This is a genomic window from Clostridium sp. AF19-22AC (assembly GCF_003479085.1).
Classification (GTDB): Bacteria; Bacillota; Clostridia; order Lachnospirales; family Lachnospiraceae; genus Faecalicatena_A; species Faecalicatena_A orotica.
Genome location: NZ_QUGN01000013.1, coordinates 1 through 57,671, shown reverse-complemented (window position 1 = coordinate 57,671; position 57,671 = coordinate 1). Strand labels below are relative to the sequence as shown.

General features: G+C 43.5%; 54 protein-coding genes, 1 pseudogene and 1 other annotated feature (1 of these 56 running past the window's edge). Of the genes and pseudogenes, 44 read left to right on the top strand and 11 right to left on the bottom strand.

The window, feature by feature from the left end; genetic code table 11:
- Both DWX43_RS15440 and guaA read left to right on the top strand, forming a co-directional pair.
- On the top strand, window positions 1–1,012 hold the 3' portion of the coding sequence (locus tag DWX43_RS15440; RefSeq protein ID WP_118620918.1) for an MATE family efflux transporter. 344 nt of this gene lie to the left of the window's left edge; only the last 1,012 of its 1,356 coding nucleotides appear in the window; the start codon falls outside the window, past its left edge; its stop codon occupies window positions 1,010–1,012.
- Between the two features lie 260 nt (window positions 1,013–1,272).
- Window positions 1,273–2,820 carry a glutamine-hydrolyzing GMP synthase gene (gene guaA / locus DWX43_RS15435; protein ID WP_118620917.1) on the top strand — a complete coding sequence of 516 codons (1,548 nt, stop codon included), beginning with the start codon at window positions 1,273–1,275 and terminating at the stop codon, window positions 2,818–2,820.
- A gap of 220 nt (window positions 2,821–3,040) precedes the next feature.
- On the opposite strand, the gene DWX43_RS15430 is transcribed toward guaA, so the two are convergent.
- Window positions 3,041–3,277: a helix-turn-helix transcriptional regulator gene (locus DWX43_RS15430; protein WP_182440723.1), complete on the bottom strand. Its 237-nt coding sequence runs from the start codon at window positions 3,275–3,277 to the stop codon at window positions 3,041–3,043.
- A 131-nt stretch (window positions 3,278–3,408) separates the two neighbouring features.
- Entirely contained in the window at window positions 3,409–3,570 is a 162-nt protein-coding gene (locus tag DWX43_RS15425; RefSeq protein WP_118620915.1) for an Arc family DNA-binding protein, read from the bottom strand.
- A gap of 686 nt (window positions 3,571–4,256) precedes the next feature.
- On the opposite strand from DWX43_RS15425, the gene DWX43_RS15420 reads away from it, so the two are divergent.
- From DWX43_RS15420 to DWX43_RS15405, 4 genes and pseudogenes are all read left to right on the top strand, one after another.
- Entirely contained in the window at window positions 4,257–4,631 is a 375-nt protein-coding gene (locus tag DWX43_RS15420; RefSeq protein ID WP_109730062.1) for a hypothetical protein, read from the top strand.
- Between the two features lie 153 nt (window positions 4,632–4,784).
- Window positions 4,785–5,087, top strand: a pseudogene (locus DWX43_RS15415) (NUDIX domain-containing protein); the annotation flags it as partial.
- Window positions 5,088–5,473: 386 nt separating this feature from the next.
- The gene (locus DWX43_RS15410; protein WP_118620914.1) at window positions 5,474–6,592 is read left to right on the top strand and encodes an HNH endonuclease domain-containing protein; all 1,119 of its coding nucleotides are present in this window, start codon (window positions 5,474–5,476) and stop codon (window positions 6,590–6,592) included.
- Window positions 6,582–7,172 carry a class I SAM-dependent methyltransferase gene (locus DWX43_RS15405; protein WP_118620913.1) on the top strand — a complete coding sequence of 197 codons (591 nt, stop codon included), beginning with the start codon at window positions 6,582–6,584 and terminating at the stop codon, window positions 7,170–7,172. The genes DWX43_RS15410 and DWX43_RS15405 overlap by 11 nt, the downstream gene beginning before the upstream one ends.
- Before the next feature lie 228 nt (window positions 7,173–7,400).
- Here DWX43_RS15405 and DWX43_RS15400 read toward each other — a convergent pair whose 3' ends face one another.
- The gene (locus tag DWX43_RS15400; protein WP_118620912.1) at window positions 7,401–9,122 is read right to left on the bottom strand and encodes a [FeFe] hydrogenase, group A; all 1,722 of its coding nucleotides are present in this window, start codon (window positions 9,120–9,122) and stop codon (window positions 7,401–7,403) included.
- Window positions 9,116–10,948 carry an NAD(P)-binding protein gene (locus DWX43_RS15395; protein ID WP_118620911.1) on the bottom strand — a complete coding sequence of 611 codons (1,833 nt, stop codon included), beginning with the start codon at window positions 10,946–10,948 and terminating at the stop codon, window positions 9,116–9,118. Before DWX43_RS15395 ends, DWX43_RS15400 begins: the two co-directional genes overlap by 7 nt.
- Before the next feature lie 424 nt (window positions 10,949–11,372).
- On the opposite strand from DWX43_RS15395, the gene DWX43_RS15390 reads away from it, so the two are divergent.
- From DWX43_RS15390 to DWX43_RS15325, 14 genes are all read left to right on the top strand, one after another.
- Window positions 11,373–12,680 (top strand): hypothetical protein, encoded by a 1,308-nt coding sequence (locus DWX43_RS15390; protein ID WP_118620910.1) that lies wholly within the window; start codon window positions 11,373–11,375, stop codon window positions 12,678–12,680.
- Window positions 12,681–12,722: 42 nt separating this feature from the next.
- Window positions 12,723–13,355 (top strand): hypothetical protein, encoded by a 633-nt coding sequence (locus DWX43_RS15385; RefSeq protein ID WP_118620909.1) that lies wholly within the window; start codon window positions 12,723–12,725, stop codon window positions 13,353–13,355.
- A 20-nt stretch (window positions 13,356–13,375) separates the two neighbouring features.
- The gene (locus DWX43_RS15380; protein ID WP_182440722.1) at window positions 13,376–16,423 is read left to right on the top strand and encodes a glycoside hydrolase family 3 protein; all 3,048 of its coding nucleotides are present in this window, start codon (window positions 13,376–13,378) and stop codon (window positions 16,421–16,423) included.
- A 470-nt stretch (window positions 16,424–16,893) separates the two neighbouring features.
- Window positions 16,894–18,036, top strand: coding sequence for a GHKL domain-containing protein (locus DWX43_RS15375; protein WP_181368588.1), 1,143 nt, complete (start codon window positions 16,894–16,896; stop codon window positions 18,034–18,036).
- A complete protein-coding gene (locus DWX43_RS15370; protein ID WP_118620907.1) occupies window positions 18,033–18,773 on the top strand; it encodes a LytTR family DNA-binding domain-containing protein in 741 nt (246 codons plus the stop codon). Before DWX43_RS15375 ends, DWX43_RS15370 begins: the two co-directional genes overlap by 4 nt.
- 43 nt (window positions 18,774–18,816) lie before the next feature.
- A complete protein-coding gene (locus tag DWX43_RS15365; protein WP_118620906.1) occupies window positions 18,817–19,530 on the top strand; it encodes a LytTR family DNA-binding domain-containing protein in 714 nt (237 codons plus the stop codon).
- A complete protein-coding gene (locus tag DWX43_RS15360) occupies window positions 19,530–20,801 on the top strand; it encodes a GHKL domain-containing protein (RefSeq protein ID WP_118620905.1) in 1,272 nt (423 codons plus the stop codon). The genes DWX43_RS15365 and DWX43_RS15360 overlap by 1 nt, the downstream gene beginning before the upstream one ends.
- Before the next feature lie 114 nt (window positions 20,802–20,915).
- Window positions 20,916–21,662 (top strand): hypothetical protein, encoded by a 747-nt coding sequence (locus DWX43_RS15355; protein WP_118620904.1) that lies wholly within the window; start codon window positions 20,916–20,918, stop codon window positions 21,660–21,662.
- Window positions 21,663–21,796: 134 nt separating this feature from the next.
- The gene (locus DWX43_RS15350; RefSeq protein ID WP_118620903.1) at window positions 21,797–22,471 is read left to right on the top strand and encodes a TetR/AcrR family transcriptional regulator; all 675 of its coding nucleotides are present in this window, start codon (window positions 21,797–21,799) and stop codon (window positions 22,469–22,471) included.
- A 115-nt stretch (window positions 22,472–22,586) separates the two neighbouring features.
- Window positions 22,587–23,294, top strand: coding sequence for an ABC transporter ATP-binding protein (locus DWX43_RS15345; protein ID WP_118620981.1), 708 nt, complete (start codon window positions 22,587–22,589; stop codon window positions 23,292–23,294).
- Window positions 23,291–24,007: a hypothetical protein gene (locus DWX43_RS15340; protein ID WP_118620902.1), complete on the top strand. Its 717-nt coding sequence runs from the start codon at window positions 23,291–23,293 to the stop codon at window positions 24,005–24,007. Before DWX43_RS15345 ends, DWX43_RS15340 begins: the two co-directional genes overlap by 4 nt.
- Window positions 24,008–25,273 carry an MFS transporter gene (locus tag DWX43_RS15335; RefSeq protein WP_242995953.1) on the top strand — a complete coding sequence of 422 codons (1,266 nt, stop codon included), beginning with the start codon at window positions 24,008–24,010 and terminating at the stop codon, window positions 25,271–25,273.
- An 89-nt stretch (window positions 25,274–25,362) separates the two neighbouring features.
- Window positions 25,363–26,016, top strand: a complete 654-nt coding sequence (gene nth / locus DWX43_RS15330; RefSeq protein WP_109730079.1) for an endonuclease III — start codon at window positions 25,363–25,365, stop codon at window positions 26,014–26,016.
- 5 nt (window positions 26,017–26,021) lie between these two features.
- Window positions 26,022–26,894: a DNA glycosylase gene (locus DWX43_RS15325; RefSeq protein ID WP_118620901.1), complete on the top strand. Its 873-nt coding sequence runs from the start codon at window positions 26,022–26,024 to the stop codon at window positions 26,892–26,894.
- Between the two features lie 2 nt (window positions 26,895–26,896).
- On the opposite strand, the gene DWX43_RS15320 is transcribed toward DWX43_RS15325, so the two are convergent.
- Genes DWX43_RS15320 through DWX43_RS15310 form a run of 3 tightly spaced genes read right to left on the bottom strand, consistent with a single transcriptional unit; the run spans window position 26,897 to window position 28,305 of the window.
- Window positions 26,897–27,397 (bottom strand): hypothetical protein, encoded by a 501-nt coding sequence (locus DWX43_RS15320; RefSeq protein WP_118620900.1) that lies wholly within the window; start codon window positions 27,395–27,397, stop codon window positions 26,897–26,899.
- Window positions 27,398–27,417: 20 nt separating this feature from the next.
- Window positions 27,418–27,858, bottom strand: a complete 441-nt coding sequence (locus tag DWX43_RS15315) for a hypothetical protein (RefSeq protein ID WP_118620899.1) — start codon at window positions 27,856–27,858, stop codon at window positions 27,418–27,420.
- The gene (locus DWX43_RS15310) at window positions 27,859–28,305 is read right to left on the bottom strand and encodes a LytTR family DNA-binding domain-containing protein (RefSeq protein WP_182440721.1); all 447 of its coding nucleotides are present in this window, start codon (window positions 28,303–28,305) and stop codon (window positions 27,859–27,861) included.
- Window positions 28,306–28,584: 279 nt separating this feature from the next.
- Between DWX43_RS15310 and DWX43_RS15305 the strand changes: the two genes are divergently transcribed.
- Window positions 28,585–30,342, top strand: coding sequence for a DUF2075 domain-containing protein (locus DWX43_RS15305; protein ID WP_118620980.1), 1,758 nt, complete (start codon window positions 28,585–28,587; stop codon window positions 30,340–30,342).
- Window positions 30,343–30,353: 11 nt separating this feature from the next.
- Window positions 30,354–30,986, top strand: coding sequence for a hypothetical protein (locus DWX43_RS15300; RefSeq protein WP_118620897.1), 633 nt, complete (start codon window positions 30,354–30,356; stop codon window positions 30,984–30,986).
- Window positions 30,987–31,155: 169 nt separating this feature from the next.
- Here the strand turns inward: DWX43_RS15300 and DWX43_RS15295 are convergent, their stop codons facing one another.
- A complete protein-coding gene (locus DWX43_RS15295; RefSeq protein WP_109730084.1) occupies window positions 31,156–32,229 on the bottom strand; it encodes a Xaa-Pro peptidase family protein in 1,074 nt (357 codons plus the stop codon).
- A 442-nt stretch (window positions 32,230–32,671) separates the two neighbouring features.
- On the opposite strand from DWX43_RS15295, the gene DWX43_RS15290 reads away from it, so the two are divergent.
- From DWX43_RS15290 to DWX43_RS15225, 17 genes are all read left to right on the top strand, one after another.
- On the top strand, window positions 32,672–35,629 hold the full coding sequence (locus DWX43_RS15290) for a DEAD/DEAH box helicase (protein ID WP_118620896.1): 2,958 nt from the start codon (window positions 32,672–32,674) through the stop codon (window positions 35,627–35,629).
- A gap of 21 nt (window positions 35,630–35,650) precedes the next feature.
- Window positions 35,651–36,052 (top strand): (deoxy)nucleoside triphosphate pyrophosphohydrolase, encoded by a 402-nt coding sequence (locus tag DWX43_RS15285; protein ID WP_118620895.1) that lies wholly within the window; start codon window positions 35,651–35,653, stop codon window positions 36,050–36,052.
- A gap of 399 nt (window positions 36,053–36,451) precedes the next feature.
- Window positions 36,452–36,847, top strand: coding sequence for an RNA-binding domain-containing protein (locus tag DWX43_RS27385; protein ID WP_243099328.1), 396 nt, complete (start codon window positions 36,452–36,454; stop codon window positions 36,845–36,847).
- A gap of 152 nt (window positions 36,848–36,999) precedes the next feature.
- A complete protein-coding gene (locus DWX43_RS27380) occupies window positions 37,000–37,623 on the top strand; it encodes an ATP-binding protein (protein WP_243099327.1) in 624 nt (207 codons plus the stop codon).
- A gap of 307 nt (window positions 37,624–37,930) precedes the next feature.
- Window positions 37,931–38,098 (top strand): integrase, encoded by a 168-nt coding sequence (locus DWX43_RS15275; RefSeq protein ID WP_118620894.1) that lies wholly within the window; start codon window positions 37,931–37,933, stop codon window positions 38,096–38,098.
- A 159-nt stretch (window positions 38,099–38,257) separates the two neighbouring features.
- Window positions 38,258–39,052, top strand: coding sequence for a hypothetical protein (locus DWX43_RS15270; RefSeq protein WP_118620893.1), 795 nt, complete (start codon window positions 38,258–38,260; stop codon window positions 39,050–39,052).
- 486 nt (window positions 39,053–39,538) lie between these two features.
- A complete protein-coding gene (locus DWX43_RS15265; RefSeq protein ID WP_118620892.1) occupies window positions 39,539–40,006 on the top strand; it encodes a low molecular weight protein-tyrosine-phosphatase in 468 nt (155 codons plus the stop codon).
- Window positions 40,007–40,069: 63 nt separating this feature from the next.
- Window positions 40,070–40,432, top strand: coding sequence for a hypothetical protein (locus DWX43_RS27650; RefSeq protein WP_330582264.1), 363 nt, complete (start codon window positions 40,070–40,072; stop codon window positions 40,430–40,432).
- Complete coding sequence (locus DWX43_RS27645; protein WP_330582263.1) at window positions 40,414–40,698, top strand: AAA family ATPase; 285 nt, start codon at window positions 40,414–40,416, stop codon at window positions 40,696–40,698. The genes DWX43_RS27650 and DWX43_RS27645 overlap by 19 nt, the downstream gene beginning before the upstream one ends.
- Window positions 40,699–40,752: 54 nt before the next feature.
- Window positions 40,753–41,394, top strand: coding sequence for a hypothetical protein (locus DWX43_RS15255; RefSeq protein WP_118620891.1), 642 nt, complete (start codon window positions 40,753–40,755; stop codon window positions 41,392–41,394).
- 15 nt (window positions 41,395–41,409) lie between these two features.
- The gene (locus DWX43_RS15250) at window positions 41,410–41,742 is read left to right on the top strand and encodes an MmcQ/YjbR family DNA-binding protein (protein WP_118620890.1); all 333 of its coding nucleotides are present in this window, start codon (window positions 41,410–41,412) and stop codon (window positions 41,740–41,742) included.
- Between the two features lie 16 nt (window positions 41,743–41,758).
- Complete coding sequence (locus DWX43_RS15245; protein ID WP_118620889.1) at window positions 41,759–44,977, top strand: UvrD-helicase domain-containing protein; 3,219 nt, start codon at window positions 41,759–41,761, stop codon at window positions 44,975–44,977.
- 85 nt (window positions 44,978–45,062) lie between these two features.
- A complete protein-coding gene (locus tag DWX43_RS15240; RefSeq protein WP_243099326.1) occupies window positions 45,063–45,953 on the top strand; it encodes an N-acetylmuramoyl-L-alanine amidase in 891 nt (296 codons plus the stop codon).
- 81 nt (window positions 45,954–46,034) lie between these two features.
- Window positions 46,035–46,292, top strand: coding sequence for a TfoX/Sxy family protein (locus DWX43_RS15235; RefSeq protein WP_109730100.1), 258 nt, complete (start codon window positions 46,035–46,037; stop codon window positions 46,290–46,292).
- A gap of 194 nt (window positions 46,293–46,486) precedes the next feature.
- Complete coding sequence (locus tag DWX43_RS27640; RefSeq protein ID WP_330582262.1) at window positions 46,487–46,657, top strand: hypothetical protein; 171 nt, start codon at window positions 46,487–46,489, stop codon at window positions 46,655–46,657.
- Entirely contained in the window at window positions 46,654–47,322 is a 669-nt protein-coding gene (locus tag DWX43_RS15230; protein WP_330582266.1) for a hypothetical protein, read from the top strand. Before DWX43_RS27640 ends, DWX43_RS15230 begins: the two co-directional genes overlap by 4 nt.
- Window positions 47,323–47,334: 12 nt before the next feature.
- Window positions 47,335–48,015, top strand: a complete 681-nt coding sequence (locus DWX43_RS15225) for a DUF2461 domain-containing protein (protein ID WP_118620888.1) — start codon at window positions 47,335–47,337, stop codon at window positions 48,013–48,015.
- A gap of 97 nt (window positions 48,016–48,112) precedes the next feature.
- Here the strand turns inward: DWX43_RS15225 and thrS are convergent, their stop codons facing one another.
- On the bottom strand, window positions 48,113–50,074 hold the full coding sequence (thrS, locus tag DWX43_RS15220; protein WP_118620887.1) for a threonine--tRNA ligase: 1,962 nt from the start codon (window positions 50,072–50,074) through the stop codon (window positions 48,113–48,115).
- A 53-nt stretch (window positions 50,075–50,127) separates the two neighbouring features.
- Window positions 50,128–50,323: a binding site (T-box leader), on the bottom strand.
- A 340-nt stretch (window positions 50,324–50,663) separates the two neighbouring features.
- Between thrS and DWX43_RS15215 the strand changes: the two genes are divergently transcribed.
- A complete protein-coding gene (locus DWX43_RS15215) occupies window positions 50,664–50,852 on the top strand; it encodes a hypothetical protein (RefSeq protein WP_109730103.1) in 189 nt (62 codons plus the stop codon).
- Window positions 50,853–50,916: 64 nt separating this feature from the next.
- Here DWX43_RS15215 and DWX43_RS15210 read toward each other — a convergent pair whose 3' ends face one another.
- Complete coding sequence (locus DWX43_RS15210) at window positions 50,917–52,305, bottom strand: MATE family efflux transporter (RefSeq protein WP_330405256.1); 1,389 nt, start codon at window positions 52,303–52,305, stop codon at window positions 50,917–50,919.
- 157 nt (window positions 52,306–52,462) lie between these two features.
- On the opposite strand from DWX43_RS15210, the gene DWX43_RS15205 reads away from it, so the two are divergent.
- From DWX43_RS15205 to DWX43_RS15190, 4 genes are all read left to right on the top strand, one after another.
- Window positions 52,463–52,957: a peptide deformylase gene (locus tag DWX43_RS15205; RefSeq protein WP_109730104.1), complete on the top strand. Its 495-nt coding sequence runs from the start codon at window positions 52,463–52,465 to the stop codon at window positions 52,955–52,957.
- A 30-nt stretch (window positions 52,958–52,987) separates the two neighbouring features.
- Window positions 52,988–53,353, top strand: coding sequence for an MGMT family protein (locus tag DWX43_RS15200; RefSeq protein ID WP_118620886.1), 366 nt, complete (start codon window positions 52,988–52,990; stop codon window positions 53,351–53,353).
- A 79-nt stretch (window positions 53,354–53,432) separates the two neighbouring features.
- Window positions 53,433–55,268, top strand: a complete 1,836-nt coding sequence (gene recQ, locus DWX43_RS15195; protein ID WP_118620885.1) for a DNA helicase RecQ — start codon at window positions 53,433–53,435, stop codon at window positions 55,266–55,268.
- Between the two features lie 49 nt (window positions 55,269–55,317).
- Window positions 55,318–56,625: a putative ABC transporter permease gene (locus tag DWX43_RS15190; protein ID WP_118620884.1), complete on the top strand. Its 1,308-nt coding sequence runs from the start codon at window positions 55,318–55,320 to the stop codon at window positions 56,623–56,625.
- 88 nt (window positions 56,626–56,713) lie between these two features.
- On the opposite strand, the gene DWX43_RS15185 is transcribed toward DWX43_RS15190, so the two are convergent.
- Window positions 56,714–57,580 (bottom strand): AraC family transcriptional regulator, encoded by an 867-nt coding sequence (locus DWX43_RS15185; protein WP_109730108.1) that lies wholly within the window; start codon window positions 57,578–57,580, stop codon window positions 56,714–56,716.
- Between the last annotated feature and the right edge of the window lie 91 nt (window positions 57,581–57,671).

Sequence of the window (57,671 nt, the reverse complement as noted above, 5' to 3'; positions counted from 1 at the left end):
CAAATGGTTTATTCTGCATGTAGTATTCGGTGCAATCGATGCAGATGTCATGGGACACGCAAACACTTATCTGATGATCGTAACCGCATCCATCCCGTTTATGGCACTATATAACGCAGGAGCGGCGACATTCCGCGCAATGGGGAACTCCAAGGTTTCCATGCAGGTTTCCATCATTATGAACATTATCAACATCGGAGGAAACGCAATCCTGATATACGGTTTCCACCGCGGAACAGAAGGAGTGGCGATTCCCACGCTCGTATCCAGAATGGCGGCTGCAATCATGATCATGGCACTGCTGTGCGACCAGAAGCGCCAGCTGCACGTGAAGCGGACACTAAAATATCATCCCGACTGGCAGATGATCAAAAGAATCCTGACGATCGGCGTCCCGAACGGCCTCGAAAACAGCATGTTCCAGCTCGGCAAGATACTGGTACTAAGCCTTGTATCTACATTCGGTACATACGCAATCGCGGCAAATGCAGTCAGCAACGCCGTGGCACTCTTCCAGATCCTCCCCGGAATGGCTCTCAATCTGGCAATCACATCCGTCATCGCACAGTGCGTCGGCGCGGGAGACTATGAACAGGTACACTACTATACAAAAAAACTGGTCGGGATCGTGTATGTACTCATCTGGATCATGAACGCAGCAATCTTCATGCTGCTTCCTTTGATATTAAGAGCATATAACCTGTCAGACCTGACAGCCGAGACAACAAAACAAATCTTATACTTCCACAGCATCAGCTGCATGATCATCTGGCCGCTGTCTTTCTCCGTGCCTTCGACACTCCGTGCGGCAGGAGATGCACAAGTCACAATGGTCATATCAATATTCTCCATGTGGGTATTCAGGATCGTGTTCAGCTATATACTTGGACGGTATATGGGCATGGGCGTATTCGGGATATGGGTGGCAATGGTCATTGACTGGTGCTTCAGGGCAGTATGTATGTGCGTTAGGTATGTTAGAGGAAAGTGGAAGTTGAAGAGAACCATATAGTGTTGGGGACGTAATCTTTCTTAGGAAGGCTACGTCCCCAATTGAGTTTTGTGGTGTCACTTTTTGAAGTTTGCCCTGTACCAAAGTGAAGTTATTCACAACTATTCTTGTATTATTGTGGAAAACTACGGGAAAATTGAGGTATAAGGTGAATTTTTCACAAAGAGAGTCTTGTAAAACGGGAAGTGCTACTTTATAATAGGTAAGTAAATCAAAAATAGCTGTTTCACAGCTTTTTTATTTTGAGCAGGAGGAAGACTTTGAAGAACGAATTAGTGATTGTCCTCGATTTTGGCGGACAGTATAACCAGTTAGTCGCAAGGCGTGTCAGAGAATGTAACGTGTATTGCGAAATCTATTCTTATAAGACCGATATAGAAAAAATCAAAGAAATGAAACCGAAGGGGATTATCCTGACGGGAGGGCCCAACAGCTGTTATGAGGAGGATTCCCCGACTTATTCTAGAGAACTTTTTGAACTGGGAATTCCTGTGTTGGGACTGTGTTATGGCGCCCAGCTGATGATGCATGTCTTAGGTGGTAATGTGGGACGTGCCAAAGTGCGGGAATATGGTAAGACGGAAGTGCTGATCGACAAGCAGGATTCGAAGGTATTTGAAAATGTATCTACACCTACGATATGCTGGATGAGCCACTTTGACGCTATTTCACAGGAGGCTCCGGGATTTGAGATTACAGCTCATACGGCTGATTGTCCTGTAGCGGCAGCTGAGAATGAGGCAGAAGGACTGTATGCGATTCAGTTCCATCCGGAGGTGCTTCATACAGTGGAAGGCACAAAGATGATCAATAATTTTGTGAAAAATGTTTGTGGCTGTGCCGGAGACTGGAAGATGGATGCTTTTGTTGAGGAAACGATTGCGGCTATCAGGGAGAAGGTTGGTAACGGAAAAGTACTTTGTGCTTTGTCCGGTGGTGTAGATTCATCTGTGGCAGCTGTTATGCTTTCTAAGGCTATCGGATCACAGCTGACTTGTGTATTTGTGGATCATGGCCTGCTTAGAAAAAATGAAGGCGATGAAGTGGAGGCGGTTTTCGGACCGGAAGGTCATTATGATCTGAACTTTATCAGGGTCAATGCCCAGGAGCGGTTCTATGAAAAACTTGCCGGTGTGACGGAGCCGGAAGAGAAGAGAAAGATCATTGGTGAAGAGTTTATCCGTGTTTTCGAGGAAGAAGCGAAGAAGATCGGAACAGTAGATTTCCTTGTACAGGGGACTATTTATCCAGACGTCGTAGAGAGTGGTCTGGGCGGAGAATCAGCAGTCATTAAGTCACATCATAATGTAGGCGGACTGCCGGATTATGTTGACTTTAAAGAAATTATTGAGCCGCTGAGAGATCTGTTTAAGGACGAGGTGCGCAAAGCTGGATTGGAACTTGGTATACCGGAAAGACTGGTGTTCAGACAGCCATTCCCGGGGCCGGGACTTGGAATCAGGATCATCGGGGAAATAACCGAAGAGAAAGTAAAGATTGTTCAGGATGCCGACGCTATTTACCGCGAAGAAATGGATGCGGCAGGAATGAACAAGATTGTTGGCCAGTATTTTGCAGCGCTTACGAATATGCGGTCTGTAGGAGTCATGGGGGATGAACGCACCTATGATTATGCAGTGGCATTAAGGGCTGTGAATACGATAGACTTTATGACAGCAGAATCCGCAGAAGTGCCTTGGGAGGTGCTGCACCGGGTTACCAGCAGGATTGTAAATGAAGTAAATCATGTAAATAGAGTATTCTATGATCTGACGGGGAAGCCGCCGGGGACGATAGAATTCGAATAACGGACAGAACCCCGGAAATGTTGATAAAATGGGCATTTCCGGGGTGTTTTATGTCGTTTGGCTCTATTTAGAAAAATTGACTTTCTTATATGAGTATGGCGGAGGGGAATGAGCCCCTCTTTACAATCGCCCACGCATGGTTATAGGTTACGCCATCTGTCCACTCCTGCCGCTTTACAGCCACGCACATACCACAAGAGGGATTTTATTATATTTTGATTTACTTTAAGAGTTCATCATAGGTGGTTTCCAGACAATCACGGATACCACGAAGCTGTGTGCCAGTAATATGCTGAATACCACGCTCAATCTTAACTAAGGCTTCTCGGGTCATTCCGATTTCTTTTAAATCCAGCATACCAATCAATTCAGTCTGCCCGATTCCTTTTTCTAATCGTATTCTACGAATATTTCCCCCAATATCAATTCCGTCTTGCTTTATTTTTTGTTCCATCATTTATTCCTTTACGAGTGGACTAAAATTAGTCCGTTTTCTCTTTATCTTATAAAGAAAAAATGATAGAATGGGACTAGGATGAGTCCACTTGAAGGGCGAAATGATAACAGCAGAAAAATATGGATGAAATCCTATTTTAAAGACCCATGTTTATGCTCATGCTGTGCGATTGCCTGCCGAATTAGATATAACACTTCTCCATTTATGGAACGCCCGTCAAATTCAGCAAGACTTTTTAATTTCTTATGAGTTTCGGAATCAATGCGTAATCCCAGATGTTTAACATTTTCCATAATATTTCCTTTCTGCCTAAGTTAAGTACAAAACAAGTACAGTTAGTAAGTACATTTTAAGTACACGGGGCAAAGTAATGTATGGAAGTACGAAGATAAAAAAGCTATTTCGCTATGTTTAGTGGACTTTCAGACATTGGAGATTTACTCATTACAGGACTGGTATCTGGCATGTTCTACAAGAGATTATTGGGTTGAAATGGACATTGAAGGAGAAAAGGTTGGCGTTAATGCGTTTTACCTTCCGACAAGGGATTAGAGTTGTATGACACTTTGTTTGGGATTTATTTCATAAGACTCATTGATGCTTAGGAAACATGAACTTTACAGATGAATTATCCAGTAGTATTATAAACATAAATTAAGAAAACATCCATACCAAAGTGAATGCTCCAGAAGTAGTATTATCTACTTCTCAAGGCAATTCGCCCATACCATTGATAGACGGGGTATTATTTTTTTCTCTTAATCTTCCAAATGCTTCCCCTTCCTATCTATTCCATCAATACGGATAAAGGGATTCAGGAGTATTCTTCTCTGTCATAGGTACTTTCCATCTGGATGTTCTAGCATACAGGGGAGTAGTGTTCCATTAAAATTCAAATCTTTTCCCTCCCCGGCAGAATTCCAGTATAACTGGATGGTTTTTTGGTGTATCTATCATATTTGAAACTAGGAGGTCTTTTATGAAACGTGAATTAGGAATTGCAAGATGTGGGCTTGCGTGCTGTTTGTGTTCTGAAAACACAAGCTGTCAGGGGTGTAATTCAGGAAAATGTCCGGGTAAAGAATGGTGCGAAAATAGGAAATGCTCAATAGAAAAACATAACTCCCACTGTTATAGTTGTAGAGAAGATTGTAGGAAAGGTCTGCTGTCAAAAATAAAGCCGTATGGTTTTACTCTATTTGTTAAAAGATATGGAGAAGAAATGCTGCTAGATTGTTTGGAACATAACGAGAAAAATGGCGTTGTATATCATCGTGATGGTATTGTTGGGGATTATGATGAATTTGACGATGTTGAAAAATTAATTGCGTTTATTAAAGAGGGAAAGTGTTAATTTGCATATCAGAGGAGTTAGCAAATGGTTGAAGTAAAGTTTTATGATAACATTGCAGACGAACTGCTAAAATTTGCAGTTATCATTACAAAACATAATGGGAAATGGGTTTTTTGTAAGCACAAAGAATGAGAAACATATGAAGTACCCGGCGGACACAGAGAAGATGGTGAAACAATTCTGGAAGCCGCGGAGCGAGAGTTGAAGGAGGAGACCGGTGCCATTGATTATGTAATCAAACAGGTATGCATATATTCCGTTAAAAAAACGGGAATTAACGAAACTGTCAATGAAGAATCGTTTGGTATGTTGTTTTTTGCGGAAGTTTATTCTTTCGGGGATATACACAGTGAAATTGAAAACATTATAATTTGCGATAACCTGATTGACAACTGGACATACCCACAGATTCAGCCCAAATTGCTACAGGAGGCAGAAAGACGCAAATTTATATAACTTGAGTTTATCAAGATGTTATGTTTTAGATACCTTGAAATCTTATTGTTAATAAATTTCCGATTCTGCTTTCATTTGTCAGAAGCCTGAAAAGATAAGGACAGTTCAGAATATAATTGCTGAGCTGTTCTTTTTTTAGGAACAGCGGTTGTATTCATACATTTCCCAATTCAGGGATTTCCTTATACCCCCATATAAAGTATAATAAATATTAATACAAACAATTTACGCTGCGAGTAAGTACTAGGAGGCATTCCCATGAATGACCAAGATCTCAAAATAAAAGTCCAGTCCTCCCTAAACCACCACGGCGGATATTTGTTAAACACACTCTAATCTATAAACCAGGGTTCCTTATATATAAGAACTTTAGAAAGAGGCAATGCATGACTGATATACAATACTCCCTCCCACAGGATGACAATCTTGAAATCTCATATTTGTCGCATTTATTCGACAACATGAGTGAATGTTATAAACTTTTCTGGTTTCAGGCCATAGTGCGTCTTGTGAGTCAGGATAAAACAGTCATTAGTTATGATGAGTTAGTCAATGAAATGATTGCAGACGCATGGTACATGGTTTCAGAGTATCGTCTGAATCTTGGTCCGGCCGATACGTTGGAATCCCTTGTACACTATATATACCAAAGCAGCGGGATGAAAACGAATGAGAAGAAGGAAAATATTCTTGCTTATCTGAAAAATAGTAATGATTCGGAATTAAAAAAGAGAAAGCGTACTTTGACTTACAATGTCCCATACCGTCTTCAGGCTCCGTTCATGAAGTATCTGAAAGGGAACGGGTGGAAAGTTTCTGAGAAAAAGGTTGCGGAGAAGATTAATAAGGAAAGTCGTCTGATCTATTATTTTGTAAGATTATCGGGTCTGGATTCACAGATAGAAATTACTCCGCAGTGGAAGCACTATATTATAAAAAATCAGGAGATCCTGCAGGGATGGCTTCAGTATAACATGATTACATACCTCCAGAGGAGAAATCCAAATATCCCCGGAATTGTAAACAAGCTCAATCCACCGCAGGAGCGGAAGCTTGCGCGGGTAAAGAAGTACTGGAGACTGATATGCGAAACAGCTCCGATCAGGGATATTTATACGGGTAGGGAACTGGAACCGAAAGACATTTCTATCGACCATTTTGTACCCTGGTCTTATGTGACCCATGATGAATTGTGGAATTTGAATCCAACTACAAAAAGTGCAAACAGCAGCAAGAGCAACCATTTACCGGTATGGGATATTTATTTCCCAAAACTATGTGAAATCGAATACCGGGCATACCAGACGACGTGGGCACATGGGAGAATCCTTGATGAATTTGAACGCTGCCGCAAGGAACACGTTAACAGCGACGAGGCATGGATGCAGTTATACCGGGAAGGTCTGACAAAAGAAGAGTACTACCGCAATCTGGAGGGGATACTTCTGCCGGTTTACCAGTCTGCACACAATTTGGGATTTAAGGAATGGGAATATGGAAGATAAGACATTAGAATATTATGAGAAATATGCGGAAGATTTTTATCGCGACACAGTATATGCAGATGTTACGCAACTGTATCAAATGTTTCTGGACAGGCTGCCTTTAAAGGCAAGGATACTGGATCTCGGCTGCGGAAGTGGGAGAGACAGTAAGTATTTTAAAGAGCTGGGTTATGAAGTAACGGCAATCGACGGGGCGCCGGAACTTTGCAGACTGGCATCAATAAATATAGGGCAGCAGGTGATTTGTACTCGTTTTACAGAAATTAACTATCAAAATGCTTTTGACGGCATATGGGCATGTGCCTCGCTTTTGCATGTCCCGGCGGGGGAAATAAATGCTGTTTTGGAAAAAATCAATAAGGCATTGGTACCGAAGGGAATCTTATATGCTTCTTTCAAGTATGGAAACGGTGAACGAACTAAAGACGGGCGCTATTTTAATGACTGCACGGAGGAAAAAGCATCGGCATTATTGGCTGACTCAGGAGGCTGGAGCAGCTGGAGTTGTTATATTACGAAAGATGTACGTGCCGGACGTGGGGAAGAGTTATGGCTGAATATTATAGCCGTAAAAGAATAAGCCGGAAGTATGTGACTTTATGTCCAACAGAGAGAAACCGATGGGTGATATCCACAGATGTAACCGATGTCAAAAAGGTTATATGATTGTTAAACCAAATCGAAAAACAGGGCAGTATTTCTTCGGTTGTACAAACTATGATACAGAAGGAATACGATGCAAAAATTCAGAAACTATCGGGTAGAAAGGAAGCTGCTTTGGCAATGTCCAAGCAGCTTCCTCCAGCTTTTAGTGCTCCGTATGCAGCAGCATATGTGCCCTGTGTGACAGTGGTTTATCGAAGAATTCCTCATATATCACCGCGATATCTTCATTTTCATGAGAGAATCTCACCTCTGCATCGCTGTCCAGCCCATAGAGTTTCTTTCCTCTTTCGTGCGCCAGTTCTTCGCCATCGTGGATTGGCTGTCCGCCGCCGCCCACGCAGCCGCCGGGGCAGGCCATGACTTCTACGAAATCGTACTGGACCTCGCCTCTCTGCATTCGTTCTAACAGGTTCCTTGTATTTCCAAGTCCGCTGACTGCAGCGATTCGGAGTGTTGTTCCGTTTATTGTGAAATCGGCCTCCTGTACGCCGGAATTTGCATCAAATCCTTTGCTTCTTACCGGTTTGAAGATATCAGCCTGTGGATTCTCTCCTGTCAGGGTATGGTAAGCGGTACGAAGTGCTGCCTCCATGACGCCGCCGGTTACCCCGAAGATTAGTCCCGCGCCGGAGCCGCTTTGCATAGGTCGGTCGCTTTCAATGTCCTGTAAGGTGTCGGGGCAGATATGTGCAGAACGGATCATCTTAACAAGCTCTCTTGTGGTAATTACCGCATCAATATCATGTCCCGCGTATTCCCCGTAAAAAAGTTCTTTCTCGCGTTCCCCTTTTTTGGCAACACACGGCATGACGGATACGGTATAAATGTCATCGGGAGAAACGCCTATTTTCTCCGCAAAATACGTTTTCATGACGGCGCCGAACATTTGCTGCGGGGATTTTGCCGTAGACAGCTGTCTTACCAGATGCGGATACTGGGACTTTACAAACCGTACCCATCCCGGGCAGCAGGACGTAAACATAGGCCTGCTTTTCAGTTCCCCGTTCGTAAACCTGCTGATGAATTCCCCCGCCTCCTCCATGATGGTTAAATCGGCCGAAAATGCGGTATCAAAAACATAGTCCACGCCCATCCGCTTCAGGGAATCCATAATCTTACCAACAGTTGCATCCTCAGGCTCCATTTCCAGTTCTTCACCCCATGCCGCACGCACGGCCGGCGCTACCTGTGCAACTACAATCTTCTTCTTATCTGCGATGGCTTCCCACACTTTCTCTGTATCATCCCGTTCTCTTAAGGCACCTACCGGACAATGGGTAATACACTGGCCGCACAGGGAACAGTCTGCATCTTCAATACGTCTGTGTCCGGTTACACCGATGGTTGTCCTGGAACCCGTGCCTTCCACATGCCAGATTCCCAGCCCCTGTACTTTTTCACATATCTGCACGCACCGCATACATTTGATGCACTTGGCAGAATTCCGGATCAGAGGAAACTTCTGGTTCCACGGTCTTTTATCGATTTCTATTTTGAAGGGAATGTCAATGATGTTTAAATCATTGGCGATTTTCTGTAGGCTGCAGTTTCCGCTGCGTGCACATGTCACGCACTGGCAGTCGTGCTGGGACAGGATAAGCTGTACATTTCTTCTGCGGTCCATTCGTACCTTCGGGCTGTTTGTATAGATGACCATCCCTTCTTCTGCCACATTATTGCAGGAAGTAATCAGCCGGTCAGAGCCTTCTAACTCAACCACACAGACACGGCATGCCGCGATCTCATTGATCCCTTTCAGGTAGCAGAGTTTGGGGATCGGTATACCATTCTGGCGGGCAGCCTCCATGATAGTAGTATTTTCTTCTGCCTGTATTTTTTGATTGTCTATCATAAACGTTACCATAATCGTTCCCGACCTCCTTTAAATATTCCGTAACCAAAATGATCGCACCGCAGACATCTGGATGCCTCCTGTCTTGCCTCATTTTCCGTCATGCAGTTTTCCACACCGTCAAAATCGAGGACCCTCTCGCATGCCTCACGCTCGGTTAAGTTGATTCTTCCGCACGGAGTGCGTTCAAACAGATTGGCCTCCGGTATTTCCACGTCACAGGATATTTCATGACGGTATCCGAGGTACTCGTCTATGTTGGCAGCTACAACCTTGGCCGCGGCTATCGCTTTTATGACAGAGGCCGGACCACTTGCACAGTCGCCTCCTGCAAATACTCCCGGGATATTTTCAAAAGTACCGGAACTTTCGGTTACAATTTTACCTCTTACGACCGGTATGCCGGCCTCTTCAAAATGTGCCGTCTCAATGTTCTGCCCGATTGCAACAATCAATACATCACATGGTATGTAAATGTCCTCTTCCCCGGTAGGTCTGATACTGGCACGCCCGTCCCGGATGGTGCTGATCATCTGGGGCGTGACAGAGATTCCCCTGACATGTCCATTTTCATCCACATCAATGGCTGACGGAGCCTTTAATGTCTGTAATTCGATTCCCTCGGCAACGGCCCCGTCAATCTCACCCGGAAGGGCTGTCATATCAGCCACCCTGCGCCGGTATACAATGCTTACCTTCTCGGCACCAAGCCGTTTGGCAGTCCGCACTGCATCCATAGATACATTGCCGCCCCCGATAACTGCAACATGTTTGCCAGACAAATCCATGATCTCATTCCTGCCTACGTTGCGCAGGAACTGCACAGCTGACAGGACGCCGTCGGCATCTTCTCCGGGGAGTCCCAGTTTCTTGTCCGTGCTGGCCCCGATCGTAATCAGCACGGCATCATACTGTTTTCTTAGTTCCTGGATGGTGATATCCTGACCGATCTTCAGGCCGTGTTTTATTTCTACGCCTGTCTTTAAAATGCTGTTAATGTCCTCCTCTAAACGTTCCTTTGGAAGTCTGTAGTTCGGAATTCCGTAGCGCAGCATTCCTCCGAGTTTCGGAAGCATCTCATACACGGTCGTCTGGTGCCCCATGAGCTGTAAATAATAAGCCGCACTTAAACCGCCCGGTCCTCCGCCGAGAACTGCTACACGTTTCCCAGTGCTGGGCGCGCACTCCGGCGGGTCAACCTCTCCGGCAAAATCAGCAGCAGCCCGTTTCAGCCCCCGGATATTGATAGAATCATCCATCATGTTCCTTCTGCACCGCGCCTCACACGGATGCTCGCAGATAAACCCGCATGTGGTCGGAAAAGGATTGTCTTTCCGGATCAGGCGGATTGCATCGGCATATCTTCCCTCCAGAATGAGGGCCACATATCCCGGGATATCTACCCGGGCAGGACATAGTGAAACACACGGCACAGCCTGATGGAAGGTACAGGTGCACCGCCCGTTCTGGATGTGTTCTATATAATCATCCCGGTATCCGATCAGCCCTTTATAAACCATCCTTGCGGCTTCATAGCCAATCGCACAGTCCGCAGAGTCCATGATGGACAAAGCAGTTTCCTCCATAATATCTAAAGTTTCCATAGTCGCATTTCCATCAAGGACATCCTTGATAAAATGATTCAGCTGCCCGAGCCCGATCCGGCATGGCACACATTTCCCACAAGTCTGCGCATGACATAATTCTAAAAATGCGCGTGACATATCCACAGGACATAATCCCGGAGGGCTGGACTCAATTCTCCGCTCCAGATCTTTATAGAGCCCTTCCATGACGATCCGGGCCCTGTTTGGCGAAGCAATCTCTAATCTGCTCATTGATTTAATCCCCTTTTTACATAATGCTATTCTGCTTTACCCCGCAGTGTTTCATATTATATCATCGAACAGGGCGGGTTGTAATTACCTGGGACATAAGTAGTTTATTTAACATGGTTGACAGAAAATTGACAGGGGCATCAGGCAGGAATGCCCCGGTTATTTCAGGGGAATTCGCATCTTTTTGTATAATTTCGAAAATTATGGTGTCAAGTGTTGTTTGTCACACTATAGTTACAGTTCATTTTTTTCTTAATACCGTTTGTCATATATAAAAAGCGTTATACCCCAAATTATTGTAAACATATCCCCCAGATTCTACAATAGAAAGCAGGTAGAAGAACGTTCGGATATCAATTAATTACTGTTTGCAGGCCAGTGGGCAGTAACATCATATGAAAGAGGTATTGAGAAGGAGGAACTTATGAAAAGAGGAAGAGTTATAGCATTGCTATTAGCGGCAGGTATATCTTCCGCAGCTTTTATGACTGGATGTGCAAATCAAAGTAATGGTACATCAAAAGTAACAGAACAGAAAGAGTCAAATTATGTACTGTCTTTTGTAGCGGCAGATAAAACAAACTGGGACCAGGAGGTAACAATAGGAAATCATACCTATACCATTGCAGTGAACCTTTCGGATGATAATTCATTTGAATTGAAGGGAACATGTGTAGGAATTGCAGAGGAAACGGGTCAGCAGGAGGGAATGGCAGCTCCGGGAACCGGTGCGCCGGATATGCAGGAAACGGAACCAGTCAGTCCAGGCACAGAGGATTCAAGAGCAGCAGATTCGGATACTGACAATTCAGGAGAAAAATCTGCCCAGACAGAGGATGCAGGTTCAAAAAGTACGGAAGACCTAACGGCTTATGATTTTACAATAAATGGAACTTGGTCTTATGAGGATGGCTGGGGATATACGTTGACGTTTGATGACGGGCAGGATACATCCGTCACTGCGAACTTTGATAAAGCAAGCAGCAGGCAATATTTTTATTATGATTTGGCACCGACAGTGGACGGGGAGGCACAGGAAGCGGTTCAGGTACAGTTTCAGGCAAAAGATGTTAAATTCAGAAACGAAATGGCAGATGACTATGTAATAGCGGAAGAGCGGAATGCGACCTACATTTTTGAAGGAAATGGAAACAGCCAGACAGGTAATGCCATTAATATTAAGATTTACTGTGAAGAGGATGGCACAGTTGCCGTATTAAGTCAAAACGGAAGCACTATGACCTATAGCGGGGGGACATGGACCGAAGATACATCAACACATGAGTTTTCAATTGATGCAGGGGGACCAATAACCGCAGACTACTGTGATATCTCTGGTAAAGAAGGATACCGTCTGAATTACACCTCTACTGGGGGGATGGGACCTTCCACAACGCTTACATGCTATCTGCCTCTGGCTGAAGGAATAACTTCAGATGATTATACGGACGAAGACTTTGAGGGAACTGTTGTTAAAAACCTTACCTGTACGGAAGCCGATTATACCATTGAACTTACCGAAAAAGGGTTTTTAAAAGTGTGCTCTGAGGGAACTGTTAATGAGACTTCAACCTATACATATAATGAAGGGGCAGATACATACTCACTTATAATCGGCGGACAGACTTACAATACGACGAAAAACGGTGACACTTATACAGCGGATGTGAAGATAACAGTCACCAGTATGTTTGGGACGGAAGAATATGAGCGCACATTTACGTTTCAGTAAAGTCTGAAATGAACATACATTTGATAAGTAAGGAGAAAGAATATGTCTAATCTGAAAGTTCAGGAAAAATTAGATAAAATGAAAAAATTGCGTAAAGTCTTGTTTGTATTCAGTATTATTGCTGCTGTCGGAAGTCTGGTGATGCTTATCATGTTTAATTTTGCACCAGTATTCAACCTCACAGTAGAAGGCACAGATAAGTTTGGAAATGGTGTGGATTATCCAGGCTGGCAGGCAATCTACTATGGCATCGGGATTCAATATATTCCGGGGTATTATGAGTTTGGGTTTAATATATGGACCTGTCTTGGTATGTATATACCTATATTATCATTGATAATCTGTACAGTTATGTACAGGAAAGGGAAAAACAAAAGAAAGGCAGTGCTGGAATATGTTATGGCAGCTGCACTGACTTTTGGTGGAATTACACTTGTAAACTGTACAAGGCTGGCTGTATTGACAGCATCCAGTGAAGGTCTGAATAATTTTAAGGATACATATCTGTTACCCGCAGTTGAAGCGGGAACATTCAGACTTCTGGCGTTTCCGAAAGCGCTTTGTGCGGTATGTCTGACAGCAGCAGCTATAAAAATTATAAATGGAAGTTTTCTTTTATATCAGAAAGCATATGCAAGAAAGATTCCTGTTATAACAAAGATGCCACAGCAGTAGAAATTAAAGGAGAAAAAACTATGACGAAACGTGCGAAAAAAAGAATCATCTCTCTTTCGGCAATCATCGCTGTTGTATTGATTCTAATGACTGTAATCACAAATGTTATGTATTATTATAAAGAATATATGGACCAGTTCCTTGGGGCAGGTACTATCAAAACAGAAACGAGCAGTGATGGTTTAAGCGGTGATTATATTGAGTATACAGCTACATCTGATACAGAATCCAGAGACAATGCAGCGGCCATTACACAGGAGACTGCCGAAGAGGGAATTGTGCTTCTGCGCAATGATGAAAAAGCGGATGGTGTTAATGGGAAGGCACTTCCACTGGTGAGCAGTTCCGATGAGGCTGCGTCCAAAAAAGTTACCATTTTAGGTTATAAATCCTGGCATAATAACATGTCAGGCGGAGAAGATCCAGCGACTACAGAAAATGCAGTGTCTATAGGTGTCGGACTATCCAATTATTTTGATACGAACCAGGCTGTAACTGATTTATATGCGACGGCATCCGATGATTTTGCAGATCCAGAGTCAGCACTTGCAAGTGCAGTAAGTACTTATGCGGAATACGACACAGCAATTATTACGGTTTCCCGTAATTCAGGCGAGGGTAATGATCAGGAAAGAGACCTTGGTAGTGCAGAGTATAACCGCACCGGACTATCCCTTAAGAATGCAGAGCTTGCTTTAATTGATTATGCATGTAAAAATTTCCCGGAAGTCATTATCGTGGTTAATGCAGCAAATACGATGGAATTAGGATTCCTTGACCCTAATGATGAAAACTATAAAACATCCGGTATGTACACGGATCCATACAGCGGAAACACTTATGATTTCAGTAAAATTACAGGCGCATACTGGGCTGGCTGCTGCGGATCTCAGGGCGGCACTGCTTTGGCAAGAATTGTTTCAGGGGATGTTAACCCATCTGGACATCTGTCAGATATTTATGCCCGCAATTTGAGAGAAGATCCAACTTATTATAATTTTGGAAATTTTGAATATCAGAATTCCAGTGATTTCGATACATATCAGGATTCCTCTGTTTATTTTGTGGAATACGAAGAGGGAATTTATACTGGATACCGTTATTATGAGACTGCGGCATATGAGGCAATGCAGGGAAATTATGAAGGCTATGATTATGGACAGAGCGTTGTATATCCATTCGGGTATGGGCTTTCCTACACAGATTTCTCTATGGAATATGCAAGTGACCCTTTGTTTGATGAGGAGACAGAGGAATATACTTTTGCTGTAAAGGTTACCAATACGGGTGAAACTGCGGGAAAAGCTGTAGCGCAGATTTATGTAAGTGCCCCGTGGGAGGCAGGTCAGGTGGAAAAGTCTCATGTTCAGCTGATTGGCTTTGCAAAAACGCAGGAATTGGAGCCAGGTGCCAGTGAAACTTTAACAATAACGGCAAGCAGGGACTATTTCAGTTCTTATGATTATGTAAATGAAAAAGCATATATTCTAGATGAAGGAGAATATACATTCTATCTTTCCGAAAACAGCCATAGCTGGACAGAGATTGATAAAGAGGACACCTCGCATGTATGGTCACAGGAGATTGATTCTAAAATTGTTTATAATGAAGACGGGGCAGGTAAGAGGACAACTGATGAAGTTGTTGCTACAAATGTATTGGATGATTCCACAAATTATAGATTTACAGATTATACAGAAGGTAAGACCGGCGATGGTTACATCCATAACTTCAGCCGTAAAGACTTTGCAGCATCTTTCCCAACGGCACCGGAAGGTAATGACCTTTTATTGACAGATGAACGGGCCATTAAAGAGATCGAAATATATGACGTGTGGGATGAGGAGCAGAATGAGATCAGCGAGATGCCAGAGACAGATATAGATAAGACAGACTATACGCTTGCAGATATGCGCGGTGTCGATATCGATGATGAGAAATGGGATGACTATATTAATCAATTTACCGTAGACTCTATGGCATATATGTTCATGAACGGCGGCTGGAATGAAATGGGAGATAGTGAGAATGGCGTTCCGAAGAGTTATGATGCAGATTCGCCATACGGGTTCTATGCAGCGCAGCTAAAAATTTCGGAATATGACATTAATGTATGGTATTGTGGGGCACCAATGGTTGCGGCCACATTCAATACAGAACTTTCAGAACGTCTGGGCTCTGCATTTGCTGAGGAGGCATATCAGTTAAAACAAGAAGACGGGCAGGGAATAACCGGCTTGTATGGCTATGGAATTAATACGCACCGCTCTGCTTTTGCAGGACGCAATTATGAGTACTATTCAGAAGACAGCCTGCTTTCGGGAAAAATGGCGGCAGCAGAGGCTTCAGGGGCGTCGGAAAAAGGTCTGATTACATTTATGAAGCACTACGCACTGAATGAGCAGGAACTGAACCGGCAGAAAAATGGATACTGTGCATGGTGCAATGAGCAGACATTCCGTGAAATTTACAACAGATCTTTTGAAATTTATATAAAAGAAGCCACCATGACTATAAATTATTATGATGTTGACGATGATGGCGAATATGCAATGACCAGTAAAGAGATGTCTGCAGCTACAGGTCTGATGAGCGCTTACAACAGAATTGGAGCGACCTACGCGGGAGCATCTGTGGTTATCAACAGTATTTTAAGGGATGAGTGTGGATTTACCGGAACGATAGTATCTGATGCAGGCGGTGAACCAAACACATACATGACTACAGATTACTCTTTACGGAGAGGACAGAATCTGACGTTGACGAATAATGGTACAAATGGGCTTTATGATACAACAAGTGCCACAGCAGTATACTGGCTGAAGCAGTCCACCCGATACCTGCTTTATAACAAGGCAAATTCAAATGCAGTAATGGGAATGGCTCCTGGCGACAATGTAAGTTATACGATGTCCCCGTGGCAGAAGATATTGATAGCAGTCTGGAGTGTAGTGGTTATACTTTCTCTTGCTGGGATTGCATACTGCATTATGCTGGGAAGGGGTAAAATAAAATTAAAAGAAATTATCGTTCAGGAAAAGACACCAGAAGATGAAGAAGAATACTAAAGGCATTTAACTCATAACAAAAAAGCATCCCCGTTGGAGCAGAACAATAAAAAAATCTTGTTGGACAGCTCTTTCGGGGCTCTTTGACTATTAAATGGAACTTGGGCTGCTTTATTGACAAGGCAAAAAAAGCATAATAATATTAAGGATAGAGATTAGCTGCATATATGGGAATCGTAAGTATAGCAGATATCGTACTGTATGAAAGTATGAATTAAGAGGGGATAAAGGAAACCATGAAGGTTCTGACAGAGTATATTAATATTTGGGCCGATCACGCATTTTGGTTTCAAATGTTCTGTGTGGCGGTGCTGACGGTCATGTCATTAGAATCCATTTCTAAAAAACACAGAGCGCTATTAAAAGCGGCACTTGAGGTTTTGTTGTTAATTTTAATTTTTTTTACTACTAATTTTTTGATATACCTGCTTTCAATTAAGCATATTTATTTCACGGGAGTGGGTTCTTGGATGTCTTATTTATTCGGTGTTGTTCTGTTCGCAGCATTTTTTTGTAAATATCCTGTACCAGCAAAGATTGTGACAGCATCCGCGGTCTGTTCTATGTCAGTAATCGTAATTGAACTGGGAACTTCTATTGGAAATGTAATAGAAGGATATGTTAACGGTTTTGACAGTTTGTGGACTAAGATCATAGCCGATTTCCTGATTTTGTTTGCAGCATGGACGATTAAAAAAAGACCAGTATCTGAATACGAAGTCAGCACATATGCTGCAAGGCTAAATGTTACCTGTTGTACGATTTCCACGGCTTTTGTGATTATATATGATTTTTTAGCAATTTACTTTTTGACGCCCCAAAAAACGGATGTTACGTCTGTTAGAATACTGATATCATTGATTTTAATTGCGTTGTATGTAATTAACGCGATTAATTATCTGATGACTTATTCCTTGTGCAGAGAACAGAAGCATGTGCTGGAACTGATGTCAGAAGCTCAGTTTACTCAAAGTGCAGCACAGCTTCTGACAATATCTGACCATAATCTTAATGAACTGAGAAAAATAAGCCATAATATCAATAATCAGTATTCTTATATGAGGGTACTTTTGCAGAATCAGGATTATGATGGACTGAAGGGATACTTTGATGAGGTTCTGGGAACTTTTTCAAAACCATTTATTTCGTATATAGATTGTGGTAACAGAATTCTGAACGCAATATTTAATTTGGAAAAAGCAAAGGCAGATGAAGCTGGAGTGAAAATGGATTTTATGATTCTTGTGCCATCCGAACTGTCAGTCAGTGAATTGGATTTATGTAATTTAATTACCAATATCGTGGATAATGCCATCGAAAATTGTCTTGCAGAGCGAATTGAATCTCCGGTCGTCTCCATTACTATGAGTGTACAGGGAGATTATCTGTTTGCCAGGTTTACGAATCAGACAAAGAAAAAAAAGAGTTTTCTGGAAAAACCTATTGTTTCTACAAAGAAGGACCATGTATATCATGGAAAAGGAATTGGCATAGCAAAGCACATTGTCCATAAATATAACGGTCATTATAGTAACAAAATTGAGGATGGGGTTTTTATTGCAGAATTTCTTCTGGATCTCTGCATAGGAAAAAACAAGGAGGGGAATTCATGAAAACAGTTCATGTAGCTGTCTGCGATGATGAAAAAAAAGCTCTTTCCATCATTTCCGCCTCTGTGGAGGCAGTATTTAGTGAGGAAGGGGTGGAGACAGAGATTGCGACTTGTTTATCGCCGATGCAGCTTCTAGAGCATATGAACCATACAGATTATGATTTGATTTTTCTTGATATCTGTATGTCGGAAATGGACGGTATAGAGCTTGGCAGGAAAATTACAGCAGCTGGTGGCAGCAGTTCTATTGTATTCGTTTCAAGCAGAATGGACAGGATGTATGATACATTTGCAATCCAGCCATTTGGATTTGTGAGAAAAGGGAATTTCATGGATGATATTAATGAGGTAATCCATCGTTATATTGAACAGGAGAAAAAGCCCAAAGAAGCTCAGACAGTACATTTCAGGGACCGGCAGGGAGAGATTATTACAGTCAATATAGACAAACTAAGATATATTGAATGCTATAAGAATGTTCAAGAGATACATATATGTGGTAATGAGATAAAGAAGATATATTCCAGAATGGAAATACTGGAGGAAAAACTGAAGAAATATGGGTTCATTAGGACCCATAAAGGTTATCTCGTAAATTGCAAATATATTAAGCGGTTTGACAGCAAAAAGGTAACCCTTTTAACAGGAGAAGAGCTCCCAATAGGGAGAAGCAGGTATCATGAGGCAATGGACGGATATATGTCCTATATTGGGACGCATGGTATCTTATTAGGCTAATGGAGGTGGATAAGAAATAAGATATCAGGAGGAAACAGCCCACATGCTTCAGATTGCTATTTGTGATGACGAAAAATTTTACAGAGATAAGATGAAAATGTATCTGGAATCTTATCTGACCGACCATAACTTAGAAGCCACAATTCATCTTTTCCTTTCCGGCGAGGATTTTCTCTCCCGGAAGGAAAATGTCGTCAAATACGATATTGTTTTTATGGACATCAATATGAATGAAATGGATGGAATACAGACGGCCATGCAGATACGCGCGTTTCAGTCGGAGACATTTATCGTGCTCGTGACAGCGTTTATCAATTATGTTCTGGACGGTTATAAGGTAAATGCGGTGCGCTATATCATGAAGGACTCTCTGGAAACGGCGCTGCCTGAGTGTATGGACGCCATCCTGCAGAAGATGCGCCTGCAGCAGGTCAGTTTTTCTTTTTCAGAAGGGGAGAAGAGGCTGTATACGGACAATATCCTGTACATTGAGAGCCAGAGGCATAAGTCTGTTTTCCATTATCTGGAGTCCGGGGTTGTGACTTACCAGATTTATGAAAAACTCGATCAAATTGAGGCGGCCCTCGACGGGTATGGTTTTTTACGCATTCATAAAAGCTATCTGGTAAACATGAAGCACATCCGCAGGATCAGTAATTATACGGTACTTCTGGATCTTGGGGAGGAGCTTCCTGTTCCGCGTCTGCGGTACAGGGCGGTGAAGGAAGCATTCGTAGCATTTAAAGGAGTAGTGTAATGGAAATTTTTCTAAAGAGTCTTGCATTATCTTTGGTGATGAGTATAAGCTGCAAAGTATTTTTTGACACTCTCCTTGAAAAGAGGCGGTGGAGGCGCGGCTGGATCGAAAATACGGAATTGCTGGCATTTACACTGGGCATTATAATAATTTCTATGTCAGAAATACCTCCGTATGCCATACAGCCCATTCGTTTTACGGCAGTAATCTGCATAGCAGTGCAGATCTATTACCGTGTCAGGTTTGTTCAAAACGTGTTTCTGTCGATACTTTTCTGTGGAATCTTCTGGATTGTAGAGATACTGACGATATCCTTCATTTACCTGCTGCCGATCACTGGCATCAGTATACAGATTGTGGAGGAGTCTGTATCAGACATCCTTCTGCTTTGCCTGATGCTTTTGTTCCATTTCAAATATAAGGGGAAAACGAATGTAATGTCAGGGACGAAGTGGACCCGTTTTTTATTTTTCCCAGTCTTTTGCATGGTGATTATCATAGCCGCAACGATGTACCCCTGGAATGGACAGGGGGGTAATGAGTATGTCAGGGTACTTGTTCTGGCGGGATTCGGACTGGTGAATATGGCTGCATTTTATTTTCTGTGGGATATTCTGGTCAGAGAGGCGGAGATGCAGAATCTCAGGCTGGGCAGAGAGCGCACGCAGAATCAGATGAATATGTATCAGAGCATGCAGGAAAATTATGAGCGGCAGAGACGGTTTCTGCATGACTATAAGAACCAGCTGAACTGCATACAGGGGATGCTTGCGGAGGGAAAGACGGAAGAAACGATGGAGTATCTCACTGCGCTGAACGGAAGTATCCGTATGAATGCGGACCATGTGAATACAAATCATACGGCTGTAAATGTGGTGCTGAACCAGAAGTACAGTTATGCACGGGAGAAGGGGATTACCATGACGATTTCAGTCAATGACCTTTCTTCCCTGACAATGGGTGAGGAGGACATCGTTACGATTCTGGTCAACCTCCTTGACAATGCAATCGAGGCCTGTGAAAAGCTGGAATCGAATAAAGTGATACAATTTAAAATGACAGTGGAGGATGGAGAACTCATTTTATCGATAAGAAATCCGGTTAAGGAGCCTGTAAAAATCAGAGATAACAGGATCGCTACGACGAAACCGGAAGAGGGACATGGTATCGGCCTTATAAATGTCCAGTCTGTGGTTCAGAAAAATTGTGGGACCAGCATCCTCAGATGTGAGGACGGATGGTTTTTCTTTTCGGCTATGATACCTGTATAGGGTGGAGCGTCTTTTTTTGCTGTCTGACCGTCTTTTCGTGCTGCGGGGATTGATGCCTAAGTGCCGCCGCAATAAAATATAGAAAACTGCAGGTACGAAAAAGGAGATGGGAACATGAGAAAAAAGAAATGGCTGATACCGTCACTTGCAATACTGATATTTTTTGTCTTTGGACTGACAGCATGTGGAGCGGGAACGGCAGAAGCAAAGACTGATACGCCGGAAGAAGTGTTGCTTGATTCAATGGAAGCGCTGAAAGAATTGGATCTGGATGCATTTAATGCAAGGACAGATAATTATGTAAGAACACACAGAAACTGGATTGGTATACCCACACAAAAGGAATACCGGATATTCAATGAATTACAGCAGCTGGGGCTGAAGGGAAAGCGGTATCGTTCAAATAAGAGGTTTGCCGATAAGATTGTACAGAATCTTTCATGGGAAATAAAAGATGTGCAGGTGTCTGGGAAGGATGCGCAGATTGATATGACTGTCACGAATATTGATATGTCAGATGTGATGGGAAAATATGAGATCAGTATCATGGAGGATATGATAAACAGTGACGGAACTGGCCTGACATCCATGATCCGGGATATCCATAAAATAGATTATGGTGATAACAGCGTGGTCAGTATTATGGAGCAGGAAGAGGGGCTTTCTGTTTTGGATATTACGGTGGGAGCATATAAAGAAGACGGCATCTGGAAAATTCATGTCAGTGACTCTTTTATCAATGCCGTAATGGGCAATATGGATTCAGAGCATTATTCCGATGAAATCCAGAACCGTCTGGATGAACTGGAAAAGGAATATGAATATAAACTGGACCAGTGGGAGGATGACTTTTTTGAATAAATCTAAATATATGTCAAAATTGTTTGACAAACATACTGGCAGTATGTATAATAAACATACCGTTAGTATGTTAAAAGACATAGTATTATAATTCCGGATCTTAAATGGAACCGGATATTCACAGGAGGCAGATTATGGCTAGAAACAAACATCCTGAGGAGACTAGGAATCTGATCATTGATACTGCAGCCCAGCTTTTCATAGAGCGCGGATACGACCATACTTCAATTCAGGATATCATCGATCATTTAGGAGGTTTGAGCAAGGGTGCTATTTACCATCATTTCAAATCAAAAGAAGAGATCATGACTGCTGTAGCTGAAATGCTTTATTCAAGCTCGGAGACTGCGATGTACCGGATCTGCAGCAGAACAGATCTGAACGGGAAGGAGAAGCTGCAGGAACTTTTTGTTTTATCCCTGTCGAATCCGGCCCAGAAGGATATATTTCAGGCTGCGCCTGATATGCTGAAGAATCCGCAGCTGCTGATCACGTATTTCCGCGATACCGTCCAGCAGGATGCTGCCAATATGGTCTATAAGGTGTTAGAGGAAGGAATGAAGGACGGTTCTATTCATACGGAGTATCCCCGGCAGCTGGCCGAAGTGATGATGCTGCTCGGAGACATATGGCTGAATCCTATGGTTTATCACTGTGGGCCGGAAGAGATGGTAGAGAAGGTGAAGTTCTACGGTCATTTATTAAAGCTTCTGGATCTGGATATTATTACAGAAGATATGATCCGGAACATCGAAGAATATGCGAGAATTTATAATAATAATGAGAATCAGAAAAATAAAGAAGAATAGCTGTTTACCAGTGTAAAAGAGGAACGCCGCTATGCTGCCGGAGGTACGGTTTTTGCAGGCGGCACACTTTTTACCTAAATACATACCAACGGTCGGTATTAAAAAGGAGGCATATATGATAGAAGTAAAGAGAATTACAAAGCAATATGGAAACACCACTGTTCTGGAGGAGTGCTCGCTGACAGTAGAAAAGGGAGAAATCTATGCGCTTGTGGGCGTGAACGGGGCAGGGAAGACAACGCTGCAAAAGCTGGCGGCAGGGTTTCTGGAGCCGACTTCGGGCCGTGTATATGTGCATGGGATGCCGGCGTGGGAGAATAAGGAAGAGATTCAGAGATATTTGGGCAGTCTGATTGAGGTACCGGTCTTTTATGAGCATTTGACGGCAGAGGAGAATTTAAACCTGCATCTGGAATACATGGGAGTGCAGGCAGATGTGGGGAAAATACTTGGGACAGTAGGCCTTGAGGGGATCAGTTCAAAGCCTGTATCTGCATTTTCCCTTGGAATGCGCCAGCGTCTGGCCATAGCGAGGGCCTTGCTTCATAGACCGGAAATATTAATACTCGACGAGCCGTTCAATGGTCTCGATCCGGTTGCCGCAGATGAGATGAAAAGGGTGCTGATGAAGTCCGCCGGGGACGGCATGACCATCCTTATATCCAGCCATATCTTAGGGGATATTGCACAGATGGCGGATACGGTGGGAATCATAGCAGGCGGGAAGATACAAAAGGAGTTCAGTATGAAGGAATACAGAGAGAAAGAAGCCGGAGAATTCGAGCGGGAAGTTCTGCAGATCATGAAAGGAGGAACAATATGAGATTATTTCATCTGGAATGGAAAAAGATAAATAAAAGGCCGTATCTGTATGCGATAATGGGAATGGCGGCATTCAGCCTGTTTGTAGCAATGCTGTTTATGCTGATGCCAAAAGAGGAGATGGAACTCAGCCAGATAGACCCGGTCTGGGGGAACATAACTACGCTGGTATCCTGTGTGACGTTTGCTGAATTTGCAGTCTTCGGGGCGGTTCTCAATGCGAGGACAGTTCTGGAAGATTATATCGGGAAACAGGTTCTGCTGCTCTTTTCATATCCGATCAGGCGGGAAGAACTGATCCGGACCAAAATGGCAATTACATGGGGGCTTACGGCCGGAGGAGCATTGATAACCAATCTGGCCGCGATGCTGGCAGCTGCAGTTGTATCCTTCATTTTCAGGCCGCTGGAGACCGGATTTGGGGTAAATGAGGCTCTGGCAGTGCTTCTGTACAGCGCCGGGATGGCGGTCATGGCCGGGAATATAGCCCTGATTTCCTTATGGTTTGGATTCTGGAAATTATCCGTAGTGACAGAAATTGTTTCTTCACTGATTATCATAATTCCGCTTACCAATATGCTGTCGGCAAGCCTGTTTTCCTCAGGGTTACAGGGATATTTGTTCCTGCTTGCAGCCGTGGGGGTCACACTTGCGGTTAGTGCAGTGATTACGATGAAGATTATACACAGAGTAAAGAATATGGAGGTAAAATAGATGAGCAGCAGGGAAAAGAGTGTAATGACGGCAGGACAGAGTACCGGGTTTACGAAAGATTTCTGGCTTGTGGTGGCTGGACAGATCATCTCTCTGTTTGGAAATGCGGTGATGCGGTTTGCACTGCCCATCCATCTTTTGAATGTTACAGGGTCGGCGGCTTTGCTTGGAATCGTATCCGGGTTTGCGTTCCTACCACTGGCAGTCATGTCGCCGGTCGGCGGAATCATTGCAGACAGGGTGAATAAGAGAAACATCATGGTATTTCTGGATTTCTTCACATCCGGACTGACGGTACTATTCCTCATATTGTATGGAAGAGTGAATCTTACAGGGCTCGTGCTGGTTATGCTTTTTATGCTTTATGGAATCAGCGGGGCGTATCAGCCGTCCGTGCAGGCGAGTATTCCTGCCCTGGTAGAAACGGATCGTGTCATGACTGCGAATGCGGTTATTAACATGATTTCTTCCCTTTCCGGCCTTCTTGGCCCGGCTTTGGGCGGGATTGCATACAGCCTGTGGGGGATCTACCCGATTCTTTATACAGCGGCACTGTGCTTTTTCATATCGGCTGTCATGGAAATTTTTATCCGCATGCCCCTTGTAAAAAGGGAACGAAGCGAATCCATACTGCGTGAAACCGGCGAAGATCTGAAAGAAAGTCTTTCCTTTATAACAAAGAAAAAGCCGGAGATCGGCAGACTGACTCTCTGCTGTGCGGGGGTAAATCTCGTTCTCTCTTCGCTGATGATCATCGGGCTTCCGGTTATCGTCCTGCAGCTACTGGATTTCAGTGAGAGTCAGGCATCAAGGTTGTATGGATTTATGCAGGGGATTCTGGCAGTCGGGGGGTTACTGGGCGGCATCGGTGCCGGTATTTTAGGAGAAAAACTGAAGATCAGCAAGAGCTGGAAGCTTCTGGCATCCTGCGGAATACTCATGCTGCCAATGGGAATCGTCCTGATGCTGGATTGTTCACCCTGGACGTCATATGCAGTCCTTGCCGCGGCCGGGCTGGTCATCATGGCCATTGCATCCATATACACAATACAGATCATGTCCTTCATCCAGATAACGGTACCGCAGGAAATGGTAGGAAAAGTCATTGCATGGGTAATTGCGGTTTCTACCTGTGCACAGCCGGTCGGACAGACGATCTACGGTCTGGTGTTCGAGCAGCTCGGAAAGGGAGCATGGGCAGTCTTCTATTCGGCGGCGGTACTGAGTATAATCATCGCATTCTATAATAAGAAAGTGGCAGAGTAAATATCGAATACCTGATATCGCTATAATTTCCAGTGGAGAGAAACGGCTTCTTAAGGTATAATGAATACAGAACCTGGAGGTAAAGCGATATGACAAAAGAAGAATTAGCATTAGAAGTAATAGAGAGACTGAGAAAAGAATACCCGGATGCAGGCTGCACCCTCGATTATGACCAGGCGTGGAAGCTGCTCGTGAGTGTGCGGCTTGCAGCACAGTGCACAGACGCCCGCGTGAATGTTGTGGTTGAGGACCTGTATGCCAGGTATCCGGATGTAGAATCACTGGCAGAAGCCGACGTGGACGATATTGAAAGGATTGTCAGGCCGTGCGGGCTGGGCAGGAGCAAGGCGAGGGATATCAGTGCCTGCATGAAAATGCTGAAAGATGAGTACGGCGGAAAGATTCCGCGGGATTTCAACGCACTGTTGAAACTGCCGGGAGTCGGACGAAAGAGTGCGAACCTGATCATGGGGGATGTGTTCGGGGAACCCGCAATCGTGACAGACACGCACTGCATCCGCCTGACGAACCGCATCGGCCTTGTAGACGGGATCAAGGACCCGAAAAAGGTAGAGATGGCGCTGTGGAAAATCATTCCGCCCAAGGAGGGAAGTGATTTCTGCCATCGTCTTGTATATCACGGAAGAGATGTATGTACGGCAAGGACAAAACCATACTGTGAGAAATGCTGTCTGGCAGATATCTGTGCGAAGAATGGTGTGGAAGAGGAGGCAAAGAGCTGAGAAATATGGTGAAGGCAGAGCGATTTTACGAGGACTGTGTTTACGGGGACTGTGACAGAAGAAACGGACTATATGTAAAGCGTACATTTGAGAGTTTTGACATAGAACAGATCTGTAATTCCGGGCAGTGTTTCAGGATGACCCGGATAGAGGGCGGCACATATGAAGTCATAGCAGGGGACCGGTATCTGGAAGTAACCCAGAGTGGGAATGAGTGTATTTTCAGATGCCCAGATTCTGAGTATGAAGATTTCTGGAAACATTATTTTGATCTGGAGACGGATTATGGGGAATATAAAAGCAGAATTAACCCGAAAGACAAATATCTCATGAATGCGGCTGAATTTGGCCGGGGGATACATATTCTGAATCAGGATTTGTGGGAGATGATCGTATCCTTTCTGATATCCCAGCAGAACAATATTGTTCGTATCCGGAGGTGCATCCAGAATATCAGTGAGAAGTACGGCGAGAAAAAGACCGCTGCGAATGGAACCGTTTACCATGCATTTCCAACGGCGGAGGCGCTGGCGGTCCTCGGGGAAGACGCACTCAAAGAATGCAATCTCGGATACAGAAGCAAATATGTAGTCAGGACCGCCCGCAGCATCGCAAACGGGGAGGTTTCTCTGGATGCTGTCAGGGCAATGCCCTATCAGGAAGCAAAAGAGGAACTTTTGAAACTCTTCGGTGTCGGAGTGAAGGTGGCCGACTGTATCTGCCTGTTCGCCCTCCACCAGCTGGAAGCATTTCCGGTCGACACCCATATCAATCAGGCCTTGAAAAAACATTACCCGAAGGGATTTCCGAAGCGGAGATACAAGGGCTGTGAGGGTGTGATGCAGCAATACATCTTCTATTACGAACTGCTGGCATAAGACTACTTGTATAACGATGCATCGTGGAAACGCTCTGTACCTGACTTTAAGAGGACCGACAAGAAGAATAACAAAGCGGCTGTCAGCATGATCAGGACACTCAGGGATGCGGCATCTGTGTTGCAACCGGAGAGATGAAATGCTTTCACAAAAACTTTTTCCGCCGCCGGCAGGACAAATGAGGCAGCCAGAACGGTTATGGAGATGCTTTTTAAAATTGCGACGTTGGCTGCATGAAAAGGATCTCCATTTTGGGAAAGCAAGCCGCAGAACTTCCTGAACCTGGCAAGCACGCCCAGAATAAAGCAGCCTGTTACTAAGGAGGCACATAACTGAAACAGCAGTTCTTCGGAAACAAAATGCAGGACAAAATGACTGGGGAAGAATTCATGCCAGCAGACGAGAAATGCGGCAAGAACCATCTCCAGAAATTGTATCCAGAAAAGTACGCGTGTTATTTTTGCAAGAGTGCTGCCTGTTTGTTTTAAACGTTTCTGGTTCATAAGGAATCCTCTCTTTCATTTTATGAATCGGCATTTCTAAACTGGTCTGCAAGCCTTAATTTTTCCGTCATTTTATCGGCCTGAGCCTTGGAAAGAAAATAATCAATGAGGTTCAGCAGTACAAAAATGATAAAGACAGAAAGCGCAACAGCAATGATCATAAATCGGTTCACCAGCGCTTTGACGGAATACGTGATAAAAAGCACGGTTGCTTCTATCAGGATAAACTGAATTGTCTTGCGTATCAGCAGGCTCCTGACGCTGAGTTCCTTTGAGGAATAAGTGACCAGAGACACCAGCGTACAGAAAAATGCGTAGATAAACGGCATAAAAAATGCGACAGGACTTAATGTATTCGGTATATGGGTAAATAAACCAACCACCCCGATCGCGATGGTGATGCCTGCCTGAATCATCAGGAATACCCAGACTATCTTTTTCAAAAACTCTTTCAATTCCATTTACAAATCCTCCATAATAGCTTTCTTAACCTGTTTCACATATTTCCGGGATATGATCACATCTTCCCCGTTCTTCATATGGGCGCAAAACCGTCCATTCAGGGCAGGCCGCATCGAGTCAATCTTCAGCAGGCATAAAACAAACGATTTTGAACAACGGATAAATTTGTATGGAATCATTTCCGTTTCTATTTCATACAGTCGTTTCTTGATCTCATAAACCTGATTTTGAGTATAAGCAAATACTTTTTCTCCTACGGCTTCAAAATATAAAATCTGGTCATAATAAACCATCTGCCGGACATTTCCGTCCGTGTATCCAGCCAGATACTCCCCCTTAGCAAGACAGTAATTTCTAATATCTTCAAATTCCGGTGTCAGAGCCACACATTCTATGGTAACCTGCTCCTCAGCCTTCGATTTAACATTCCTTATCGTAACCCGCAAATAAAACCACCTCCTGAGATATATCATAGCAGATAGTGAGGAGGAATACGATGGGAATGAGATGAAATACATTTTTGGGGGATGAGATACGCACAGGGAGGAAAGAGTGCAGAAAATAAAAAACGATATGGAGAAAAGTATTCAGGAATGATAAAATATATACAATGGCTGTAAAAAAGCATCCTCACAGGGCCGTCCGGACAACATATTTCAAGTTACAATTAGAGAGAAAGGAAAAGTATGTGTTTAAACTTTTCTTAAACAGCATACATGGTAATTATGAATACAAAATTAAAACCCATTGTGCACAGAATAGAAGATAATATAATTGCTTTACAGGCGTTTCAGGACAAATTAGAGAATCAATCTTCTGAAAAGGAAAAGATGATACTCTTAGATTATCCTACGGTTTATATCCATAATTGGAAAAACAGTGATGACTACGAGGTATATATCGGGGAATCGGGGAATGTAATCCAGAGGACAAAGCAGCATTATGCCAAATCCGGAAATGTGTCAGAGTGGCAGAATCAGCTGACCAGAAAACCAGCCAGCCTGTATATTATCGGGCATGAACATTTCAACAAATCCCTGACGCTGGACATCGAAAACAGGCTTATGCTTTATATGATGAGTACTGATCACGTTAAGAAAATACACAATAAAAACAGCAATCCCCAGAACCGGTATTATACAGACGATGAAATGAATGAAATCTTCCGGCTGATCTGGGAGAAGCTGAGGAAGACAGACTCAGCATTGTTTCCGAAAGAGAGTGCAATAAAGGATTCCGCATTATTTAAGGCATCCCCGTTACATAAGCTGACACAGGAGCAGGAAAATGTAAAAGAATTGATTATAGAAAAGGTCTTTACTGCCCTGAAAAATAAAGAAAGAGGACAGCTTATTTTCATTGACGGTGAGGCGGGAACAGGGAAAACAGTTCTTAACAGCAGCACTTTCTACGAGATATATTTAAGGGCAGAGAATCTTAAAAAAAACGACCTGCAATGCTGCTTAATGGTAAACCATGATGAACAGATTACAGTATATCAGCAGATAGCAGAAAAACTCGGTTTGAAAGATCATTATGGCGAGGTGGTATGTAAACCAACGACCTTTATCAATCACCATTCAACGGACGAACCGATAGATGTAGCTTTTATCGATGAGGCACATTTATTACTGACACAGGGTAAACAATCATACCGGGGAGAAAATCAGCTTGAAGATATTATAAACCGGGCACGCGTTACGGTTGTCATGTTCGATGAAAATCAGATATTAACGACAGAGCAGTATTGGGAAGCGAAGACTTTAGAGTATTATAGAAAATTCGCCAAACATAAAGGCAATTATTTTGAATTGAAGAATCAGATGAGAATGGCTGCATCAAAAGAAACAATTGCATGGATAGACAATTTCACGAAAGCAAAAAAAGTGTCTGAGATTCCTGTTGACGAAACCGGATATGAAATACAAATCTTTGATCTTCCCGCAGAGCTGGAAGCTGCAATTAAGAAGAAGGCCAGAGAAGAGGATTGTGAGCTCTCCAGAATGATAGCTACTTATGACTGGGAATATAATCAAAAACCATCAAAAAGAAAACGGCTTCAAAAATACTGGGAGGTGCTGATCGGGGACTGGCATAAACCCTGGAACCGTGAACTGGAAAAAGAATTAGGAAGACGGGAAAAGAAGAAAATTAAAACACTTTCCTGGGCCGAACAGCCTCAGACAATTAATGAAGTAGGGTCCACTTTCACAATACAGGGATTTGACCTGAATTACGCAGGCGTTATTTTAGGCCCGTCTGTAAAATACCGGAACGGTGAAATTATTTTTGACCCGGATGAGAGTTTTAATATAAAAGCAACCCGGAACCGTACCTTATCGGACGGGACCCGGAAAAAGTTCGGCGAAGTCCTGATCCAGCATGAGGTGCGTGTTCTTATGACACGCGGGGTAAATGGACTGTATATCTATGCATGCGATGAGGAGCTGAGGAAAGCTTTGAAAGAGGCAGTGACGCATTAGGAGGAGAAGAGATGGATTCTACAACACAGGCATATGAATTTATTTTATACTGCTATTTCGGTGACATGGCCAATCCCATTGAAGCAGCGATTGACAGGGCTTATATAGATATGGCATCGCATACACTCAGAGGATTCGGTAAAGACTATCACATAAAATGGAAATTAAGATTTATGGCATCTGAAAAGATAAAAGAAATGCTAAAGAATATTTCAGAGGATTATGATGATTGGCACCGGGAAACCTGTAAAATGATACAAAAGATATATAATGATAAAGGGATTGATTTTTCATATGGTCAGGCACAAAAGTGGATCAATATGACGACCAAATATTTGTATGTTTTTAGTCTGATTTTTGCCGACAGAGAAGATGAAAGGCTTTTTGTGATACCAGAAGCCATTATCAAACACCATGAAAAATTGCATATCCCAATAGATAATTACATATTATCAGAATTGCAGTTAGATAAATTTTCTCCGTGGAGTAAAATGGATGAAGATATGTACAATGAATGTCGAAATAACTTTGTGGGGAAAGATATTGACTGGGAACTGGAAAATTGGAATACTGTTTCTAATGCGAAAAAGGTGAATGATATAGCCAGTTATGCCCGTTATAAACACGAAGAAGCTAAGAAGTAAAATGTGCGCAATGAGATTAATTAATAATAGTGGTAAATAGTATAGTAAAAAGGGGCCTATGATATTATATATCATAGACTCCCTTCTGAATTTCGGACAAAAATGTATTATATCATATTATAATTACAGGTAAATATGCGATCAGTAGAATTATAAAGTAAGCGGTCAATTAACCAACAATACGATATTTTTTATCTACTGCGTTCAGAAGTTCATGTCCATCTTCTGTTACAAGGACAAGGTCTTCGACACGAACGCCATATTTTCCTTCAATATAAATACCAGGTTCGATAGAGAAGATCATACCAGGCTCAGCCACATTTTTATTGATAGGGCTTACATCGCCGTATTCATGGTCTTCCTGACCGATGAAGTGGCCGAGACGGATTCTCCAGTATTCGCTGTATCCGGCTTCGTCAATCAGATCTCTTGCCTGTGCATCAATATCACAGAAACGAACTCCCGGTTTAATCACTGCTTCAGCTTTCTCAACAGCGGTGCGGACAAGGTCATGGATTGCAGCCTGTTCCTCATCTACGCTCTTGCAGTAGAAAGTTCTTGTCATATCGGAGCAGTATCCTTCCCAGATACAGCCCATATCGATCAGGACACATTCGCCTGCTTTCAGTGTTCTCGTTTCGCTAGGTGTATGGTGCTGATCAGCAGCATTTGCGCCAAAGCATACGATCGTATCAAAACTTAATCCGCTTGCTCCTGCTTTCATATATTCAGCATCAATAAAGTCAGCAACTTCTTTCTCAGTCATGCCTTCTTTAATAAATGCAGCAGCCTTCTCCATAACACTGTCATTAATTACGGAAGCATGCTTCATAATCTCGATTTCTTTTTCATTTTTAACAGCACGAACATCATCAATGCAGTCAGAACCCCAGATAGTCTTTAATTCCGGGCAGCGCTCCTGAAGCGGAATTAAGAAACGTGCCGGCCAAGTCTTGTCGATACCGAGTACACTCTTTGTATCAATGTGCTCCATCAGAACAGCAATCTGATCGTCCATGTCACTGAACCATACCTCTTCAAATCCTGTATCGGACACATAATACAGATAGTTCAGGAATAATGTGTGATTGCCGCTGGATCTCAGCAGAAGTGCATACAGCCTTTCACCAGGGTTCACCATAATTCCCGTCAGAAAACGGATACTCAATGGGTCAGATACAAGTAACTGACTCAGGCCTTTTTTCTCCATTTTTTCTAATACGCGGTTGATTCTTTCATTCATTTTAGAATCTCCTTTCTCTATGTAAAAATTAATGTATATGCATTATATCACAATGGGAGAAAAAATTCATGAAAATGAATAAGAATGTTGAAAATTCATTAGGAATGTGAATTGTAAAATGGATTTGTGGGCGGAATGTGAAAAAATGGAAGGGGGAAATTTTCTTTTCCTATTTGATGTTTGTCGGATATGGAGGGGAATTTAATCATGATAAATGGTGATAAACACGAGGTTCTTTGTTGCGTAAAGAATATGAACGTGGTAGAATCAGAACAGAAAAGAATTCTAGCAGGTGTTTAAAAGGTAGTGAAATTGCAGGTAGTTGATTTTGAGAAAAATTGACTGCCTGTTGTTGTATGTACTTGGTAAAACTATAAAAACTGTTGAATATGAGACTTAGAGAGAAAATGAATTTTGTAAGGTTAATTTACAGGTGATTATAATGAGTCAAGAAAAAATAGTGCAATTGAAACAGGGCTTAACAACAGCCTTTATAAATCAAGATATTTCATCAAATCTGGCATACAAGCCGCAGTTTGTGTCAAATAATTATAGGGAAGGACGAAAGGTTATATCATCCATTGAGGATGAACTGTTGTCGTGTGAAGAGTTTTCTATAAGTGTAGCGTTTATTACTATGGGTGGAATCACACCACTTCTTCAGACGTTAAGGGAATTGGAGCAGCGTGGTATTCCGGGGAAAATTCTTACAACGGATTATTTAACATTTAGTGACCCTAAGGCACTTCGAGTACTTAAAAATTTTAGCAATATTGAGTTGAAAATGTTTGTGACAGGGAATACAAAAGAGGGATTCCATACAAAGGGCTATATTTTCAAGAAAGAAGAGATTTATCGAATCATTGTCGGGAGTTCCAATATGACAATGAGTGCTCTTACGACGAACCATGAATGGAATACGAAAATCGTTTCGGCGGAACAGGGGGAATATACGCAGAGTCTGGTGACCGAATTTCATCAGCTATGGAATGCGGAGCAGTCCCTGCCGTTTGAAAGGTTTATTGAGGCATATACGAATGTCTATACAAAAAATAAAATTATACAGAAACAAAAGGAAATCGCAAGACAAGCTGAGGTTCCATCTTTGGAAATATTCCGTTTGCAGCCCAATTCTATGCAGGTTGGATTTATCAATAATTTGCGGAAAATATACGATGCAGGAGAAGATAAGGCTTTGCTAATTTCGGCTACAGGGACAGGAAAAACATACGCGTCTGCGTTTGCGGCACGAGAACTGGAATTTAAGCGAGTTCTCTTTTTGGTGCATCGAAATCAGATAGCAAAGCAGTCAATGAAAGCCTTTCGGAAAGTATTTGCAGGAAAAGTTTCTATGGGGATGGTCACAGGGAAATATCAGGATTACGATGCCGATTTTGTGTTTGCAACAGTACAAACATTAAGTAAAGACGAGACTTTAAAAAGGTATGAAAAAGATACATGGGACTTAATTATCATTGATGAAGCTCATCATAGTTCTGCTGATAGCTATAAGAAAATTATGGACTATTTTACCCCACAGTTATGGCTGGGAATGACCGCTACACCAGACAAGCGAGATGATAACCTCGAAGGCAGGAATATTTATGATATCTTTAATCATCAGATTGCATATGAAATCCGTTTACAAGATGCAATGGAAGAGGATTTATTATGTCCATTTCATTACTTTGGTATTACCGATTTGGATGTCATAGCGGATGTTGGAAAAACAACAGAAGAAAAGGTCCAAAATTTTAGATATTTAACATCGGATGACCGAGTGCTTAACGTTATGAAACAGGCGGAATTTTTCGGATACAGCGGTGATAGAGTAAAAGGCCTTATTTTCTGTAGTCGAATTGATGAAGCAAAAGAATTATCGAACAAATTTAACGATAAGGGATGGAGAACTCTTGTACTTAGTGGCAGTGATTCAGAAACCGTTAGAGCAGCGGCTATTGAACGTCTGGCGGGCGATGAGGGGGAGGATGCTCTGGACTATATTGTTTCAGTAGATATTTTTTCAGAAGGTGTAGATGTTCCGGAAATTAATCAGGTTATTATGCTGAGGCCAACAGAGTCACCAATTGTTTTTATACAGCAGTTGGGGCGCGGTCTTCGTAAAGCGGAAGATAAAGAGTATGTAGTTGTTTTAGACTTCATTGGAAATTATCGTAATAACTTCATGATTCCAATCGCACTATCAGGGGATCGCAGTTATAATAAGGATAATATTCGTCGCTATGTCACGGAAGGTGGACGAGTGATCCCGGGAGCAAGTACAATCCATTTTGATGAAATTTCGAGAAAAAGGATTTTCCAGGCGATTGATAATGCAAATTTTAGTGACATCAAGTTAATAAATGAAAATTACAAGAATTTGAAAAACAAATTGGGACATATACCGGCTCTTGCAGATTTTGACAAATACGGAGAAATGGATGTTTTAAGAATCTTTGATAATAATAGTTTGGGATCCTATTACAAATTTCTTGTAAAATATGAAAAGGAATATACAATCCGCCTGTCAGCAGATGAAGAAAAGGTAATCGAATTTGTATCGAAAAAGCTGGCTAGTGGTAAAAGAATCCACGAATTGGAATTATTAAAACGTTTGCTAAAATATCAACATGGAGTAATGGGACTTTTAAAGCGTACGTTAATCGAAAATTATAACTGTTCTATAGATGATAATTGTGTTGATAATATTGTAAACATGATGACAAATGAATTTTCAACTAGTGGAGCAAAAAAGACCTATTCTCAGTGCATATTTTTAGAAAAAGAAGGTTCAGATTTTTGCGTTTCGAAAACATTCGGAGAAATGTTGCAGAATCCGGATTTCTATCATATTTTGGAAGAACTGGTTGACTTTGGAATTTCCCGATACAGAGAAAATTATAGCAGTCGTTATCAAGATACGGATTTAGTGCTATATCAGAAATATACATACGAAGATGTTTGTCGTTTGCTGAACTGGGAAAGAAATGAAGTACCATTAAATATTGGTGGTTACAAGTATGATAAGAAGACAAAAACATTCCCCGTATTTATTAATTACGATAAACAGGATGATATCAGTGATACCACCAAATATGAAGACCACTTTACAGGATATAATCGTTTGATTGCAATTTCAAAAAGTGGAAGAAGCGTGGAATCAGAAGATGTACAGAATTTCTTAAAAGCACAGGAACGAGGAATCGATGTACAACTTTTTGTGAGAAAAAATAAGGATGATAAAATATCAAAAGAATTCTATTATCTGGGAAGAATGATTCCAACTGGACTGGTAAAAGAATTTGTTATGCCAAACACTGAAAAAACAGCAGTAGAAATAGAATGGGCGTTAGATACTCCGGTTAGAGAAGATATCTACGAATATATCGTAAACGGATAATAGAAAAAATGGAGAGATAGAATGAAAACAATTAAAGTAGTGGCAGCAATCATTATAGAGGACGGCAAAGTATTTGCAACACAACGTGGTTATGGTGAATTTAAAGATGGGTGGGAATTTCCGGGAGGAAAGACTGAACCAGATGAAACATCCGAAGACGCGGTTGTAAGAGAAATAAAAGAGGAACTAGATACAGAAGTTGAAGTTATAGAATTACTGGATACCGTAGAATATGATTATCCCAAATTCCATTTATCGATGGATTGCTTTATATGCAGGATAAAATCGGGGGATTTGGTGCTGAAGGAGCATGAGGCAGCGAAGTGGTTGACAAAAGAAACGTTGGATAGTTTGGACTGGCTGCCGGCGGATATGGGGTTGGTTGGAAAAATAAGGAGGTATATGGAAGGGGAGGTGGATTAGAAGGGGGATGCAGTGATTTGTAGCGAAAAGCAAAGTTATACTATATAAAAAGATTGGCGAAATAAGAAAATCATTGATAGCTGATTATGCTCTTAAAAACAAAAGAGATTAAATAATGTTATTATTTTCGACAATGTTAGCAATCACAGATTCGTTGACGAATAAGGGGCATCACTCGAATATCTATTTAATGATTTTGCGAGCTATGATTTTTCACTGCAATTATAAATACACAAAAAAACGGTTGTAAAAAAATACGATTGATTTTTGCATATCTTTGCATATAATATAAAGAAGAAAATGGAAAGGATATGGATAGTATGCGTGAAACAAGGGGAATAGAATCCAAAGAAACAATTACAAACACGTTTTTAAAAACCGTAAGTGCCTTTTCGAATTATGATGGAGGAGAATTTTTTTGGAATTGATGACATTGGTAATATTAAAGGTGTGTCGGACATAAAACAAGCATGTTTGGATATTGAAAATAAAATTAATGATAGTATTTCTCCACAACCTAATTATACACTGGAAATACAAAATAATGATAAAACGATAAAGCTTACCGTAAAAAGTGGTGTTCAGAAGCCGTATTTATACAAATCAAAAGCATATAAGTGCAATGATACAGCGACAATAGAGGTAGATACGCTGGGATTTTCAAAACTCATTTTGGAAGGGAAAAATATCAGATTTGAAGAGTTGCCATATAAAGAACAGGATTTAGCTTTTGAAGTTTTGCATCAAATTTATACAAAAGTATTCAAATCGAAACATTTAATCAAGATACATTAAAAACATTGAACCTATATGACGGATTAAATGGATATAATAATGCAGCTGGTATTTTGGTAGATAAAAATCATTTTCCGTGAATTGATATAGTAAAATTTGGTGAAAGTATCAGTATCATTCAAAAGAGAGCAACATTTAAAAATATATCAGTATTGGCTGTATATGACAAAACGTTAGATGTATTTAGAGATTATTATCAATATGAAGAAATACAGGGAGCCGATAGAAAGAAGATAGTAAAAATACCAGAAGCTGCATGCCGAGAAACAATTGCAAATGCTTTGATTCATAGAATGTGGGATGCAGAATCACAAATAAGAGTCCTAATGTTTGATGATAGTATAGAAGTTATTTCTCCAGGAGGATTGCCCTCTGGAATAACGGAAGAAGAATATTTATCAGGTAAAATTTCAGTTCTAAGAAATAGAAATCTTGCAAATGTATTTTATAGATTAGGGTTTGTTGAGATATTTGGAACAGGAATTATAAGAATAAAACAACTCTATGAAGAGGGATTGAAAAAACCAGAATTTCAAATATCAGAAAATACAATTAAGATGGTACTTCCGGTATTTGAGGAGAATTTAAATTTAACGGAAGATGAGAGAAAGATATATAAAATTTTAAGTAAGACAATGTTAAAATCAATTAGCGAAATTGCACCGTATGCCCCGTTTGGTAAATCAAAGACAACACAGTTGTTGAAAGATATGGGACAAAAAGGTGTCATAAAAGTTGAGGGTAGGGGAAGAGGTACTAAGTACGTAATAAAGTAATTGAGAATTCGGGAAGACAATGTTTTTAAGATATGAGGGAGATTAAGGATTATGATAAAAATACTATTTATCTGCCACGGCAGGAAAGTGGTGTGCAAGGCATAAGTTGGTATAGTGTCGACAACACGGGGCATATTTTCCCTTGTCGGAAATGTCGGACTACGGAAAGACTACGAATGACGGAGGGGAAAACTACTGGTGTGGAGGGAATCGTTGTAAGGTGCGGAGAGGTATCGTTGAATAGTGTGGCAATCGTTAGATTGTTTCAATAAGAGAAAAGCAAGCATCGACCAGTAGATGACATTTGATGGGACATTCAGATATCGGAGTCACTTTAAATACCTACACTCATTTGGGAATGGAAGATGCAGCAGAGGAAATGAAGCGTATGGAGAAGCTGGAAAAGGCACGAGAAGAAATGGGTGGTGAGGAAAAAGAAAAGCCGTTGAAAAAGAATATGTTCAAGGTGATATGAAATAAAATAATATAAGTTGACGAGCCGGGAGAAAAAACTTCCGGCTTTCTTAGGATTAATTAAATACAAGTATTTCCATTTGCTGCCTTGATTATAAGGGTTTATATGGCTTATAATTGCATTAATGTTGAAAAATTATAATAACAGGGAGAGGCGAATATGGATTCAAATACCATTTTAAGTAATATATTAAAAGAAGAATTGCAATACTTTTATAATCATATACGGGAATATGATGAACAACGAAATATTGATACTGCTATGGTTGACGATGTCTATGCAAAAGTGCTTGAATATGATATGTGCGATGTACAAAAAGATGCAGTAATGAGAGCGGGGACAGAACTCAATAAGGTAAATGGAACGGTAATTTTTGCCCCGACAAGATATAAAACAACGTTAGTAGCTTTATCTAAGCAAGTTTTACCTCAAAAAGATCTGGATGAAGTACATGGAACTATATTACATGAACTGACACATGCACATGATTATTATGATTATGCGGATTTTTTGGGAATAAGTGACCATAATGCCCTTTTCGATTCGCAATACTATAATGCTTTTTTCTATTGGACAGAGTTTCATGCTAGGCGAATTGGATATAAGAGATATATAGAATATAAATTCAGAAAAGGTTGGAAACAATTTAAAAAGTATAGATATGAATTTCTTGAAGGTATCAAGGCAAATTTTTCAATTCATAGCAGCAAAGGGCGTTTATATGACCTGATGCAAGCGGTAGGAAGATATTACACATTTATAGAATTGTGTTCAGCACATGATGAAAATTTTAAAGGGGATATTTTATTAGATAATGTTGAAACAAATTTAATAGATATATTAAGTGAAGTATACCATTTTCTGACCGAAAATAATGAGTTTGAACAGTTTGCTAATAATATTAAAATATTTGATGATTTATTGCAAAGAATAAATTCAATAGTAAATGAGTAAATACATGTGAATATATATTATCATGTGTTGTCTAGAGGGAGATTATATTATACTATGATAATTTAATTGGGCATTTATGTAAAAAGATCTAAAATAAGATTTATTTGAGAAAATTATCCTAGAAAAACATTATTTTTTTGAAGGGTTATATAGGAGATTTTAAGAGAAAATAAAAATTGTCTATGAAGACTGATTGATGCTATAATCAATGCATGATTGTATCGTTATTTTGTGCACCACCTAAGAGAAATTTGCACCCCCTTACGGGTTTGTACATGATAACGATGCACCCCCACCAAAAATCAAGAGTAGTAATGCACCCCTTTTCTACTACGTTTTTACTACTACACAGGGATAAGTAATGTCACGATATGCTCATTTAGGGCAGATTGTATAGAAAATAAAGAGAGAGACACGAGTGCCGGAAACCCGCATAAAACCTTGCAAAACTGGGCATATCACGGCATTTCGTGATAGGAGAATTTTATGATTAAGGTACTTTTCATCTGCCACGGAAACATCTGCCGCTCCCCCATGGCCGAGTTCGTCTTCCGCGACATGGTCCAAAAGCAGGGCATGGCCGATCTGTTTTCTATCGCATCAGCAGCGACCAGCCGTGAGGAGATTGGCAATCCGGTCCACTACGGAACGGTGCAGAAATTGAAAGAGGTCGGTATTAGTACATCCGGCAAATATGCAGTCCAAATGAAGAAGCAGGACTATCATACTTATGATTACATCATAGGCATGGAATATCCGAATATACGCAATATTCTGCGGATTATCGGAGATGATCCGGAACATAAGGTGCACAAGCTGTTGGATTTCAGTGATAACCCACGCGATATTGCGGACCCTTGGTATACTGGTAATTTTGACAGAACATATAAAGATGTTGTGGAAGGCTGTGAAGGGCTTTTGCGGTATATTCTGGAACATGACAGGCTTTCATAAATACCGGGTTAACGCCTATACTTGCCGGCCAGAGATGTGGGATCACAGGAGGAGCATTCAAACATGATTTATATAAGCAGTTTCAGGCTGTCCGGAGGAAAGGTGAAGAATCCCAACATATACCCATATAATGTTTTTGCTGACAAAGAGTGGGACCCATTTGTTTTTGGCAGGATTACTGTTTTATGCGGAAATAATGCCAGCGGGAAGTCAACACTTCTCAATATTATCGGGAATGTGCTTTCCCTCTATGGGACTGAGGATGTTGCGGTATGGGGCAGCAGGGGATATTTTACGGAGTTCTGTTCGCAGTGTGGCTATTCATTAGGTGAGGAAGAGGACGGGCGGCCGGTAAAGAAGATACCTTTGCACAGGAGAAGTATTCTAACGGGGAAACGTCTCTTCAGTTGTTTGACGACTGGATAGAACCCAATGCCTTATATCTGATGGACGAGCCGGAAGTTTCATTAAGTCCCCAAAACCAGATTGCCCTTGCAGAAAAACTAAATGACATGTCGAGGTTTTTAAACTGCCAGTTCATTATAGCCACACATCCGCCATTCATGCTGGGGACACTGGACGCTAGGATTTATGATATTGATTCCAGATACGCAGAGGTGAAAAAATGGAACGAACTGGATCATGTAAGATTTATGTATGATTTTTTTCAAAAGCACAGAGATGAATTTTAATATAGTAAGAAGTTTTGGGAGAGTAATTTTAAGCGGAAGAAAAGGAACTGAAAAATGAGACTTCAGGATTTTAACCCTATTTTATATCTGGAAGACTACGAAAATATTCCGGAGGAGATCTATTGCTGGAAGCAGGACGAGGAGCTGCGTCCAGCACCTGGTTGGGGAGGGGAGCAGTCAGCAGCAGGCACAACAGATATGATGTGGGACGGTACTGATGTTATGCAGGTTTCTTTTCCGGACAGGCTGTGTGTTGGGATTGGCAGATACCATACCGGATCAGACGGAGAGATTTACCTGTGCACGCTTCTTGACCGGGGCGAAAAAACGGTTTTGTCCTGTTCCTTTGGTGTTTATCGTTCACCGGAACTGGTAAGGAAGGCTCTGGATATCTTTTTTCAGATATATCCGATGCCTGATGCTGGCGGGGAAACGGGATGCGGTAAAGGGAAGATTTCTCTGCTAAGCAGCCGGAATCCGATATATATGAAAAAAGAGTATCTTGATATTATTTCAAGGTACCCGGTAGAGCCTGAAATGACGGCGAAGGGGACCCGGGGCGGCGCGTCCGTGGTCAGTACTTATTTTTCCCAGCTGATGAGGAGAAAGGGAAGTACCGTTTTTACGACATGGCAGGACGCGGTTGACTGGCTTTCAATGGATATTGAACGATATAATTATAAATTACTATCTTGAGAAGAGGGGAACGTTATGGATCGAAAAAGTTTAATAAAATACTGCCTGACATTTCCGGGGACGTATGAGGATTACCCGTTTCATGACCCGAACTGGACGGTGATCCGTTTAAACAGGAGTAAAAAAATATTTGCATGGATCTTTGAACGGCAGGGGAATCTCTGGGTAAATGTGAAAGCAGATCCCCAATGGCGCGATTTTTGGCGCGATGCGTTTCCGTCAATCGTTCCCGGTTATCATTTGAACAAGGAACACTGGAATTCCCTGATACTGGACGGGAGTATTCCAGAGGAAACGGTCGAGAAGCTGATTGCGGAGAGCTATGATCTGGTGAAGGGGAAACATTAGAGAAGAAGGTGTTAGAATGTACATTGCAGATTTACATATCCATTCCCATTATTCCCGCGCTACGAGCCGGGACTGTAACCTGGAGAATCTGGATCTCTGGGCCAGAAGGAAGGGGATTCATATTGTCGGAAGCGGGGATTTTACACATCCGGCGTGGCGGGAAGAGATGGCGGAAAAACTGGAGCCGGCAGAGGAAGGGCTCTATGTGTTAAAAGAAGAATACCGGATACGGGATGAATCCGTGGCAGATATGATGCTGCCGCGTTTTGTAATTACGGGGGAAATCAGTTCTATTTATAAGAAGCATGACCGGGTGCGGAAGGTCCACAGCCTGCTGCTTCTGCCGGGACTTGAAGCGGCAGAGCTTCTGGCGAAGAAACTGGAGCTGATCGGGAATATTCATTCTGACGGGCGCCCGATACTGGGATTAGACTGTCATGACCTTCTGGAGATTATGCTGGAAATGTGCCCGGAGGCGGTTTATGTTCCGGCACACATATGGACCCCTCATTTTTCACTATTCGGAGCATTTTCGGGTTTTGATTCTGTGGAGGAGTGTTTCGGTGACCTGTCAGGCCATATCCGCGCGATGGAGACAGGCTTATCCTCCGATCCGCCTATGAACTGGCGGGTTTCTGCGCTGGATAACTACCAGCTGATCTCGAATTCTGACGCACATTCTCCGGCCAAACTGGGGCGGGAGGCGAATCTTCTGGATATTGAGCTGTCATTTTCCGGTTTGCGGGATGCCATTCAGGAAGGCCGGGGACTATACGGTACGATTGAGTTTTTCCCGGAGGAGGGAAAATATCATTTTGACGGCCACCGGAAATGTGGTATTTGCCTGAACCCGGCGGAAACGGAGAAATTCGGGGGAATCTGCCCGGTGTGTGGGAGGAAACTGACAATCGGGGTGTCACACAGGGTCGAACAGCTCGCCGACAGGCCAGAAGGATTTGTGCGCGGCGGGGCGAAGCCGTTTGAGAGTCTGGTGCCGCTGCCGGAGGTGATCGGAGCCTCGGTAGGTGCTTCCGCTGCCAGTGCGAAGGTACAGAAGGAATATCAGAAGATGCTGCGCCGTCTGGGACCGGAATTTGAGATTCTGCGACATGTCCCGGTCGAAGATATCCGGAAGGTTTCAGGACATCTGGCGGCAGAGGGAATCCAGAAACTGCGTGATGGCAAGGTGGAACGTTTTCCTGGATTTGATGGGGAATATGGGACGATCAAATTATTTACGCAGGAAGATCTGGACAGTCTGAACGGCCAGATGAATTTTTTCGATACCCTGCATATCAGTACAGAGGCAGAAAAGAAAAAAGGATTGGAAAATACATCGAAACAGAGTGAAGCAAAGGAACAGGAGCAGGCGGCAGCGAATCAGGGAATGGCGATAACGCCGGTTTCTGAATGTGAAAATAACTCCGCAGCGGCGGATCAACTGAATGAAAGGCAGGAGCAGGCAGTGAGCGCCGTCGACAGGACGGTTGCAGTTATTGCGGGACCGGGGACAGGCAAGACGAAGACTCTGATTTCCCATCTGTTATATCTGCTCGAAGTGCGGAAGGTAAAACCATCCGAGATCACGGCTGTAACATTTACCACTCAGGCGGCAGGGGAAATGAGGGAGAGAATTAAGAAACAACTGGGAAGGTCACGAAATATAAATCAGCTCCAGATCGGAACATTCCACTCTCTCTGTCTGCGTTTCCTGAAGGCACAGGGGCTGGAGTTTTCACTGGCGGACGACATGGCTGCGCTGGAAGCGGCCAGAACTGTTACAGAACAGGAAAATCTGGGGCTGACGCCAAAACAGCTCCTAAAGCTGATCTCTTTGGAAAAATCAGAAGCAGGCGCGGAAAGTGAGGAGGCCATAAAACTAGAGGCGGAAGGAAAAGACTGGCACGGGGGCTTTCAGCTGTATCAGCAGATTTTAAGAGAACAGAACATGCTGGACTTTGACGACCTGCTTCTTGAGACACTGCGAATCATGGAAGAGGGGAGTGCCGTCCCCGGCTGGGATAAGGGATTTTCCTATCTCCTTGTCGATGAGTTTCAGGATATCAGCCCCGTGCAGTACCGCCTGATTAGGGCATGGAACAAGGGCGGGAGAGAGTTGTTTGTAATCGGTGATCCCGACCAGTCCATCTATGGTTTCCGCGGTTCTGACGCAGCATGTTTTACAAGGCTTGCCGGGGATTACCTAGATCTCCGGGAGATCCGTCTTGTGGAAAATTACCGCTGTGCCCCGGCCATTGTCGAGGCCGCAGCTGGGCTGATTTCCCATAATCCGGGGGATGCAAGGGAGCTGAAAGCGCACAGTAAAGTACAGAATCCGGTGCGTCTGGTAAGTGCCGCAGGTGAGATGGGAGAGGCCATATTTACGGCAAAGGAAATAAACAGGCTGACAGGCGGAATCGGCATGCTGGATGCGCAGGAAATCGGGGCGGAAAATAAGAAAAACAGGGGATTTGGTGACATTGCCATACTTTACCGCACACACAGGCAGGCCGAACTGCTTGAAAAATGTCTGAGAACGGAAGGAATTCCTTATGTAACTGCCGGGCGTGAAGACTTCTTGATGGAAGACGAAGTAAGAGGGAGTATCGCATTTTTCAAATGTCTGGAAAATCCGGAAGATGAATTTTCGAGGAAGCTTTGCTTAAAACTGCTGTGGAAGCTGGATAAAAATCTGGTGACGGACAGTGTTTTTAATGCTGTGTATGATAAGTTCGCCCCACTTTTTAAGAAGGGTAAACCGCAGAAGTTTCTGGAGACATGGATCAGGGAAATGAAGCTGGAAGAGCATGCAGGGATGAAAAAACTGGCAGGAATGACGATATTTTATAAGACCATGCCCGAGTTTCTTGAAGCGCTCAGCCTTGGTGTGGAAAGTGACCTGAAGCGCTGTGGGGAGAAGAAGTATACGGGTGAAGCCGTAACGCTGATGACACTGCATGGGGCGAAGGGGCTTGAATTCCCTGTCACATTTATTTACGGCGTGCGAAAAGGGCTGATTCCTTTTGAAAAGGATAACAAAACAGATATGGAAGAGGAACGCAGGCTGTTCTATGTCGGCATGACAAGGGCGAAGGAAGAACTGATTCTGACTTCCTCCGGGGAAGAATCCCTGTTTATCAGTGAACTGCCGGATCAGGCGGTGATGCGTGAAAAGGCAGATAAACGAAAAAATGCAGACAGCGGGAAACAGCTGAGTCTCTTTGATTTTATGTAACGGTAAATATAGAAGTCATACGTATGGTACCCATTGGCATATAATAGTAGTATTGCAGTAACGTATTGCAGATGGAGGGTACGGTATGAAAAAGAAGAAAGGATTTCTCCTGCTGGCTGCTGCGGCAGTTATTATGACTATGCTGGCGGGGACAAGCCTGTATGCAAGAGGGCAGTTGGAGCAGAAGGCAGAGGCAGTAAAGACAGAGGCTCACACAGAGTCTCTGCAAGAAGTGGAGCAGAGGGACCCTGCTGATACAGAAAGTGTGAATGCAGGCGAAGCGCAGGAGGTACGGTCACAGAGCGAAGAAAATGACGGGGAGCACCAGGAGAAGATGATCATAGCGCTCGATCCCGGGCATCAGGGGCCGGGAATCGATATGAGTGGTATGGAAGAGGATGCCCCGGGTTCGGGCGTGATGAAGCAGAAAAATAATTCTGGCACAACCGGGCGATATACGGGGCTTCCGGAATATCAGCTGAATCTGGATATTGCGTTAAAAGTAAAAGAGCGCTTAAGCCGGCTTGGTTACGAAGTGGTAATGAGCAGGGAAAATAACGAAACTGCGATGAGTAATCAGGAGAGGGCAAGACAGGCAAACGATTCCGGCGCCGTTTTATGCGTAAGAATTCATGCAAACGGGAGTGAGAGCCCCGAGAGTACAGGGGCACTCTGTCTGGTGGTGTCTGAGGAAAACCCATATGCAGGAAGTCTCTACGGTGAAAGCAGTGAACTTGCACAGGATATTCTGGAAAAATACTGTGAAGCAACAGGATTTGAAAACCGGGGGATCCAGATCAGCGATTCCATGACCGGGATGAACTGGAGCCAGATTCCGGTTGTGATTCTGGAGATGGGGTTTATGACAAATGAGCAGGAGGACAACCAAATGGCCGATCCTTCTTTTCAGGAGAAAATGGCGGACGGTATTACTCAGGGGATTGAGCAGTACTGCTTAAAACGGAAAGTCAGGTAAAATCTTTCTGTCTTCTATGGTGTATTGCTGAAATTAGAGCTATAATGAAAACAGTACATATACAGGAACAGGAGGAGAAAGATGGGAGAATTATCAAAGCTTCCCAATATAGGTGAAGTTGTGGAAGAACAGTTAAATCAGGTTGGTATTACTACATACGAGCAGCTAAAAGAGATCGGGAGCAAACAGGCATGGCTGAAGATTCAGAGCATTGATCCTTCCGCATGCATCCACCGGCTGTATTCGATGGAAGGTGCGATCAGGGGGATTAAGAAGACTCAGCTTCCGGCAGATGTGAAAGCGGACCTGAAAGATTTTTATAACCATTTTAAACTATAATATACGGATCACCCGCCGGGACTAAAAGCTGTCCCTGACGGGTGTTTTTCTTCTGATGGGAAAATTTTCCGGCTTTTTTCCAGACTGGGGAAAAAGTTTTCGAAAAACTGTCACAGATGAAGAAACAGGCTGTCTAATTAATATATCTGGAAAAATTCAGATGAATCAGTATACAGAAGATATGGGAGGTTTATATGGAGATGGCAAAGGAAGATAGGAAAGACGAAAATGCTCTCGCAGCTGCGGCCATTGAGGGCGATGCACAGGCACTGGAAGCACTTATGGAAGGAATCCGGGACCGGGTTTTCAACCTTTCACTCAGGATGCGGAGGACGCGGCGCAGGATATTCTGGTGCGCGTTATGACCAATCTGGCTTCCTTCCGCGGGGACAGTGAATTTGGAACATGGGTCTACCGCATTGCAGTAAATTATCTGCTCAATTATAAGAAATCCATGTTTGCACATCAGCCCCTTGATTTTGAGTTTTATGGGAATGATATCAAGTTTGCGGTATTGGATGAGACCGATGCGGTCATTGAAGAGGAGAGCCGGGAAGAGCTGGCGGAGGAATTGAAAATGTCCTGTACCAATGTGATGCTGCAGTGCCTTGATCCTGAGAGCAGATGCATTTTCATTCTGGGAACCATGTTTAAGATCGACAGCCGCACGGCCGGTCAAATTCTGGATATGACACCGGAGAACTACAGACAGAAGCTTTCAAGGATCAGAAAAAGGGTGGCGGCATTTCTGGCAGAGTACTGCGGACTCGGCGGCGGTATGTGCAGCTGCAGACGCCGGACGGCATATGCGGTGAAGCAGCACCGGATAAACCCGAAAAAACTGGAGTATGTCAGGATGCACCCATTGGATAAGGATGTGCTGTCGGCCTGTAAGGAGGAGATGGAAAAGCTGGACGAGCTTTCACTGGTATTTGAGGAACTGCCTGCATACCAGACACCGGAAACAATCCGCGACAGGATGGAAATGGTTCTTAAGTCCGTCCAGATGAAGAAAATTCAGGAATTTTAGGAGGAACACAATATGGCAGATAATATTCTTACATACCTTAGTAATTTAGAACAGAACAATAACAGAGAGTGGTTTCATGCACATAAGGCAGAATATCAGGACGCGGTGGCTCAGTTTGAAGGGCTTATAGAGGGGCTGATGCTGGAGCTCGGAAAAGATGACAGCCGGATTCTGCAGTTTAAGCCGGGAGAACTGACCTTTAAGATCATGCGTGATACCCGGTTCAGCCACGACAAGTCGCCCTATAACCCTGCGTTTCGCTGTCATATATCACCGGGAGGAAAACTGCCGGTTCCGGTTGGCGATTTTCTTTTCATCAGTCCGGGGGGACGATCTTTTCTGGGAGGCGGGCTGTTTGCGGATATGTTTAAAGATGCAACAAAGATGGTGCGCGATTATATCAGCACACATACAGAAGAATTCACAGATATACTGGAGGAGCCACAGTTTAAGGAATCCTTCAAAGTGGAAGGGAGTTCCCTGAAAAATGTTCCCAAAGGCTATGATCCCGGGAATCCTATGGCCGATTATCTGAAATTTAAAAGCTGGTATATTGAAGACCATTTTGAAGATGCGCTGCTGGATGATACAGATGCATTTATCGAATATGCCGTGAAAAGATTCCGCATGCTGAGGCCGTTCAACCAGTATTTGAATGAAGCACTGAAGGGCTTCCAGATGCCTGTGAGATAGAAAATCATACGTGAGATACAGGGATGTGACATGAGTCTGCCGGTCCGAAGCCGTATATATGGGGATTCGGACCGGCAGTGTTTATTTTTTATGAATCTTATTTTTGTTCCTGAACTTCTATTTTACGAATCTCTTTTGTCCTGATTTCTTTACAGATGGCGTCGATGAATTCCTGCAAATCTTTTGCACCTTCGTCTCCTAAGAAACGGCTTCTTACAGAAACGGTGCCATCATTTTCTTCCTTTTCTCCTACAATGAGCATATATGGTATTTTAGCAAGCCTTGCTTCGCGGATTTTGTAGCCAATTTTTTCGGAACGCCCGTCGACAGTGCTCAGGACGCCATTTGCTTTCAGTTCTTTTTCTACGTTGGCCGCGTAATCCAGATACTTGTCGGAAACAGGGAGGATGCGGACCTGTTCCGGGCAGAGCCATGTCGGGAACATGCCTGCATATTTTTCGATCAGCCATGCCAGAGTTCTTTCGTAGCAGCCGATGGAAGTTCTGTGTATGATATAAGGACGGACCTTGTCGCCGTTCTGGTCGATATAATACATGTCAAACTGCTCCGCAAGCAGTGCATCCCACTGTATTGTGATCATGGTATCTTCTTTGCCATATACATTTTTCGCATTGATATCGACTTTCGGGCCGTAGAATGCAGCTTCCCCGACATCTTCCACAAACGGGACATCCAGTTCGATTAAGATTTGGCGGATGTGTTCCTCAGTCTGGTTCCATACTTCAGCATCACCGATGTATTTTCCGGTGTTTTCTGGATCCCATTTTGAAAGGTGGTAAGTTACGTCATCCTGAAGTCCGAGCGTTGTCAGACATTGTTTCGCCAGCGCAAGGCAGCCCTTGAATTCTTCCACCATCTGGTCCGGGCGGACAATCAGGTGCCCTTCGGAGATCGTAAACTGGCGGACACGGGTCAGTCCGTGCATTTCTCCGGAGTCTTCATTTCTGAACAGAGTTGAAGTCTCACTGTAACGCAGCGGCAGGTCGCGGTAAGATTTCTGGCTCGCTTTATATACATAATACTGGAACGGGCAGGTCATCGGACGCAGTGCGAAAACTTCTTTGTCTTTTTCTTCATCACCGAGCACGAACATGCCGTCCTTGTAATGATCCCAGTGGCCGGAAATCTTGTACAGGTCACTTTTCGCCATCAGCGGGGTTTTCGTGCGGATATAGCCCCAGTTGTTATCCTCTTCGTCTTCGATCCATCTCTGGAGAGTCTGGATGATTTTGGCGCCCTTAGGCATCAGAAGGGGGAGTCCCTGTCCGATTACGTCGACAGTTGTGAATAATTCCATCTCCCGGCCCAGTTTATTGTGGTCACGTTTTCTGACTTCTTCCAGATAAACAAGATAATCATTCAGTTCATCCTTTGTAGCAAAGGCGCTGCCATAGATTCTCTGGAGCATCGCGTTATTGGAATCACCCCTCCAGTATGCACCGGAGGAAGAAGTCAGTTTAAATGCCTTTATGCCCTTCGTACTCATCAGATGAGGACCCGCACACAGATCCACAAAATCCCCCTGCCTGTAGAACGAAATCACAGCATCTTCCGGAAGGTCGCGGATCAGCTCCACTTTGTAAGGTTCCCCCTTCTCCTCCATAAAGGCAATGGCTTCATCACGGGGAAGTGTAAAACGTTCCAACTTCGCCCCCTTCTTGATGATCTTTTTCATCTCCTTTTCGATCTTATCCAGATCTTCCCTTGAAAACGGTGCGGAATCAAAATCATAATAATACCCCGTATCAATCGCCGGCCCGATCGCCAGCTTTGCATCCGGGAACAGATTCTTCACAGCCTCCGCCAGCACATGGGAGCAAGTATGGCGGACAACCCGAAGCCCGGCTTCATCTCTGGCTGTAAGAATGTTTAAAGTACAGTCACAGTCAATCACTGTCCTCATATCCACAACTTCCCCATTCACTTCCCCGGCACAGGCCGCCCTTGCCAGCCCCTCACTGATGTCAAACGCAACATCTATCACCGATTTACTCTCTTCATATTCCTTTACAGAACCATCTTTTAATGTAATCTTCATTCTATTTTTCTCCTTTCAACATAAAAAAGTCCCTGAACAATTTCTTCCGATTGTTCAGGGACGATAGACTTTCATACCGCGGTTCCACCCTTTTTGCAAGTGCCACTCAATTAGACGGTAACGGTGTCGGCCGGGCCTGATTAGGGCCGCTCCAGGGTGGTCTTCAGATAAAGTCCCATGAGATGCTCACACCAAATACATCCCTCTCTGAATGATCGATTATCCTACTCTTCCTGTCATAGCTTTGCGTATATGATTCAACTTGGTTTTTAGTATATCATGAATCAAATGAATGTCAAGGGTGAAGTGTATAAACCCTCCCGGCGGGATGCACACTGCGGCGTAAGTGGTAGATGTCGCGATGCGACCGCCGCAGGCGCGAGTTTCGCAAGCGAAACTTTTTATATTTATTGTGACTTAATCACGGAACTTCTTCTTCTGGTTGGGTATGATAAAAACATATTAAAGCGAAGGAGGATTTTATATGAATGTTATATTGGATGATAAACTAAAAGAGTACATGGATGAGAAGGACCTAAAAGACATTGTCCTGTATGCTGAGATGTGCAATACTTGAGGCGGATCCTATATGGAGATATTGGCAAGGTTTGCCAATGAAGGTGAAAAGCTTGAGGAAAAGGGCTATAAGCGTGTTTCAAGTGAAAAGGGAGATGTGTATCTGCCGGAGAGCGGGCTAAACTATTCTAACACGATTACTCTTGGAATGGCAAAGTTCCTCTGGATGCCGAGAATTACGGTCGGCGGGGTGAGTGCGTAAAATGGTGAAAAAAGGAGAGGAGCCTGATGAATCAGATAAAGTTCTGATTTGTCAGGCTCCTTTTCTATTCTGACTCCTCTGGTTCCAGAACGGCATATTCCTGTTCTTCCCTGCGCATCTGTGTCATAACGATCCTGCAGAGTACGGTCGTGATTACGACGGTGCAAAGATCTGCCACAGCCTGTGCCATCTGGATTCCGAGAAGTCCGAACAGCCGGGGCAGGACCAGCAGTGCAGGAATAAAGAAAAGACCCTGTCTGGCGGAGGCAAGTATGGAAGCGTATACAGTCTTGCCCATCGTCTGCATCATCATATTATTCATAATAATCCACCCGTTCAGTGTAAAGGTCAGACATTGAAACTGAAGGGCCGTAGTCCCGATTCGGATGACATCCGCATCATTCCGGAAGATCCCGATCAGATGCCCGGACAGAAGCATACCTCCTATAGAGAGGAAAAAGAGCACAACAGTGGAAACTTTCATGCAGAACCAGAAAGCCTCCCTCACCCGCCCGAACTTTTTGGCACCATAGTTAAACCCGCAGACGGGCTGGAACCCCTGGCCGAAACCAATCAGCGCAGAACCCGCAAACATCATGATCCTGCTTACAATGGACATGGCTGCGATTGCGGCGTCTCCATAGGGATTTGCGGCAATGTTCAGCGTCATGGTAGCGACACTGCCCAGCCCCTGTCTGAAAAGGGACGGCAGGCCGCCGCCCATGATTTCCTGAAGCCGGTCTTTGTGGAGCCGGATATTACGGAAACGGATCGGGATACATTTGGAAATCCGGATTCCGGCCAGAAGCATGAGGAAACTCACAAACTGGCTCAGTATCGTGGCCAGTGCCGCTCCGGCAATTCCCATGTGGAACACGAAAATAAAGAGCGGGTCCAGTGCGATATTCAGAACGGCCCCGGTCGTGATGCCGATCATGGAATAAAAGGCGTTTCCCTGAAAACGGATCTGGTTATTGAGTACAAGCTGGGCGGTCATGTAGGGCGCGCCGATTAAAATAATCCCGAGATACTGCTCGGTATAAGGAAGAATCGTGTCAGTCGAGCCGAGCAGGATACACAGTGGTTTTAAAAAGACCAGTCCCAGCCCCATCACGACGATGCCGAGGAAAAGAGCAAGGAAAAAACCAGTCGCTGCAAGTTGTTCGGCGGCGCCTGAATCCTTGGACCCCAGTCTGCGGGAAATCGAATTCCCTGACCCGTGGCCGCAAAAAAAGCCCAGCGCCTGTATGACGGCCATGATGGGAAATGCAACCCCCACCGCAGCCGTAGCACTGGTGCCTACCCTGCCGACAAAGAAGGTATCGGCCATATTGTAAAATGAGGTAATCAGCATGCTGATGATCGTAGGGACAGCCAGACGCCCGATCAGACCGGGGATCGGAGCCTCCGTCATCATTTGAAATTTTTCATCCTGAGACATTGAACCATGCAATGAAATCGCTTCCTTTTTATATTAGATTTGATACCATTATATCAAATATCTGCCAGAATAGCTATTCAAACACTGCCCTTGCAGTTTAAAGAGGCCTGTTATATACTAAAAATTAAGGGTAAATTGATTGCGTACATTTGCAGAGAGGTTACAGATTATGATAAAAGAGATCCTATTACTGGGAAACGAGAGACTTTATAAACCAAGCACGGAGGTTCATGAAAATGAACTCCAGAGCCTGAAGCAGACGATCGTGGATTTACACGATACCCTCATGGACTTCCGGGAGAAATACCATGCGGGACGTGCAGTTGCCGCACCGCAGATCGGTGTACATAAAAGAGTGATCTACATGTTTCTTGAGAAACCGACAGTTTTTATCAATCCGGTCCTGTCATTTCCCGATGAGGAAAAGATGGATGTCTTGGACGACTGCATGTCATTTCCCGGACTGCTCGTTAAGGTAGAGCGTTACAGGAGATGCATCATCCGATATAAGGACGAAGAGTGGAAGGACTGTGAGATGAAGCTGGAAGGTGATCTGGCAGAACTCCTGCAGCACGAGTATGATCATCTGGACGGCATTCTGGCCGTGATGAGGGCAAAGGACCAGAAGTCATTATTTTTAAAAGAAGCCATGAACCAGAAGTAGATTAATAAGAAAACGAAGCGGAGAGTTTTTATGGATTTTTATAAAAGAGTTGCCCTTGTATGCAGGGAGATTCCGTCAGGAAAAGCAGCGACCTATGGCCAGATTGCACTACTGTGCGGAAAGCCGAAACATGCGAGACAGGTCGGTTATGCACTGGGACACGGACGTGCGGGTGAAGATGTACCGGCCTACCGTGTGGTGAATGCGAAGGGGATCTTAAGCGGTGCGGCTGCTTTTGCCACACCGGATCTGCAGAAGCAGATGCTGGAAAAGGAAGGGGTGCACGCAGAGTGGACAGAAGAGGGATGGCGGGTCGACCTGAAACGGGACGGCTGGAAGAACACTCTGGATGATGCACTGCGCCTTCGCGGGAAATTTGAAAAGCAAAACATATGAAGCTCAGGATATTTCCGGAAAGGCATACGGGGATTCTGATGAAGATCCATATATCGTATAAAAAGAAAGTAGAGCAGATATGACAAAAGAAGAGATACTAAAAAAATATTTCGGCTATGATACTTTTCGGGAAGGGCAGGAGACTTTAATCGACAGCATTCTGGAAGGAAAAGATACATTCGGGATTATACAGACATCCGGCGGCAAGTCCCTTTGCTATCAGATTCCCGCACTGATATTCCCGGGGATTACGCTGGTGATTTCGCCTCTGATTTCCCTGATGAGGGATCAGGTGGCGGCTTTAAATGAGGCGGGGGTGCATGCTGCATTTCTGAACAGCTCACTGACCCAGAACCAGTATTATAAAGCACTGGATAATATGACAAGAGGACAGTACAAGATTGTGTATGTGGCGCCGGAGCGGCTGCTTACAGATTCTTTCCTGCAGGCGGTCCGGCAGGTGGAAATCTCTATGCTCAGTGTTGATGAAGCACACTGTATTTCACAGTGGGGGCAGGACTTCAGGCCGAGTTACCTGAAAATCATTGATTTCATAGAACGGCTCCCTGACAGGCCGGTCATAAGCGCATTCACTGCAACTGCAACGAAATTAGTCAGGGATGATGTGATTTCACTCTTAAAACTTTCGAATCCCACCGTTCTGATAACCGGATTTGACCGGAAAAATCTCAAGTTTTCTGTGATGCATCCAAGAGACCGTTATCAGGTTACGCTGGATTATGTGAAGGACCACATAGATGAGTGTGGAATTATCTACTGCCTGACGAGAAAGCTTGTGGAAGAAGTGGCGGAGAAGCTGCAAAGCGAAGGTATCAGTGTGACGAGATACCATGCCGGGCTGGGGGATGCGCAGAGGCGGCATAATCAGGATGAATTTATCTACGACCAGAAGCAGGTCATGGTTGCGACGAATGCGTTTGGAATGGGAATTGACAAATCCAACGTCCGCTATGTCATCCACTATAATATGCCAAAGAATATAGAAAGCTATTATCAGGAAGCCGGGAGGGCGGGGCGTGACGGCCTCCCTTCCGAGTGTATCCTGCTCTATGGCGGGCAGGATGTTGTAACAAACCAGTTCTTTATCGACAGGCAGCAGGAGTCGGCCGATGAGATGGACGCAGGCATGCTGGAGGCTGTCAAAGAAAGAGAGCGGGAACGCCTGCGCAAGATGACTTTTTACTGTTTTACAAATGAATGCCTCAGGGAGTATATTTTAAATTATTTTGGTGAAAAGGCTCCCAATTACTGCGGAAACTGTTCTAACTGCCTGACGCAGTTTGAAGATGTAAACATCCGTGACATAGCAAAAAATATCATCGGCTGTGTGAAAACAAGTCATCAGAGATACGGTATCGTCATGATTATTGATACGGTACATGGCAGCAGCAATGCCAAAATCCAAAGGTGCCGCATGGATGAAAATCCTTACTATGGCATATTGAAAGAGGTTCCGGTGCACCGGCTCCGCCAGATTATCAATTACCTTACATTAAAAGAATATCTCATACTGACCAATGACGAATATCCGATTCTGAGACTTTCTGACCAGTCAGAAGAGATACTCGTACAGGAGGAACCTCTCATCATGAAAGTGGCGAAGGAGAGGGAGGAAAGCAAGGCTAAGAAAGAAAAGAAAGCGAAAAAGAAAAAACTGTCCGGAGCGGATTTGACAGAAGCGGACGAGGGGCTTTTCGAGAAGCTGCGTGCCCTGCGCATGGAGATTGCCAAGGCAGAAAAAGTGCCGCCTTATATTGTATTTTCAGATAAGACCCTGATACATATGTGTGCGGTGAAGCCACAGTCGAAAGACGAGATGCTTGAAGTATCAGGTGTGGGAGAGGCAAAATACCAGAAGTATGGTGAGAAGTTTCTTGAGGCCCTCAAGGCATAAATGAAAGGTGTACCGGTGACGCCAATTACTACAAAAGACAGGAGAGAATATGATATATACAGGATATGAGCTGCTCTGGATCTACCTCATTTATTCCTTCATCGGGTGGTGCGGTGAGGTGGCTGTGGCAGCAGTAACAAGACATAAGTTTATTAACCGGGGATTCGTAAACGGACCGCTCTGTCCGATCTATGGAGCGGGAGCCGTGGCATTTGCGGTATTTCTGCCGGAGCTTGAGCACCACATCTTCTTTCTGTTCTTAGGCGGGCTGATTCTGGCCTCATTCATAGAATACATGACTGGGCGGCTCATGGAGAAGATTTTCCATAAAAAATGGTGGGACTATTCAAATGAAAGGTTCCATATAGAGGGATATGTATGTCTGAAAACCTCTGTTATATGGGGACTCTGTGCAGTAGTGTCTATCAAATTCCTGAACCCTCTGCTGTACAGCCTGATTTCACTGATCCCGGAATTAGCCGGGATGATCCTTGTCTGGGCTGCGGCTGTCCTGCTGGGAATCGATACGGCCGGGTCGTCCATTGCGATTCTGGGGTTAAAGAAAAATAAACGGATCAGCCAGATCACGGCTGAACTGCATAAGACATCGAAGCTGTTGGAGAATGCGCTTACACTGCGGATACAGAACCGTATGCTGAAGGCATTTCCGGAGATTGAACCGGCGGCTGCCGAAGAGAAGGAAAAGGTAAAACCGGAGAGATTCGCCGAAGGCTGCAGCTTCTACAAACTCGTTTCGCTGTTCTTTATCGGTGCATTTCTGGGAGATATTGTAGAAACAATTTTCTGCCTTGCCACATCGGGGGAACTGATGAGCAGGAGCAGTGTCGTCTACGGGCCTTTCAGCATTGTATGGGGGCTGGCCTGCGGACTTCTCACGGCTATTCTTTATAAATACAGGGATAAGAGCGACCGTTATATTTTCATATTCGGAACAGTGCTTGGCGGGGCTTATGAATACATATGCAGCGTCTTCACGGAACTGGTCTTCGGGACAGTGTTCTGGGACTACAGCGACTTTGCATTTAACCTTGGGGGCAGGATTAACCTCCTTTACTGTTTCTTCTGGGGAATTGCGGCAGTGATCTGGATGAAAGCCGTTTATCCGGTTTTAAGCGGATGGATAGAAAAGCTCCCGATGCGGGCAGGAAAGATTCTCTGCAATCTCATGATTGTATTCATGATCATCAATATACTAATGTCCGGACTTGCATTAGGCAGGTATTCAGAGAGGCAGACAGGGAAGGTACAGCACACGGCAGTGGGGCAGTTCTTTGATGAGCATTTTCCAGATGAGCGGATGGAGAGGATTTATCCGAATGCCAAAGTTACGAAGTAGAATCGCTTATCAGGCAGCTTAAAATAAATAGATCTTGATTACAACAGCCATCTGGTTTTCTTACGAGGAAACCGGATGGCTGCTTTTTTCAAGGGCTGCTAAAGTTATCGTCACCGCCGAACTGCATGAATTCTTTCCTGTATTCCGAAGGGGTCACCCCCATGTACTGGGTAAACAGCTTGGTAAAATAAGGGGAATGCTGAAACCCCACTGCATACCCGATATCGGTTATGCTTAAGGAGCTTTTCCGGAGCAGGACACATGCCTTGTCGAGCCGGTAGTGCTGCAGATACTGGCTGGGACTCATATCCATATACTTCTGGAAGAGCTTAAAGACATAGGTCCGGTCGATATTAGCGGCAGCAGCGATATCAGAGACTGTGATATTATTAAAATAGTTTTTATGTATGTAATTCAGTACCGAATGAAAATACAATTCTCCGGGTGAAAGATGGTCCAGCCGGGCATTGCGTACATTATTGCTGAGGTAATCCAGCAGGTAGTATGCGCTTCCGAGTGCCATTAGCTCATGGTCCTTCTGGAAGTGATCATAGACTTTTTCAAATAGAGATTCCAGCTGCGGATCCACTTTATGATGGATGACATAGTGTTCCGGTGACAGGCCGCATCTTGCAAGCACCTTTTTCACATTTGTGCCGCGCAGGCCGATCCAGCGGTAGCTCCACGGATTTTTGGCATCAGGGTAATATTTATTTCTTGTATGTGGAGGGATCATAAAGATATCTCCCGGGTGAATATGGTTTTGTTTGTCTAATATCTGAAAGAATCCTTCGCCTGAGATGCAGTAATGTATGACCCAGTAGTCGATCGGGATGAATTCATAAGGTTTAGTCGGACGGCATTCCTCATAGCCGCATTCGCAAAGGTGGAATTCGTTGCCGATCGGATCGTCGTTAACCAGTACACTGGCATCGTCTTTAAATATTTTTCCCATGAAATGCCCTCCTGTATTTACGGTCTGCGGCTGAAGAACGCAGATTGTACTATTTGTTAGGGCAAAGCCCTGTTTGCCATTGTGGAGTTTT

Coding starts and splice junctions, on each gene's coding strand:
- DWX43_RS15430 (WP_182440723.1), bottom strand. CDS start 3,277: ATGATGGAACAAAAAATAAAGCAAGACGGAATTGATATTGGGGGAAAT.
- DWX43_RS15425 (WP_118620915.1), bottom strand. CDS start 3,570: ATGGAAAATGTTAAACATCTGGGATTACGCATTGATTCCGAAACTCAT.
- DWX43_RS15420 (WP_109730062.1), top strand. CDS start 4,257: ATGAAACGTGAATTAGGAATTGCAAGATGTGGGCTTGCGTGCTGTTTG.
- DWX43_RS15410 (WP_118620914.1), top strand. CDS start 5,474: ATGACTGATATACAATACTCCCTCCCACAGGATGACAATCTTGAAATC.
- DWX43_RS15405 (WP_118620913.1), top strand. CDS start 6,582: ATGGAAGATAAGACATTAGAATATTATGAGAAATATGCGGAAGATTTT.
- DWX43_RS15400 (WP_118620912.1), bottom strand. CDS start 9,122: ATGGTAACGTTTATGATAGACAATCAAAAAATACAGGCAGAAGAAAAT.
- DWX43_RS15395 (WP_118620911.1), bottom strand. CDS start 10,948: ATGAGCAGATTAGAGATTGCTTCGCCAAACAGGGCCCGGATCGTCATG.
- DWX43_RS15390 (WP_118620910.1), top strand. CDS start 11,373: ATGAAAAGAGGAAGAGTTATAGCATTGCTATTAGCGGCAGGTATATCT.
- DWX43_RS15385 (WP_118620909.1), top strand. CDS start 12,723: ATGTCTAATCTGAAAGTTCAGGAAAAATTAGATAAAATGAAAAAATTG.
- DWX43_RS15380 (WP_182440722.1), top strand. CDS start 13,376: ATGACGAAACGTGCGAAAAAAAGAATCATCTCTCTTTCGGCAATCATC.
- DWX43_RS15375 (WP_181368588.1), top strand. CDS start 16,894: ATGTCTTATTTATTCGGTGTTGTTCTGTTCGCAGCATTTTTTTGTAAA.
- DWX43_RS15370 (WP_118620907.1), top strand. CDS start 18,033: ATGAAAACAGTTCATGTAGCTGTCTGCGATGATGAAAAAAAAGCTCTT.
- DWX43_RS15365 (WP_118620906.1), top strand. CDS start 18,817: ATGCTTCAGATTGCTATTTGTGATGACGAAAAATTTTACAGAGATAAG.
- DWX43_RS15360 (WP_118620905.1), top strand. CDS start 19,530: ATGGAAATTTTTCTAAAGAGTCTTGCATTATCTTTGGTGATGAGTATA.
- DWX43_RS15355 (WP_118620904.1), top strand. CDS start 20,916: ATGAGAAAAAAGAAATGGCTGATACCGTCACTTGCAATACTGATATTT.
- DWX43_RS15350 (WP_118620903.1), top strand. CDS start 21,797: ATGGCTAGAAACAAACATCCTGAGGAGACTAGGAATCTGATCATTGAT.
- DWX43_RS15345 (WP_118620981.1), top strand. CDS start 22,587: ATGATAGAAGTAAAGAGAATTACAAAGCAATATGGAAACACCACTGTT.
- DWX43_RS15340 (WP_118620902.1), top strand. CDS start 23,291: ATGAGATTATTTCATCTGGAATGGAAAAAGATAAATAAAAGGCCGTAT.
- DWX43_RS15335 (WP_242995953.1), top strand. CDS start 24,008: ATGAGCAGCAGGGAAAAGAGTGTAATGACGGCAGGACAGAGTACCGGG.
- nth (WP_109730079.1), top strand. CDS start 25,363: ATGACAAAAGAAGAATTAGCATTAGAAGTAATAGAGAGACTGAGAAAA.
- DWX43_RS15325 (WP_118620901.1), top strand. CDS start 26,022: ATGGTGAAGGCAGAGCGATTTTACGAGGACTGTGTTTACGGGGACTGT.
- DWX43_RS15320 (WP_118620900.1), bottom strand. CDS start 27,397: ATGAACCAGAAACGTTTAAAACAAACAGGCAGCACTCTTGCAAAAATA.
- DWX43_RS15315 (WP_118620899.1), bottom strand. CDS start 27,858: ATGGAATTGAAAGAGTTTTTGAAAAAGATAGTCTGGGTATTCCTGATG.
- DWX43_RS15305 (WP_118620980.1), top strand. CDS start 28,585: ATGAATACAAAATTAAAACCCATTGTGCACAGAATAGAAGATAATATA.
- DWX43_RS15300 (WP_118620897.1), top strand. CDS start 30,354: ATGGATTCTACAACACAGGCATATGAATTTATTTTATACTGCTATTTC.
- DWX43_RS15295 (WP_109730084.1), bottom strand. CDS start 32,229: ATGAATGAAAGAATCAACCGCGTATTAGAAAAAATGGAGAAAAAAGGC.
- DWX43_RS15290 (WP_118620896.1), top strand. CDS start 32,672: ATGAGTCAAGAAAAAATAGTGCAATTGAAACAGGGCTTAACAACAGCC.
- DWX43_RS15285 (WP_118620895.1), top strand. CDS start 35,651: ATGAAAACAATTAAAGTAGTGGCAGCAATCATTATAGAGGACGGCAAA.
- DWX43_RS27385 (WP_243099328.1), top strand. CDS start 36,452: ATGATGGAGGAGAATTTTTTTGGAATTGATGACATTGGTAATATTAAA.
- DWX43_RS15275 (WP_118620894.1), top strand. CDS start 37,931: ATGGGACATTCAGATATCGGAGTCACTTTAAATACCTACACTCATTTG.
- DWX43_RS15270 (WP_118620893.1), top strand. CDS start 38,258: ATGGATTCAAATACCATTTTAAGTAATATATTAAAAGAAGAATTGCAA.
- DWX43_RS15265 (WP_118620892.1), top strand. CDS start 39,539: ATGATTAAGGTACTTTTCATCTGCCACGGAAACATCTGCCGCTCCCCC.
- DWX43_RS27650 (WP_330582264.1), top strand. CDS start 40,070: ATGATTTATATAAGCAGTTTCAGGCTGTCCGGAGGAAAGGTGAAGAAT.
- DWX43_RS15255 (WP_118620891.1), top strand. CDS start 40,753: ATGAGACTTCAGGATTTTAACCCTATTTTATATCTGGAAGACTACGAA.
- DWX43_RS15250 (WP_118620890.1), top strand. CDS start 41,410: ATGGATCGAAAAAGTTTAATAAAATACTGCCTGACATTTCCGGGGACG.
- DWX43_RS15245 (WP_118620889.1), top strand. CDS start 41,759: ATGTACATTGCAGATTTACATATCCATTCCCATTATTCCCGCGCTACG.
- DWX43_RS15240 (WP_243099326.1), top strand. CDS start 45,063: ATGAAAAAGAAGAAAGGATTTCTCCTGCTGGCTGCTGCGGCAGTTATT.
- DWX43_RS15235 (WP_109730100.1), top strand. CDS start 46,035: ATGGGAGAATTATCAAAGCTTCCCAATATAGGTGAAGTTGTGGAAGAA.
- DWX43_RS27640 (WP_330582262.1), top strand. CDS start 46,487: ATGGAGATGGCAAAGGAAGATAGGAAAGACGAAAATGCTCTCGCAGCT.
- DWX43_RS15230 (WP_330582266.1), top strand. CDS start 46,654: ATGACCAATCTGGCTTCCTTCCGCGGGGACAGTGAATTTGGAACATGG.
- DWX43_RS15225 (WP_118620888.1), top strand. CDS start 47,335: ATGGCAGATAATATTCTTACATACCTTAGTAATTTAGAACAGAACAAT.
- thrS (WP_118620887.1), bottom strand. CDS start 50,074: ATGAAGATTACATTAAAAGATGGTTCTGTAAAGGAATATGAAGAGAGT.
- DWX43_RS15215 (WP_109730103.1), top strand. CDS start 50,664: ATGGAGATATTGGCAAGGTTTGCCAATGAAGGTGAAAAGCTTGAGGAA.
- DWX43_RS15205 (WP_109730104.1), top strand. CDS start 52,463: ATGATAAAAGAGATCCTATTACTGGGAAACGAGAGACTTTATAAACCA.
- DWX43_RS15200 (WP_118620886.1), top strand. CDS start 52,988: ATGGATTTTTATAAAAGAGTTGCCCTTGTATGCAGGGAGATTCCGTCA.
- recQ (WP_118620885.1), top strand. CDS start 53,433: ATGACAAAAGAAGAGATACTAAAAAAATATTTCGGCTATGATACTTTT.
- DWX43_RS15190 (WP_118620884.1), top strand. CDS start 55,318: ATGATATATACAGGATATGAGCTGCTCTGGATCTACCTCATTTATTCC.
- DWX43_RS15185 (WP_109730108.1), bottom strand. CDS start 57,580: ATGGGAAAAATATTTAAAGACGATGCCAGTGTACTGGTTAACGACGAT.